Origin of the sequence: Paenibacillus vulneris, from assembly GCF_039543185.1 — a bacterium.
GTDB lineage: Bacteria > Bacillota > Bacilli > Paenibacillales > NBRC-103111 > Paenibacillus_S > Paenibacillus_S vulneris.
In genome coordinates, this window is sequence record NZ_BAABJG010000023.1 from 1 (window position 1) to 57671 (window position 57671).

At 48.1% G+C, this 57671-nt stretch carries 50 protein-coding genes and 2 pseudogenes (1 of these 52 running past the window's edge); 6 read left to right on the forward strand and 46 right to left on the reverse strand.

The features are described from left to right. Positions 1-155: 155 nt before the first annotated feature. Positions 156-528: pseudogene (locus ABEA66_RS36385) on the reverse strand (transposase zinc-binding domain-containing protein); the annotation flags it as partial. A gap of 261 nt (positions 529-789) precedes the next feature. Next, on the reverse strand, positions 790-981 hold the full coding sequence (yhfH, locus tag ABEA66_RS21295; protein ID WP_345590579.1) for a protein YhfH: 192 nt from the start codon (positions 979-981) through the stop codon (positions 790-792). A 263-nt stretch (positions 982-1244) separates the two neighbouring features. On the opposite strand from yhfH, the gene ABEA66_RS21300 reads away from it, so the two are divergent. Further along, positions 1245-2846, forward strand: coding sequence for a hypothetical protein (locus ABEA66_RS21300; RefSeq protein ID WP_345590582.1), 1602 nt, complete (start codon positions 1245-1247; stop codon positions 2844-2846). A 24-nt stretch (positions 2847-2870) separates the two neighbouring features. Then, positions 2871-3254 carry a hypothetical protein gene (locus ABEA66_RS21305; protein WP_345590584.1) on the forward strand — a complete coding sequence of 128 codons (384 nt, stop codon included), beginning with the start codon at positions 2871-2873 and terminating at the stop codon, positions 3252-3254. Positions 3255-3430: 176 nt separating this feature from the next. Here ABEA66_RS21305 and ABEA66_RS21310 read toward each other — a convergent pair. The 5 genes and pseudogenes from ABEA66_RS21310 to ABEA66_RS21330 all read right to left on the reverse strand — a co-directional run. Continuing rightward, positions 3431-3802: pseudogene (locus ABEA66_RS21310) on the reverse strand (transposase zinc-binding domain-containing protein); the annotation flags it as partial. A 199-nt stretch (positions 3803-4001) separates the two neighbouring features. Next, positions 4002-5573 (reverse strand): FAD-dependent oxidoreductase, encoded by a 1572-nt coding sequence (locus tag ABEA66_RS21315; protein ID WP_345590700.1) that lies wholly within the window; start codon positions 5571-5573, stop codon positions 4002-4004. Between the two features lie 200 nt (positions 5574-5773). Beyond that, positions 5774-7195 carry an ArnT family glycosyltransferase gene (locus tag ABEA66_RS21320; protein WP_345590586.1) on the reverse strand — a complete coding sequence of 474 codons (1422 nt, stop codon included), beginning with the start codon at positions 7193-7195 and terminating at the stop codon, positions 5774-5776. Positions 7196-7226: 31 nt separating this feature from the next. Beyond that, positions 7227-7589: an EamA family transporter gene (locus ABEA66_RS21325; protein WP_079911834.1), complete on the reverse strand. Its 363-nt coding sequence runs from the start codon at positions 7587-7589 to the stop codon at positions 7227-7229. Beyond that, a complete protein-coding gene (locus tag ABEA66_RS21330; RefSeq protein WP_079911836.1) occupies positions 7586-8359 on the reverse strand; it encodes a glycosyltransferase in 774 nt (257 codons plus the stop codon). The genes ABEA66_RS21325 and ABEA66_RS21330 overlap by 4 nt, the downstream gene beginning before the upstream one ends. Before the next feature lie 186 nt (positions 8360-8545). Between ABEA66_RS21330 and ABEA66_RS21335 the strand changes: the two genes are divergently transcribed. Next, positions 8546-8716, forward strand: coding sequence for a hypothetical protein (locus tag ABEA66_RS21335; protein ID WP_179136077.1), 171 nt, complete (start codon positions 8546-8548; stop codon positions 8714-8716). On the opposite strand, the gene ABEA66_RS21340 is transcribed toward ABEA66_RS21335, so the two are convergent. From ABEA66_RS21340 to ABEA66_RS21360, 5 genes are all read right to left on the reverse strand, one after another. Further along, positions 8691-9260, reverse strand: a complete 570-nt coding sequence (locus tag ABEA66_RS21340; RefSeq protein WP_345590590.1) for a GNAT family N-acetyltransferase — start codon at positions 9258-9260, stop codon at positions 8691-8693. The two genes, ABEA66_RS21335 and ABEA66_RS21340, sit on opposite strands and share 26 nt — an antisense overlap. A 198-nt stretch (positions 9261-9458) precedes the next feature. Beyond that, entirely contained in the window at positions 9459-11192 is a 1734-nt protein-coding gene (locus tag ABEA66_RS21345) for a hypothetical protein (protein ID WP_345590592.1), read from the reverse strand. 26 nt (positions 11193-11218) lie between these two features. Then, the gene (locus ABEA66_RS21350) at positions 11219-12469 is read right to left on the reverse strand and encodes an efflux RND transporter periplasmic adaptor subunit (RefSeq protein WP_079911839.1); all 1251 of its coding nucleotides are present in this window, start codon (positions 12467-12469) and stop codon (positions 11219-11221) included. Positions 12470-12521: 52 nt separating this feature from the next. Continuing rightward, entirely contained in the window at positions 12522-15638 is a 3117-nt protein-coding gene (locus ABEA66_RS21355; protein WP_079911840.1) for an efflux RND transporter permease subunit, read from the reverse strand. A gap of 33 nt (positions 15639-15671) precedes the next feature. Then, positions 15672-16190, reverse strand: a complete 519-nt coding sequence (locus tag ABEA66_RS21360; RefSeq protein ID WP_179136078.1) for a GbsR/MarR family transcriptional regulator — start codon at positions 16188-16190, stop codon at positions 15672-15674. 255 nt (positions 16191-16445) lie between these two features. Here ABEA66_RS21360 and ABEA66_RS21365 point away from each other — a divergent pair, with 255 nt between their 5' ends. Continuing rightward, positions 16446-17330 (forward strand): TetR/AcrR family transcriptional regulator, encoded by an 885-nt coding sequence (locus ABEA66_RS21365; protein WP_345590598.1) that lies wholly within the window; start codon positions 16446-16448, stop codon positions 17328-17330. A 163-nt stretch (positions 17331-17493) separates the two neighbouring features. Here the strand turns inward: ABEA66_RS21365 and ABEA66_RS21370 are convergent, their stop codons facing one another. From ABEA66_RS21370 to ABEA66_RS21400, 7 genes are all read right to left on the reverse strand, one after another. Beyond that, entirely contained in the window at positions 17494-18714 is a 1221-nt protein-coding gene (locus ABEA66_RS21370) for an MFS transporter (RefSeq protein ID WP_345590600.1), read from the reverse strand. 137 nt (positions 18715-18851) lie between these two features. Further along, complete coding sequence (locus ABEA66_RS21375) at positions 18852-19445, reverse strand: TetR/AcrR family transcriptional regulator (RefSeq protein WP_345590602.1); 594 nt, start codon at positions 19443-19445, stop codon at positions 18852-18854. 109 nt (positions 19446-19554) lie between these two features. Further along, on the reverse strand, positions 19555-20400 hold the full coding sequence (locus ABEA66_RS21380) for an alpha/beta hydrolase (RefSeq protein ID WP_345590604.1): 846 nt from the start codon (positions 20398-20400) through the stop codon (positions 19555-19557). A 137-nt stretch (positions 20401-20537) separates the two neighbouring features. Then, positions 20538-20792: an HPr family phosphocarrier protein gene (locus tag ABEA66_RS21385; RefSeq protein WP_079911849.1), complete on the reverse strand. Its 255-nt coding sequence runs from the start codon at positions 20790-20792 to the stop codon at positions 20538-20540. 211 nt (positions 20793-21003) lie between these two features. Then, entirely contained in the window at positions 21004-22446 is a 1443-nt protein-coding gene (locus ABEA66_RS21390) for a nicotinate phosphoribosyltransferase (RefSeq protein ID WP_345590605.1), read from the reverse strand. A gap of 66 nt (positions 22447-22512) precedes the next feature. Next, positions 22513-23046, reverse strand: coding sequence for a cysteine hydrolase family protein (locus ABEA66_RS21395; RefSeq protein WP_345590606.1), 534 nt, complete (start codon positions 23044-23046; stop codon positions 22513-22515). Positions 23047-23081: 35 nt separating this feature from the next. Continuing rightward, positions 23082-23852: an NUDIX domain-containing protein gene (locus ABEA66_RS21400; protein WP_345590607.1), complete on the reverse strand. Its 771-nt coding sequence runs from the start codon at positions 23850-23852 to the stop codon at positions 23082-23084. 195 nt (positions 23853-24047) lie between these two features. Here ABEA66_RS21400 and ABEA66_RS21405 point away from each other — a divergent pair, with 195 nt between their 5' ends. Beyond that, positions 24048-24941, forward strand: coding sequence for a helix-turn-helix transcriptional regulator (locus ABEA66_RS21405; RefSeq protein WP_377740620.1), 894 nt, complete (start codon positions 24048-24050; stop codon positions 24939-24941). Between the two features lie 191 nt (positions 24942-25132). Here ABEA66_RS21405 and ABEA66_RS21410 read toward each other — a convergent pair whose 3' ends face one another. The 11 genes from ABEA66_RS21410 to ABEA66_RS21460 form a co-directional block, all read right to left on the reverse strand. Next, positions 25133-25612 carry a GNAT family N-acetyltransferase gene (locus ABEA66_RS21410; RefSeq protein WP_345590609.1) on the reverse strand — a complete coding sequence of 160 codons (480 nt, stop codon included), beginning with the start codon at positions 25610-25612 and terminating at the stop codon, positions 25133-25135. A gap of 17 nt (positions 25613-25629) precedes the next feature. Next, positions 25630-26061, reverse strand: coding sequence for an NUDIX hydrolase (locus ABEA66_RS21415; protein WP_192702560.1), 432 nt, complete (start codon positions 26059-26061; stop codon positions 25630-25632). Between the two features lie 71 nt (positions 26062-26132). Further along, positions 26133-27119, reverse strand: coding sequence for a lipoate--protein ligase (lplA, locus tag ABEA66_RS21420; RefSeq protein ID WP_345590612.1), 987 nt, complete (start codon positions 27117-27119; stop codon positions 26133-26135). Positions 27120-27400: 281 nt separating this feature from the next. Further along, a complete protein-coding gene (locus tag ABEA66_RS21425; protein WP_345590614.1) occupies positions 27401-27805 on the reverse strand; it encodes a cupredoxin domain-containing protein in 405 nt (134 codons plus the stop codon). A 198-nt stretch (positions 27806-28003) separates the two neighbouring features. After that, positions 28004-29530 (reverse strand): glycoside hydrolase family 43 protein, encoded by a 1527-nt coding sequence (locus ABEA66_RS21430; RefSeq protein WP_345590616.1) that lies wholly within the window; start codon positions 29528-29530, stop codon positions 28004-28006. A 17-nt stretch (positions 29531-29547) separates the two neighbouring features. Beyond that, positions 29548-30681, reverse strand: a complete 1134-nt coding sequence (locus ABEA66_RS21435; RefSeq protein ID WP_345590618.1) for a hypothetical protein — start codon at positions 30679-30681, stop codon at positions 29548-29550. Positions 30682-30695: 14 nt separating this feature from the next. Further along, positions 30696-32270: a glycoside hydrolase family 43 protein gene (locus ABEA66_RS21440; RefSeq protein WP_345590619.1), complete on the reverse strand. Its 1575-nt coding sequence runs from the start codon at positions 32268-32270 to the stop codon at positions 30696-30698. Between the two features lie 461 nt (positions 32271-32731). Then, positions 32732-33814, reverse strand: coding sequence for a VanZ family protein (locus ABEA66_RS21445; RefSeq protein WP_079911860.1), 1083 nt, complete (start codon positions 33812-33814; stop codon positions 32732-32734). A gap of 127 nt (positions 33815-33941) precedes the next feature. Then, positions 33942-35123, reverse strand: coding sequence for a UxaA family hydrolase (locus tag ABEA66_RS21450; protein WP_345590622.1), 1182 nt, complete (start codon positions 35121-35123; stop codon positions 33942-33944). Continuing rightward, positions 35110-35391, reverse strand: coding sequence for a UxaA family hydrolase (locus tag ABEA66_RS21455; protein ID WP_225948168.1), 282 nt, complete (start codon positions 35389-35391; stop codon positions 35110-35112). The genes ABEA66_RS21450 and ABEA66_RS21455 overlap by 14 nt, the downstream gene beginning before the upstream one ends. Before the next feature lie 182 nt (positions 35392-35573). Further along, entirely contained in the window at positions 35574-36608 is a 1035-nt protein-coding gene (locus ABEA66_RS21460; protein WP_345590623.1) for a glycoside hydrolase family protein, read from the reverse strand. A gap of 256 nt (positions 36609-36864) precedes the next feature. On the opposite strand from ABEA66_RS21460, the gene ABEA66_RS21465 reads away from it, so the two are divergent. Continuing rightward, positions 36865-37737, forward strand: a complete 873-nt coding sequence (locus ABEA66_RS21465; RefSeq protein ID WP_345590624.1) for a helix-turn-helix transcriptional regulator — start codon at positions 36865-36867, stop codon at positions 37735-37737. An 83-nt stretch (positions 37738-37820) separates the two neighbouring features. Here ABEA66_RS21465 and ABEA66_RS21470 read toward each other — a convergent pair whose 3' ends face one another. The 16 genes from ABEA66_RS21470 to ABEA66_RS21545 form a co-directional block, all read right to left on the reverse strand. Beyond that, entirely contained in the window at positions 37821-38615 is a 795-nt protein-coding gene (locus ABEA66_RS21470; RefSeq protein WP_079911865.1) for an ABC transporter ATP-binding protein, read from the reverse strand. 4 nt (positions 38616-38619) lie between these two features. Continuing rightward, positions 38620-39498: an ABC transporter permease gene (locus ABEA66_RS21475; RefSeq protein WP_345590625.1), complete on the reverse strand. Its 879-nt coding sequence runs from the start codon at positions 39496-39498 to the stop codon at positions 38620-38622. A gap of 70 nt (positions 39499-39568) precedes the next feature. Continuing rightward, positions 39569-40615: an ABC transporter substrate-binding protein gene (locus ABEA66_RS21480; RefSeq protein ID WP_345590627.1), complete on the reverse strand. Its 1047-nt coding sequence runs from the start codon at positions 40613-40615 to the stop codon at positions 39569-39571. A 124-nt stretch (positions 40616-40739) separates the two neighbouring features. Further along, complete coding sequence (locus tag ABEA66_RS21485; RefSeq protein ID WP_345590706.1) at positions 40740-42176, reverse strand: aldehyde dehydrogenase family protein; 1437 nt, start codon at positions 42174-42176, stop codon at positions 40740-40742. A gap of 99 nt (positions 42177-42275) precedes the next feature. Beyond that, positions 42276-42938, reverse strand: coding sequence for a YdeI/OmpD-associated family protein (locus ABEA66_RS21490; protein ID WP_345590629.1), 663 nt, complete (start codon positions 42936-42938; stop codon positions 42276-42278). A gap of 159 nt (positions 42939-43097) precedes the next feature. Then, complete coding sequence (locus ABEA66_RS21495; RefSeq protein ID WP_345590631.1) at positions 43098-43568, reverse strand: hypothetical protein; 471 nt, start codon at positions 43566-43568, stop codon at positions 43098-43100. A gap of 174 nt (positions 43569-43742) precedes the next feature. Continuing rightward, entirely contained in the window at positions 43743-45518 is a 1776-nt protein-coding gene (locus ABEA66_RS21500; RefSeq protein WP_345590633.1) for a 2-oxoacid:acceptor oxidoreductase subunit alpha, read from the reverse strand. A gap of 257 nt (positions 45519-45775) precedes the next feature. Beyond that, a complete protein-coding gene (locus ABEA66_RS21505) occupies positions 45776-47575 on the reverse strand; it encodes an exo-alpha-sialidase (RefSeq protein WP_345590635.1) in 1800 nt (599 codons plus the stop codon). Between the two features lie 42 nt (positions 47576-47617). Next, positions 47618-48907 carry an ABC transporter substrate-binding protein gene (locus ABEA66_RS21510; RefSeq protein WP_345590637.1) on the reverse strand — a complete coding sequence of 430 codons (1290 nt, stop codon included), beginning with the start codon at positions 48905-48907 and terminating at the stop codon, positions 47618-47620. Positions 48908-48942: 35 nt separating this feature from the next. Then, on the reverse strand, positions 48943-50268 hold the full coding sequence (locus tag ABEA66_RS21515) for an ABC transporter substrate-binding protein (RefSeq protein ID WP_345590639.1): 1326 nt from the start codon (positions 50266-50268) through the stop codon (positions 48943-48945). Between the two features lie 1555 nt (positions 50269-51823). Further along, on the reverse strand, positions 51824-52723 hold the full coding sequence (locus ABEA66_RS21520; RefSeq protein ID WP_345590641.1) for a phosphatidylinositol-specific phospholipase C/glycerophosphodiester phosphodiesterase family protein: 900 nt from the start codon (positions 52721-52723) through the stop codon (positions 51824-51826). A gap of 468 nt (positions 52724-53191) precedes the next feature. Then, positions 53192-53845, reverse strand: coding sequence for a glycosyltransferase (locus ABEA66_RS21525; RefSeq protein ID WP_345590643.1), 654 nt, complete (start codon positions 53843-53845; stop codon positions 53192-53194). Between the two features lie 95 nt (positions 53846-53940). Next, entirely contained in the window at positions 53941-54867 is a 927-nt protein-coding gene (locus ABEA66_RS21530) for an MBL fold metallo-hydrolase (protein WP_345590645.1), read from the reverse strand. Positions 54868-54913: 46 nt separating this feature from the next. Next, positions 54914-55594, reverse strand: coding sequence for a Crp/Fnr family transcriptional regulator (locus ABEA66_RS21535; protein ID WP_345590647.1), 681 nt, complete (start codon positions 55592-55594; stop codon positions 54914-54916). A gap of 274 nt (positions 55595-55868) precedes the next feature. Beyond that, positions 55869-57389 carry an extracellular solute-binding protein gene (locus ABEA66_RS21540; RefSeq protein WP_192702579.1) on the reverse strand — a complete coding sequence of 507 codons (1521 nt, stop codon included), beginning with the start codon at positions 57387-57389 and terminating at the stop codon, positions 55869-55871. 144 nt (positions 57390-57533) lie between these two features. Next, a protein-coding gene (locus ABEA66_RS21545) for a carbohydrate ABC transporter permease (RefSeq protein ID WP_345590650.1) crosses the window boundary here: on the reverse strand, positions 57534-57671 show its final stretch. The gene runs 744 nt beyond the window's last position; only the last 138 of its 882 coding nucleotides appear in the window; the start codon falls outside the window, past its right edge; the stop codon is at positions 57534-57536.

The following is a 57671-nucleotide window of genomic DNA, read 5'->3' on the forward strand; positions in this document are numbered from 1 at the left end:
ACCGATTGAATATCGATGCGCGCTAGCAGCGTAGCTTTTTTTCATCTGTCTACTTGACAGGGGTATGACCACCGGACGGTCCTTTTTGTGCTGAATCATACGTTTGTGCGTTGGGCAGGATGGGTATGGGCTTCCAATCGCTGTTGAAATCGTGTTCGGGCCGCTTCATCCATAAATTCTTTTAGCATTCCGCGGTATTTCAAAAAAATGTCTCGTAATCCTTCATCTATCGTAAAGATGACATGCCGATGATTTACCTGAAACACGTCTTCCGCCATCATTCGGCTCCATTCCTCGGTTTCTCCGCACGAGCACGTCGTACAGAACCGTCCCTTACAACGGTAAAGGAATTTTTCTCGTGTCATGACACCCTTCACAAACCAGCAACATAAAGCCGTTCTTAGCATTCCCGCATCCCAGAAATTTCTCGATCTCCTTCACGATCACCCACCGGATTCGTGTTTTATTCTTTTCATAAAACTGGGGCCAATGCTCCAGAAAGATTCGTTTCAGTACGTTCGTCTCCATGTTCTTAGCATGCCGAAAATTCCATAAAAAGAGTACCCCTTACGCTTTAGTTCTGTAAAGGATTTAAACATTCTGATATTCCCAAAAAGGCGCCGCCTTCAATCCGGAACTCGTAGATACCTTCCTCTCTATGGACGGGCAGTTGTAGCCATACTGCCGCAACTTGCCCATGGCCGAAGCGCCGCGCGTTATGATACGGAAAACCCCGGCAGCGGCTTCTTGACGGAAGTCTACCGGGGCTCCGGTTACAGCCAGTAATCATCAATGATGTTCGTGCCTTGCATCCATTTCGCGATCTTGCCCTTCGGCTGATACTGGCGGGTAAAACGTATTTCCCTCGCACTCATCACAGGTCGTTTTGTAACAATCGGCTTGCTCTTCCAATTCGATTCCACAGCGACAGCAGCGTTTGACGGCATACAATTCTAAAGGATTCATCGGTTCTACACCCATAGACGACACTCCTTTGCTCGCGTATAAAACAAGTATACACGAAAACTGCTTTTTTGTTACCGCTTTCACACCGGTTTTGAAAAATGTAATTTACCTGAAATATACGTACCCTCTTCCTAACATTCCGTTACCAAATTCCCTAATCTCTATGTATTATATTCTAAATGACCTATAAATATGGAAAAAATGCCCTATTATTAACACTTTTAAAATATGCTAAAAAATATTTAGGTATTATATCTTTTTTACATAGGAGGATAAAAATGAAATATTCGTTATGTGTTGTATTGGCCTTAATGATTTTGTTTAGCACGTTCGCTTCCACATCGCTTGCCGCACCAGCTTCTCTGCAAGAAACAAAGCAAAATGCTCAGACAACTAGAGTTATAGAACAGCGAATAAAACCGATTGAGTTAAAAGGAGAAATTAGGGACATTACAAACAATGATAATGGCGAGTCCCAAGTTAGCGGAAACGTAACCGTAATGCTTAGGAAACCAACTAACAAAAATGTTGAAATTGGCTATAAACTATATTCCGTTGATGAAAACAAGCACACCAAGCTTATTGAATCAAAAAATCTGTATGACGGAAAAATTGAAAATAGAATAGATTTGACTATTAGTCTCAAGTCATTAAATGCAGGTGATTATCAACTGAAGTTAGATGCTCAATCCATTCAAAGTCAGTCATCCTCTTGGGGGGACAATCAAATATTATATTTTTCAGTAAACAATTCTGGATTGGAGACGGGCTTTAGAAAAGAAGCTACGATGTCAGTAGTCGAAAGTACTTATAAAAAAGGTGAGCTATTCAAAATTAAAAATGACCCGAGTTCAAAAATAGAACAATTACGCGACGACGTCAGCTTCTTAAAAACGAATTCTATTACTGCTGGTAGTGTTTCTACTTCTACGAATATTGCCGGTACTTTTAAATATAACGATAGAAACGGTAATGTTTCTCCTTGGAAGGAAGCAAAGGTAATTATTTATGCAAGAGATCAATTTTATATCTGGCGGACTGTCGGTACGACATATACAGATTCCAACGGGTACTTCTCCACTTACTTTGATGATAACGGGGACCGACCAATAAAAGTTGCTGCTTATACTATAAACAACACGGATGCAGTTGCAGATTTTGAGGGATATGTCTATGTGTGGGCGTTACAATTCGATGTATTTGGCGGTGGAGATTTCGGAACAGCTATAGTATCTGAAGATGATTACGAAAGGAGAGCCATTTGGTCTTTTGAAGACATCGTGAGAACAAGAACAGCGCTTACAAACGCAGGGAAAAATCCGGGATCGGCTACAGTCTTATGGGAGATGGGGAGTAATGATGGTACTTATTATAATCTAGGCGGAGAAGTTCATTTGAAAGACAGTGATCCCGATTCCGATGATACAACTATTCATGAATTAGGTCACAATTATATGTATAATTTATACAACGGTAACTTCCCGTCCAATGATTGCCCGTCTCCGCATTATTTTGAACAAATATCCGGCAAAAACTGCGCTTGGACCGAGGGATGGGCGGATTTTCTACCACTGTATATTAATAACGACTCCAGATACAACTGGTCGCCTACTCAATGGACCGATGTAGAAACAAGAGGCAATGGCAGCTATGATTATGGAGATCAAGTTGAAGGAAATGTAGCCGGTGCCCTTTGGGATCTTTATGACACCATCGATGATGGATCAGACATGAAATCATATCCCTTCAACTACATATATACGAATATGTGGTTTGTTCGATCGAATAATTTTAGAGAATATTGGGATCACTGGCTTAACACAGCTCATTATGACGCCGATGCACTTGGTTGTATAGATCAAAATACAATGGACTACTAATCCACGCTTTTAAAGGAGGGAGCGATGCTGTTACTTTTTCGATTCATATACTCCGTTTTCATATCGTTTATGATATTCGGACTATTATTGGGATGCCAAAATAAAAGCCTGCCTGTACCTAACCCAGGATCAATGATAAAGATTACAGTAATGGAATACAAATCAAGAAAAGTAATAACAGAACATACTGATCAGAACGAAATCAAAAAAATTACCGATAAAATAAATTCGGCAAAAAAGAACGGTCTAAGTGAGCCGTTACCTTCTCCCAAAAACATCATTGTATTCGAAAGTCATAATAAGAAGATCGAATTTGACTATATACATTCATTAAGCAAAGATATTCTAGTAGAAAAGGGAGCACAGTATCAGTGGGAAATAGCTCCTATTAATGATTTAATCTTTTGATTTGTACTTCTACCCTGATCACGCAGACCGGGCCATTATGGAAGCCTGTTAAGTAGGCATCTAACAGTAAGAAAAACCGTCCGGAAAGATCACCGGACGGTCCTTTTTGTGCTGAATCATACGTTTGTGCGTTGGGCAGGATGGGTATGGGCTTCCAATCGCTGTTGAAATCGTGTTCGGGCCGCTTCATCCATAAATTCTTTTAGCATTCCGCGGTATTTCAAAAAAATGTCTCGTAATCCTTCATCTATCGTAAAGATGACATGCCGATGATTTACCTGAAACACGTCTTCCGCTATCATTCGGTTCCATTCCTCGGTTTCTCCGCACGAGCACGTCGTACAGAACCGTCCCTTACAACGGTAAGGAATTTTTCTCGTGTCATGACACCCTTCACAAACCAGCAACTTAAAGCCGTTCTTAGCATTCCCGCATCCCAAAAATTTCCCGATCTCCTTCACGATCACCCACCGGATTCGTGTTTTATTCTTTTCATAAACCTGGGGTCAATGCTCCAGAAAGATTCGTTTCAGTACGTTCGTCTCCATGTTCTTAGCATACCGAAAATTTCTTAAAAAGGGTACCCCTTAACGCTTTAGTTCTGTAAAGGATTTAAACATTCTGATATTCTGAGAAAAAGACCCCGGCGGGGTCTTTTTTTATTAATAATTACAATTACCATGGAAATCACACATAATATTTCGCTGCTTCCCAGCCGCTACAGCTGTATCCGCGTATCATCCGTTATTATACCGCCCCGATTTTTGGCCATTCCAGTTCAACCCCATTAGCGGAAAGCAGCGCCTGCAGCTCTTTAAGCTTTTCTGCGCTTGCACGCACCTCGCTCGGGGTCAACCCTCGTTCCAAGCAAAATGCCGCCGTATATCCTGCAGACTCCCCGATATTCCACTCTACCGGGTGAAGCCTGTAGCAGCCGTTCGTAATATGGGTGGTCCCTATATTTTTGCATGCGGCCAGCAGATTGGTAACCCTTCTGGGAATTAGACTCCCAAGCGGAATTTGAAAAGGCACCGAGGAGATGTCAAGGAAATTTCTCCCCCGCATGCTTGGGTGCAGGTCGATTCTATAGCAGCCAATTCCTACGCTGTCCGGGAACTCCTCTGCCCCGCATTCTTTTCGAACGGCAGCACTCACATGCTGCTCCAGAACCGTAAATTCAGCTTTGATTCTGCGGGATTCCCGGATATACGGTGCTTGGGCCATTCCATCCTCCGTCCCCACCACGTCAGGGCGCAGCCGAAGTCCCGGGTAGCCTGCTCCGCCATCCGGGCGGGGGGCTTCCGTCTGCAGCCAGTAGAGCAAGGATAGACTCAGCTGTTTGGCTTGGTGCAGATGCTTCTTGGCCTCTTGCTCAGGCACATCATAGATATTGCCCAGGAAGTAATCGTTTTGAGCCCAATTGACTAACGAAATATCCGATTCATACGTCCCCGGTAAGAAGTTGGCCCGGTCCACTATTCGGCGATAGATGAACAATGGGTATTTGTCCGTACCCGGGAAGAGCGTCTCTTCCGTCGGTTCCAGCGTCTTGGGGTCAGGGGATACCCAATCCAATTGCGGATTAGGCCAGAAAGGCGCTTGAAAGGAACGCCAATATGAGTAATCCTTAGGTCGATCAATGACATGATGTTCACCCTCCAAATAATCCATGGCGAAGCAGCAGGTGAAGGCCTGGATATCCTGAGGGTCAGCGGGACCGTCCAGTGCATGGGGCTCATGAGTCTCCTGTTTCGACTCCGCTCCCGTAACATATTCGACATGGGCAAGCGGTAATAAGTCCCCGCATTCCGTCGCGTCGAGAAAATAGGGGGCTTCGATGATCCGTCGCTCTCCATCGGCCTTTTTTACGGTTACTGCCAGGATGCGGTCTCCTTGCGTATGTGCTTTTATGATTTTACAGCGAGTAAGGATGGTCAGCTTGCCGCTGTTTATAAATGGCGCAAGCATCTGCTGCAAAACGGCATGCATCACTCGGGGCTCGGCACAGAGACGGCTCACTCCCCCATTACCAGGGTTCAAATAGTACGCCGCACGCCCATACTCCGATAGCGGGTAGTGACTGCGATAGTAGCCTCTGACCTGATCGCGGAATTTGCGATAGCTTCGCGTACAGCCGAACTGTTCAATCCATTTATGCTCATCCGGAGGCACCGCCTGACTCGTCAGCTGTCCCCCGATCCAATCGAATTCCTCCGTCATACATACTCTTTTTCCTAGGCTGCAGGCCGCCAATGCTGCGGCACATCCTCCTACACCTCCGCCAATGATCGCAATATCTGCACGTAGACTTTGCTCCATGCTGCCCATATCTCAATTCCCTCCTTCACCCATATTTGTTTTATTACCCCAATAATCTAGACGCAAACCAAGCTTTTTTGTTGCACGAGACATCAGCCTTCGAAACAGGAGAAACCAAAAATTTCCGTAACAGCATCCACCGCCGTCCAAAAAAAAGACCCTCTTCGCCTGCCAAGCGAACAGAGCCATCCAATCCTATTTCATTGCAGCTTGTAAATCGAATAACCATCCTTTACTTCCATCAAGGTATACTTTTCATCCAAATACTGCTTTAAGCTCCCGTCATCCCCGTCAATATGTCCTCTTAGCGGTACAAAATATTTGGCTCCCATACGGACAAAATAGCGAAGCTCCGCCTTCGTATCCTTAGGAATCGTATTACCTACTCTCCATCCATTACGTTGACTCGCATTGAGCAGCGACGGGTCATCCGTTCCGACGACGATCAAATCATGCTTGCCCGTTAACGCTTGAACCACCTCGGCTTGTCTCAGCAGAACGGTATGCTGGTTCGTAAGCAGCGGTGCAGTTATCCCATAAGTCTGCCAGCCCATCAAGGCAATGACGACAATCGCCATCAGCCGGCCGGTTAACCTGTTCCAGAAGGACATCAGCATAATGCCACTGAACAAAGCAACCAAGGGTCCGATCAATATTAAATAATAATCAAATTGAATCGTAGCCACGATGATGAATAATTCAACAAGCATTGCGATTGCCCATACACCAACGGGAGATTCCTTCCTCCAATTCACTGTGATAAGCCCAGCCAGGAACAACACGATGCCATACCAGGTAAAAGCCTTCGGCAATTCCCTCGCGAAGAAATGAAGCGCCTCACCGGAAGCAAAGCTCGTGAACAAGCTGGGCAGGATATGCTTGGTTGCAATGCCGGAGACGAAAGGAAATTCCGCCACCGTGCCTAACCATTGAAAATATAAATAGGGCGGCAATAAGGACAAGCATGCAAACAGCCATAGCTCCCACTGCTGAAAGCAGCGCAGCCGATATTCCTTAACCGCCATCCAAACCATTGGAATTCCCACGAAAACAGCCGGAATTTTTTGTGAAATAGCTAATGCCGTGAAGCCGCATGCAAGCCCAAGCATCATCAAGCGCTTATCGTTCATCCATCGGGTAAAAAAATAAAAGGCCCCAAGCATAAAAAATAAAGCAGCCGACTCTGGCATGATAGCTCTTGAATATAACACGTTGATCGGCAGGATTCCGTATATCAGCATGGCCATTCGCGCCGTTGGGACGGAGTAATAATGCTTCGCAATGAGATACAAGAAGCAGGCTGAGCCTAGGAAGAAGCACAATGGAACTGCCCTGGCCAATGCATAGTGATGGCCGAACAGGTGATACAATATGGCAATTAGGGTTGTAGTTACTTGAAATTCCAGCTGCACATAGTTAGGCAATGGGCCGTCGTAGCTCAGCTGCGGGTACAGCGGGTTCATGCGGTCTTCCAAGAAATGAATGGCAATCGACTCCGTATCCGACTGCCTCCACGAATCGTATTCGTAAGGGGAATTCCCCAAAGACGGAATGCGCAGCGCGGCAATGAACAGAAGCAGCAGCAGCGGGATCACCCAGGTACGGTATTGTTTCCTATCCACCTTCGCACCTTAACCTCCTGTTCTTTACTGCCTATTTGTTAATCATCCACACGCCGGCAACAATAATAGCTATACCCATCAGCTTGTTCCAGGAAAAGGACTCGTCCAAAAGAAAGTAAGAAAGAATGACGACAATAATATAACCAATGCTGACCATCGGATAGGCATAGCTCAGCTCAGAGCGCGTCAATACCTTGATCCACAATAAAAAGCTTGTTCCAAACAAAAGCAGCCCGAGCACGATCTCCGGTGTCTTAAGAAGACGCAGCAGGACCGGAACCAGCGATGAGATCGAAAAAGAGATTGTCCCCAATTTATTGGAGCCAAGCTTCAAAATCACTTGGCCCAGCGATCCTAAAGCAACCGAAATAAGAATTAACCAAATGGTTTTCATAAGGCATGTTCCTTGCTCCATTTTTTGTTATATTTCACTTTTCTCAACAGTCTAAAGTACCCTATCACCGTTCTCCAAATGTTCATTTTACTTTTGCTTTCCTTCAGATGATACTCGAGGATAAGCGGGTATTCACCTGCACGCACGCCCATTCGGCTGAACCTGGCCATAATTTCCGCCATACATTCGAAGCCGCTGCTCGTAATAAACCGGCCGTTGTAATAAGACATCGCTTTAATGAGAAAACCGACCCGGTAGCATCTGAAACCGCTTGAATAATCATTCACATTGGCGATGGGAAAAAACAGCTTAAAAAACCATCTCGCACCGCGGCTAAACAGCTTTCGATGCCAGGCCAAGCCAAGCTCTTGTCCTCCGTCCGCATATCGGGAGGCTATGACCATATCCAGCTCCTCCATCCTCAGCTTGGCGAACAAATCGGGAATAATGGACGGGCTATGCGTATTATCGGCATCTAACGTGATCAGAACATCTTCATAATCAAAATGAGTAACTACATAATCCAGCAGCGTACTCATGGCTTCCCCAAGTCCGCGATTATGTTTGTGAGTAAGCACTCTCATATTGGGTAAGACAGCTGCATGGTCCCTTAAAATAGCGGCTGTATCGTCCGTGCTCCCGTCATCTACCACAATGATATGAAGCTGTTCCTCTAAGCCGGCTCTCAGCGCCTCCAGCTTCATTAGCAGAATGGGCAGCACATTGCCTTCGTTGTACGCCGGCAGCCCCACAATCACATTTGATTTCATCCGACACCTCTCTTCCCAGCACGTTCCTATTACTCAATTTATTCCAGTTGTCTCCATTCAAGTACTTCCCTTTATGACATGACAAAAAGACCGGCCCTGGTGGACCGGTCTGAAAAGCATAAATTTGCTCGAATGATATGATACTGTTATTGTTAGTACTATAAACGCTGTGAGGAGAACACTTTCATGAGACTTGTCACCAAAACGAGAATCGACTATCTCCAAACCCTGCTGCTCTGTATTGATGATCAACAAAAGCAGAAGGAAGCTCTGCATATTCTGGAATCCCTGACAAGAGACATTAATGAAAACTACGCTGAGATTGAGAAGCCTATCCGTCTAAAGCCTTATGAATGATCGAGTACATTTTCACATCCTGGTACTCGCCTTTCACATACATATGTTTACGAAGTATGCCTTCAAATTGCATCCCCGATTTCTCCATGACTCTGGCAGAGCCAATATTATCGGGGTGGCACCTCGCTTCGATCCGTACCAGCTTCATTTCGTTAAAGCCAAAATCTACAATGCGCTTTACAATTTCCGTCATGTAACCCCTATTCCAAAATTCCCGGGATAACGCATACCCCAACTCCGCACGAGAATGAGCTGTATTCCAATTGACAAAGCCAGCCGTACCGATCATTTTCCGCGAATGCTTATCCTCAATAGCCCAAGAGGCTATTTTTTGCTCCTCATATGCATTCAGGACCGTCTCGATAAATCTCCTTGTCCCTTCCAGCGACTGATGCGGGGGCCATGTCGTATATCTCGGTACTTCAGGATCTGAACCGTAAAGAAACATGTCCTCCGCATCCTGGAACTGAAGCTTCCTAAGTATTGTCCGCTCCGTCTCCAGAACGGGAAGATTGCCAAATATAGCTTCAATGGTGATTGCCATCGAATCCACCGCCTTTATCATTTGCAACATTATACATGGAATCCTCTCGGCAATCAACCATAATATGGAAGCGTCTACTCTTTCCTTCGTCTCCCTGTTAAGCGAATGTAGATCAGCTTTGGCATCTGACTCTCTGATAAAAAAAGCAGCAAAGACAAGGAAAGGCATCTTCCCTTGACTTTGCTGTTTATTCCAAAATTATTGAGTAAATTGAGCAACTAGACGCTTAGCATCTCCGTTGGCAGTTGTGTACACTTCAAATACCTTCAAGGTCAGCGGATAATCAAACTGCTGGGAAGTGCCTTTGAACACGATGTTGTTCTCGCCCGTAACCAACCGGTTAGGACCGATAAACGAGTTGACGCTGGTTCCAACCAACCGGCCCGCAGCATCATACAGCTCGAACTGCAGCTTCGAGAAGTTGGCATCAACTTGTACATTCGGCTCCCGTTCGATATCCATCAGGAACTTGCCCTTGTATGAATATTCGAACGTTTGCGAATTGAACTGGAAGGATATATCCCAATGCGATATATCGAACTTAAACGGATAGACGTTAAATTTCGTTTCATTCTCCTTATCCGTCTGAAGAGCTACACTGTACGTTCCGATGGTTGTTTTATAAGGAGCCGCAGTTTTGGCGTCTTCCACCTTCAGCGCCAGCCCCTGTCCCGATTCCGATACAGGTAGCGAGTAGGAATAATTCACCGTAATCCCTGCGTTCGGCAGGATCGGAGATTCCGTAATGGTTTGACGCTTGCCGCTGTACTCGTAGCCTTCCGAGCTAATGAGCGATGTATCAAAGGAAGGAATCGCGATTGGACGGTCGCTCTTATTGTATAAGCTGAATTTAGCCGTTACTTTTTTATTGCCTTCCTCTTCATCGTCATACATGTGGAATTCGACCACCGAAACCTGGATATCCGGATGAATCAATTCGCTGCGCGAATCGAATTTCATCGGATTCCCCAAAGCATAGGCTTCATACTGATTGCCCAAGGTTTGGGTAGGCAGCAAAATACTCAATCGGCCCACGGTATAGCTCACTTGCGCAGGAGCAGCCCCGGCAGCTGCCTGACCTTGTGTAAAGCTCTCGCTTGTCAGCAGGTTCAGGCTCGATAATACCGTATCTTGGTCCGTAGGAATGGCAAAATGGATATATTTCTCTTCCTTGCTCTCCAATACTACGGTTCCCTCTTCTACCCGTTTACCGGAATACACTTTCGCTCCGGTTTTACCGTCGATAGTAAACTCCGGTACCGTCTCCCGCTTGTCCGTTGGATTATAAGCCAGCAGCTGCACGAGATAGACCGTACCCTTCTCGGTCGTTTGCTTGGTGATGTTAACCGGCGTATATTGAATCGGCGAGACCAGTGATGGAATTTTGAAGGAATCAGACCATTTCTTCACCGCTGCAGCATCCGTAATTTGCATATCGCTTCCCTGCCATGGCTGTACCGTAATTGGAACAGCCAGGATCAGCGTCTGCTTCTTGGGATAGACATAATAGTCCACATCCGTCCAGTTGACTTCAGCCAGCGTGACATCGTCCGTACGATCGATTACGGCCATATAGCTCAGCTCGGTGTTAGCCTTGGACTGAATTGCCTTGGCGTTGGATGCACTCGGCTGCAAAGTATATTCGATGCCCTCACTCGTTTTTACACGAAGCTCATAGTCTGGTACTCGGACAAAATCGGTATAGTTATTTTTCATCCGGACCACCACGCCGATGCGTGTACCTCCGGTTACATGTTCATTCAATATACTCTTCACTTCAACTTCCAGCTTGTCGGTCAACGGATATACGGTTGCCGCTTGATTCTGGAAGGCAGTCGGAGTCGACTCTTCAGCAAAAGCCGAATATCCCGTACTCATAAGCGATGCTGAAATGATCATGACGGCTGCGGTTTTCTTCAACTTCTTGTTCAATTGCTTCTCCTCCTCTGGGTCATTCTTTATTTGGCCAACTGAACCTTTTCTTTATCCTTCAGCTGATGCTGTCCGGAAGTAACCAGCTGCTCTCCTTCTTTCAAACCGGAAAGCACTTCTTGATTCGTTTCGTTCAGCCGGCCCATCTCTACCTTGCGCTTCTCGACTTGATCTCCCGAGAGTACAAAGACGAAGGTGTCTCCGCCTTCACGAACTACGCTTAGCGTAGGAATGGCTACAACAACCTGGTCCTCATTCTCCGTCAGAAGCACTTGAGCCTTCATGCCCGGCTTCAGCTTACGGTCCGCATTAGGAACCTCCAGTTCAAGAGAGTAAGACTTGGACTGAGCACTCATGACATCAGCGAGGTAGACGACCTTGCCTTTGATCTTGTCGGTTGTCCCCGGCACGTAGAGCGTCAGCTCTTGCTTGCCGCGAATGAGATTGGCAGAGCTTTCTGTCAGCTCCGCTTTGACCTTGATAGGGTCCAGCTGCTGCAGCTGAGCCGCCTTGAAGCCTGCCGGCAGCGTCATGCCGATCTCAATAGGAAAATCGGTGAGAACGCCGCTTGCCGGCGCGGTAACCTCCATGTGCTGTAAGGTACGGTCTGCTTCCCGGATTGAGACATCCGCTGTTTGCAAGGCTTGATCCAGCTGTGCCAGGGAGTTCGTTGTCTCCAAGGTTTTCAGCTTGCTGCGGCTGTTCTCCAGATCAAGACGCTGGTTGTTCAGCTGGCTTTCCACCTGTTCAAGCTGAAACTTAGTTACAAGGCCCTGATCGTAGTCATTGCGCATCTTGCTGTAATTTTTCTCCGCATCCTGTAACGCAATTTCCTGCTTGGTGATTCCGTTCTTCAGCTCCTGCTTGGAATCCTCCAGCTCCTGCTTGGCTTTAGCCAGCTGCTGCTGGGTCCCGTTTAAAGCGATCTGCGCTTTTTCCTTGCTAATCTGAATGTCTGTCGGATCCAACCGGAAGAGCACTTCGCCCTTTTCTACTATGTCTCCGCGTTTTTTCAGCATTTCCAATACGTCTCCGCCGGCTTTGGTGACAACGTCCATCTGAAGCGACGAGACAACGTCCGCTACCTGCTCCAGCGGATCGGCGATTTTTTGCTTTTGTACTTTTTCAACCTTAACGGTTTTGACCTGCGGTTCTGTAGTTGCCGGAGCCGACGCTTCAGGTTTGGCTGTGCAGCCGGCAAAAAGCGCCGTACTGATGACGAGAGCTCCCACGATACTCAAGTTTCTTTTAACTGAGTTTGCCTTTGTCCGTTTCATAAGACTTTTCTCCTTTTCCCCTGTCGATCTATATAGTCTAGCTTTTATCGGATTAATGGGTAATGTTCGCAGCCTTGGAATTGGCCTTCACGCTACTTTTCCTATTAAATAAACGACTTACGCGAACCTTCATCGCATCAATAACCTCATAGACTACCGGAACGACGATCAGCGTCAGCACAGTGGACGTCGTCAAACCGCCAATAACTACCACGGCCAAGCCCTTGGAGATAAGCGATCCTTCCGATAAGCCGATTCCGAGAGGCAGCAAGGATATAACCGTCGCGCCCGCTGTCATAATGATAGGACGTAACCGTGTAAGACCCGCTTTCACTAAGGCGTCCCGTACCGGAATTCCTTCCTCCCGAAGCTGCTGCACCCGGTCGATAAGTACGATCGCATTCGTAACTACGACACCGATAAGCATGAGGAATCCGATCAAGGATGTAATGTTAATGGATTCCCCGGCAACAAACAGACCCAGGAATCCTCCGATTGCCGCCAGAGGCAAGGAGAATAAAATAACGAACGGCGCGCTCGCATTGCCGAAGGCAATAACCATAACAAGATAAACGATAAGAATAGCTGCAACCATCGCAACACCCATCTGGCCGAAGCTTTCCTGGATATCGTCGCTGACACCCTGTACTTGAGCTCTGACGCCGTTAGGCAATTCAAGATTCTTGAGCTCTGCGGCCACTTTACTGCTTATGCCGCCCTTGTCTTTACTGTCGATTTTGGCGGTTATCTTCACGAATTGCTCCTGCATTTCACGGGAAATGGCTGCCGGAGCATCCACCTGCTTGACTTTGGCGACCTCGTTCAAATTCACGACCGTACCTGTAGGTGTCGTAATCTGGAATTGACCGATTTTATCCACCGAGTTTTTAAAGTCGTCCTGGATCATCATCTGGGTTTTGAAGGTTACGTTATCGAACTTCAATTCACCGATATCGACCTTGCCTAACCAGACACGGACCGTATCCAGAATTTGAGCGGAGGACAAGCCGTATGTTCTCGCCTTGTTCTGATCGACAGTGACTTCGACCTGCATCTTCTTCTCACTCAAATTATCCTTGATTTCCTGAAGCTCCGGGAACTCCTTCATCTTTGCCTTAACCAGCTCCGCGCCGGTCATCAATTGAGTTAGGTCATCCCCTTTCAACAGGTAAGCAAAGTCCTCACCCGAGCCGGACATCCCCGCTGACATCAGATTTCCTTCTACCTCAGAGCCTTTCGGAACCAAGTACAGCATCTTGTCCGCATAGACTTTGGCCATTTTCTTGGCATCCGAGGCTTTGGACAACGATCCGATAATCATCGCCTTGTAAGGAACCCGCTCACCGCTTGTATTGTTCTGGTCATAACCGACCATCGATTCAAAGTATTCGAAAGCAGGCTCTCCAATTGGGTCCTTCTCTTCCTTTAACATCGCCTCGATTTCCTTCACCTTGAGATCCATGGATTCAATCGAGGTCTCACGAGGCAGCTTGAGCGTAAACTGTACTTGCTTATCCGTTGCGCTGTCCGGCATGAACGCTGCAGGCAGGAAAGGAACGGTTCCTCCGAGGGAGATGATAAATACGAGGAAGGCAACAAGCAATGTTTTCTTAGGATTGCTGAGTGACCATTCCAAAAACTTCTTATACCGGTTCGAAAATGCGCCCAGCTTCTCTTCGTCGTGATGCTTGATTTTGTCGCTTTTCAGCACCATCAGCTTTGCCAGCATCGGAATCACCGTAAGCGCAACGATCAGAGACGTCATCAAAGCAACGACCAGGGTGATGGCGAACGGACGGAAGATGTCTCCCAGAATCCCTCCGACGAAGGCAATCGGCAAAAATACGCCGGCTGTCGTAATCGTCGAGGAAGTAATCGCGGATGCGACCCTTGCGGTAGCCATCTTGATCACCGATTCATTGCGTTCGTGAGCTTTTTGCAGTTCGCTGAAAATATTCTCGATAACAACGATACTATCATCCACGACACGTCCGACGGCTATGGTCAAGCCGCCCAAGGTCATAATGTTCAGCGTAATGCCTAGTGGCGCCATAATGGAAAGCGTGGTAAGAATTGATAACGGTATAGAGACTAATACGATCAATGTCATACGAACGTTTCTTAAGAAGAGCAAAATCATGACCGAGGCGAGAATCGCACCCGAGATGCCCTCTTTTAACATCCCGTGGATGGATTTCTCTACATCATTCGCAGAGTTGTAGACGGTGGTGAAGTGGATATTAGGAAACTCCTTCTCCCATCCTGCGATCAGCTTCTTCACATTGTTCGAAAATTCAACCGTGTTGGCATCCTTGCTTTTGTACAGCGTAATCCCGATAGCTGTGTTCCCGTTCAACCGGTCAATAAATTCAGCCTCGGAGATAGCTTCAATTTTGGATACCTGCTTGAGCAGCACTATTTGTCCCGATGCGGTAGTCAGCTTCATGTTCTCCAAATTATAGATCGTGTTCAAGTCGCTTTGAATACGAACCATCTGCTCATTGCCGTTAAAATCCGCCGTTCCTGCAGGACTTGTCAGCAATGCGGCTTGTATGCTCTGCTGCACCTGCGTCGGGGTCATTCCGTAGTTGTTCAAGGCATTGATATCCAGCTTCAACTTGAGCGTAGCTTCCTGCTGCCCGACGGAATCGACGTGATCGATCCCTTTCATCGCGCTGAGCGTAGGCTCGATCGTATCCTTGTAAATCCGGTTAAGCTCCTCCTGGTTCATCCCGTTGTCCCCGTTAAGAGCCGCAAAGAAGACCGGAAAATCGTTGGTGCCGAACTTGGACACCTTCGGCTTTGACGCCGTGGCGGGAAGCTTCACATCGGCAATGGCGCTCTCTATATCTCTTTTTGCGTCATCCGGCTTCCGGCCGTTGACCAGCTCAACGGTAATCGCCGAGAAACCGTCGTTCGAGGTCGACGTTACTTTCTTCAAGCCTTCGATACCGACTATCCGCTTCTCCAGCTTCTTGGTGACGTCTTCCATCACATCTTTTGGCGGGGCCGGATAAACGGTGCTGACAAACACCATCGGCAGTGAAATATCCGGCATGCTTTCCTGCTTCAGCTGTGATGCCGAATATGCTCCCGCAATGAACAAGAGAATGCTGATAATGATAATGGCCGCAGCGTTTTTCAAGGAAAAATTCGTTAACTTGTTCATCTCTCTACTCCTCCATTCCTACTGCTCTTTTCTCTATGTATTTCCTAGCTGCTGCTTAATAACCTTCCATTTTTCCTCCAACTCTATTAATTGTGCCATGATAAGTTCGCTCAGCACCGAGAACGCTGTAAACCTTTCCTTCAGCATGGCATAAGTCTCTTGTTCGTGGGGTTCGACGTCCGTTATGACATCATAAGCTCTGAGAGCGGTGTTCACCGTCTGCTGGGTGTTTGCCAATCTCTCTTTAAAGGAACGAATAGACGACAGATCGATATCGTCGGATACGTAATAATAATTTTTCCGGTCATTGCTCGTCGCTATTTTGTAGCACAGCCCGATACGTTCCATTGAACGGATATGTACACTGACGGCGGCTCTGGTTACTTTAAGCTGCTCGGCTATCTCCTGCAGACTTATCGGCTCGGATGCGAACAGCAGCAAGGCCAGAATTCTTCCCACTAACGGACTATGCCCGTCATACTCTAGTTGCAGGGACATCTGATTGCTGACAAATTGTTTTAATTCTGAAAAGGTTCGCGGGGCATGCTGCATAGTCATCTCCTCTTCGTTTTCTGTTGATAAGACCCTTGTAGTAAGCATAACATCGTTAACAAAGACGTTAACACAAATTACTGACTGGTCATCCATAATGTACTATATACAAAAAAACCAATATTTACAATACTTTTTTGCTTGATTTATTTTTATCTAAACTAAAACTGACCGACTGGTCACAATCTTGACTAAAGATTCACGTGCGTATACAATCTTTACAACAACAATAATCGAATCAGGAAGTGATCCTCATTGAACGGTAAAAAACTGCAGATCGTTCAGTCTGCTATCAAGCTGTTTGGGGAAAGGGACTACCATACCACGTCCATACAAGATATAGCAAGCTTGGCCGGCGTATCCAAAGGAGCCTTCTATCTGCATTTTCATTCCAAGGAAGAGCTTCTTATTTCCATTTATCATTATTTCTTCGAGCTTATATTTCAAGGGCTTGATCAAGCGCTTTCAGACACGACAGCCTCTCCCGAAACGATACTTAGGCAGGTGCTGCTTCAGCAATTGAAAATTATTATTGGCAACAAAGAATTTCTTGCCATGATGCAAAATAACGGCGCGGCGTTTATACAAAACGAAACCGTAAAAAACATGATGTTTGAGACCAACCTTCAAATCCTATCCTGGTTTCAGAAACGAATCATCGAAGTCTACGGCAGCCCTATCGAGAAGTATTCCCTCGACTGTGCGATCATGCTGAACAGCCTCTTGAAGGATTACTTGTTTTACTGCCTCAGCTATCATATTGCTATGAAGCCTGAGGAGGTAGCCTCCTTCTTGTACGAGCGGCTGGACGATCTTGCCCAAGGCCTGATGAGAAAGAACCATGCCCCCATCTTTTCCTCGATCGAAATGATGCAGAAGCAAGGTCTTTGCGGAGATGGCAGCACCTGGCTGTTGAAGGTCGAGCAGTGCAAGCAATGGATCGAATCGAATATAGAGGATCAACGTACCTCGGATACCTTGATTCAATCAATCCACGCCGTGGTGAACGAGCTAAAGAAAGAAGAACCGAATGAGATTATCATTCAGGGCATGTACAATTATTTGCTGACCTTAAGCAAGGAGTATCCTCCTCTGCTTGAGCAATTGGAGCAGCTGCTGGCCTGGAGGCTCGGCAATTAAGAAGAATCCAACAGTTTCCTTGCGTCGGGCATCTTAAAAAGCCGCAGTTCAGGATGTTTTCCTGATCTGCGGCTTTCTTATCATTTCGGACTCCCAGCATAATCCGGACCATCCTCGCAGTCGAGGCCCTATGTTGCGGGAGCATCTCATTCCAGCCTGCCCCTTACGCCGCTTGACCCCTAACCGTTTCGTCCTTAGGCAGCAAGACGGCCAATACGCCGAGCAGCGGCAGGTAGGCGCACAGCTTCATGATAAAAGCGATGCTTGTCGCATCTGCTATCGAACCAAGCACGGCGGAGCCAAGTCCTCCGAGCCCGAAGGCGAGTCCGAAGAACAGTCCGGACACAAGACCGACTTTGCCCGGCAGTAGCTCCTGAGCATAGACCACAATGATGGAGAAAGCGGACGACAGGACGAAGCCTGCGCACACGCACATAACTCCTGACCAGAACAGATTGGAATAAGGCAGCAAAATGGAAAATGGTGCAGTCCCCAATATAGAAAGCCAGATAATATTCCGTCTGCCGTAACGGTCCGCCAATGGACCGCCAAAAAAAGTGCCTGCAGCCGATGCAACAAGAAAAGCAAACAGGAACATTTGTGCGTGTTCAACGGTCAAGCCGTAGTCCTGAATCAGATAGAAGGAGTAAAAGCTTGTTATGCTTGACATATAGACATGCTTGGAAAATACAAGAAAGACCAGGATCACTATCGCTGCCGTGATCTGCTTCGAGGTGAGCAGGGTCTTACGCCCCTCAGCGGTCATAGCCTTGGCGGAACGGCGCGGCTGAACCTTCTGCCTGCTGTACCAGCCGGCTACATAATATTGAATAGCGATAGCGGCAATAGCAGCAAAGGTAAACCAAATGACGCCGAACTGTCCCAATGGCACGAAAATAAGCGCAGTCATAATCGGTCCGAGCGAGCTTCCTATGTTGCCGCCGACCTGGAATATCGACTGTGCCAGCCCTCTCTGTCCCCCTGCCGCCAAATAGGCGACCCGGGACGATTCCGGGTGAAAGACGGCGGAGCCTATCCCCATCGCAATGACCGAAAGCAGGATGACGATGAAGTTCGGCGCTAACGCCAGCGTAACGACCCCCACCAAGGTAAAGCATACTCCGATAGGCAATATGTAAGGGCGCGGTCGAATATCCGAATATAGCCCTACGACCGGCTGAAGGAAGGAAGCCGTAATATTCATGGCAAAGGCAATAAGTCCGATTTGCGTATAAGTTAACTGCAGCGTATCCTTCAGGATCGGAAACAAGGCCGAGATCGTCGACTGCATGGAATCATTCAGCAGGTGGACGATACTGATCGCGAAAATAATCGGAAATACGGTTGAAGCAGCGGGTGCTGCGGTTGCAGCGGTTTTCTCCACAGTAATCTCTCTCCATTCTTTTTCTAGTTGTTAAGGACAAGCTCGACTCGCTTTTCGCTATTCAGCGATTATAGCACGGCTTTCGAGCATGTCAACCACTATTTTGAAAGGAATGGAGAAATTTCCGGTATTCTCTTTTACTCTTTGGATTGGAGCAATTTCACCATAAAAGCGGAGAAATCAGAAGCATGAAATGACTTGGCATCAGATGATACGAAGCCTCGCATCCGAAATCCGAATGACAACAGGACGAATAGATCTGCTGTCTTGTCCGCGTCTACCGACATCGGAATAACACCGTGCTCCTGTCCTGTCACAATCCATTTTTTCGACATTCCGAGAATATGCTCATAAAAGCGTCTAATTTCCTCTATCGCGGATTCATCGCTTTTTCCAAGCAAGTACATGAACACCTGGTTCGTAATATCCTGCGGATTTTCCAAAACCGGTAGAAGGCTAATGATTTGATTGAGCGGTCCCGCCAGCTCCCGCTTCGAACGAAGCACCTCGTCGTAAAAGCGGTTGTCCATCTCTTCGAGCCGCTGCTGCAGCACCATGGCCAAAAGCTCGTCCTTGCTTTTCACATAATGAAAAATAGCGCCCTTGGATAGTCCGGAGCGCTCCATAATATCGCTGAAGGTCGTCTTCGTACAGCCCTTTTCCAATATCAGCTCTTTGGTAGTGTCTAGAAGCAGCTGCTGCGTCTGCTGCCGTTTCAATTCACGTTTCATAGTCCCCTCCGTATGGCCCGTTTAGCGGTACATTAATGAACTCATTTTACAAACCGACTAACGGTTTGTAAAGCAAGGAGCCGCTTGACGAACCCATCCCTCCCTCGAATTAGCCGGAGGCTTTAAGAATACGATCAAGAAACTGCACAATCATCTGCCGCAAATCCACCTGGATTGAGCTCTGCTCGCGGTCTGTCGCGCTTCCGGCGGCAACGAATTGCCAGGCCAAATCCGTTGCTTTCAATTGTTCGATGAAGTCAGGCGACAATGCTAAGCCGGATTCTCCGGTAAGGGCTCCGTGAACAATAAGCAGGGGCGGCACATCGTTCCCTTGTTTTGGTCCCCCTTCTATTGGAAAGGCGTCGTATCCCTCGTGCGCAGTCGGGAGATTCCTTGCCATCATAGCTAAGGGAAAGCCTTGGTAAGACGGATAGGACCAGGTAAGAAAATCTTCGATGCCGTACACATCGATTGCACAACTGACTTCGGACGAATATTCCTGATATAATCCTCCCTGATTCATGACGGCATGGTTGGCGGTAAAGGCAGTCAAAAGCGCAAGATGGCCGCCGATGACACCAATTCTCGCCGGATCGATGCGATAAGTATCCGCCCATTTCCGCGCATAACGAACCGCCGATTTGCACTCGTACAGGTTATTCGGCCAACCCGGTACAACCAGCTCCTCGTTCCAGCCGGCAAGATTGCGTAAAGCGGCGGACGTTTCGGCAAGCAGGATGACATACCCGCGAGCCGCGAGGTATAGAGCCATGTCCGCTTCCAGTTCCCTGGTTCTTCTGCTCTCCCTTCCGTCGGTATGATAAATAATAATACAGGGGTAAGCTTCTTCTTCTGCGGATCCCGGCAGGTAGACATCCATCCGTTCTTTCCTGTCAGGTCCTAGGTAGTATAGATTCCTTACGATGGCACAGTGGCCGTTGTCCTCGAGCTGCATCTATTTTCCTCCGTATCGTCAATGGACTGGGATACCGCTTACCTAACAAGGAAACAAAAAGACCGCCTAACATTCGTTCAGCGGTCCATCCTCTCAGCAGATATGAAGTTGCATATTACGGAAGCCGGCAGACGCAATCAATGCTTATCCAGCAAGGAGCTCATTGCTTCGATGGCTTCTTCCTCGTCAACGCCTTTGGTTTGAATCGTAATTCTCGTCCCCTGCCGAATCGGAAGCAGCATCATACCGAGAATACTTTTGGCGTCCAGCTGTATGTTTTCCTTCTCAAACTTGATTTTGATGTCCGAGCTGAAATAGCTGGCCTTTTGCGCGATCATTTGCAAGTATTGCGGTTGGAAATCGGTCGCAATGACCATTTCGTGCACCCTCATGACAACTCCTCCGATCCTGATGTAAGGTTCTTCCTGTGGTTCCAACACAAGTTGATGTCATTATACTATAAAATCTTTTATTAGGTAAGCGTTATCAACACAATAATTCATATTTTTCAATCTATGAAAAACCTCTATCTGACCCTCAAAGAAAAACGCCTGAACTCCCATGAACCATGCGGGTCCTGGCAGCTCAGGCAAAAGAACCGTCTTACGATTTATGCTTGTGAATCAAGTCCATTTTTAACTCGTAGGCTTTGGGGCTCAAGTGGACCGAAAACTCCGCCGGGTTCAGCTTCCGCAAATATTCCGGCCAGAATAACGTCAGCTGTTCTTGATGGTGCTTCCGGATTTTGTCCAGGCTTGGCAGTTCGTATACCTGTTCCCCGTCAACGAAGATTGGCGTTAACAGCGGCTCCGTCTTGTAATTCTCCACGTATCTGTAAATGTAAGGATGCACTTTATCGAATAGCTTCAGCTTTTCCCCTTGCAGTACATCCGTTTCTCCCGAGAGGGTGACATAGTCGGCTATCGCTTTGCCGGTTTCCTTATTGATAATGCGATAGGCCTCTTTCTTACCTGGAGTCGATACTTTCTCAGGATTCCCCGAGATTTTGATAACCGGCTCAAGCTCTCCGTCCTTCTCCCGGGCAACCAGCTTGTAAACCCCGCCTAATGCAGGCTGATCCGCCGCGGTTATCAACTGTGTTCCTACTCCCCAGCTGTCGATCTTGGCTCCCTGAGCCTTCAGGTTGAATATGATATTCTCATCCAGATCGTTCGAGGCAACGATAACAACGTAGGGCAATCCAGCATCATCCAGCATCATGCGGGCCGTCTTCGACAAGTACGCCAAGTCCCCGCTATCCAGACGGATACCGCCCATTTTTTTACCCTGCCGCTCCATTTCCTTGGCGATTTTGATCGCGTTAGGAACACCGCTTCTCAGCGTATCGTAAGTATCTACCAGCAAGGTAACTTGATCGGGCAAAGCCGATGCATAACGCTCGAAGGCCTCTTCCTCCGAATCATGCGCCTGGACCCAAGCGTGAGCGTGTGTTCCCTTGCTTGGAATGCCGAAAAGCATGCCCGCCCTCATGTTCGACGTCGCGTCGAAGCCGGCAATATAGGCCGCACGGGCGCCCCAGATAGCGGCATCCGCCTCCTGCGCTCTTCTGGTTCCAAACTCCATCAGCACATCGTCGGGTGCAACTTGCCGTATCCGCGCCGCTTTAGTCGCAATAAGTGTCTGGAAATTCATGAAGTTCAGCATAGCGGTTTCCAGAAGCTGCGCTTCGAAAATCGTCGCCTCTACGCGAATAAGCGGTTCGTTCGGGAACACGACGGTCCCTTCCGTCACACTGCTGATCGTTCCGGTAAAGCGGAACTGACGCAGCTTCTCCAGAAATGCAGGATCATACTGTTCCTCCTGCTCCTTCAGGTATCGTATGACCTCATCGTCGAAATTCAGGCTTTTCACATATTCTACAATCCGTTCCAATCCCGCAAATACCGCAAAACCGTTGCCGAACGGAAGCTTGCGAAAAAATATTTCAAACACCGCTTTTTGGTTCAAGGTTCCATGAATCCAATGGGCGTACATCATATTGATTTGGTATTTGTCTGTATGCAATGTTAAATTCTCGTAATTCATGTTGATCCTCTCCATCCAACCGTCTATTTTCATTAGCTATTGTTTCCATACCTGCTCTATTAAAACTTACACGATCGCGGCGCCAAGCGTCTGTTCAAAATGGCCAAGCGCCCATTGATGACCCGCTTCGTTAAAGCTGGCCACCGCATTCCGGTGAATGACAATCCGAAAGCCTTTATTGTAGGCGTCCACCGCCGTATGAAGTACGCATATGTCAGTACAAACCCCTACGAGATGGATCTCTTCGATGCGGCGCGCCCGCAGCTGCAGCTCCAGATCCGTTCCGCAAAATGCGCTGTATCTCGTCTTATCCATCCAATAGATGTGCTCGCGATTCGCTTCATATGCCCCGCGAAGCTTGCCGTACAGCTCCCGCCCCTCCGTACCGCGAAGATTATGAGGAGGGAACAGCTTGTGTTCGGGATGATAAGGATCTGTGTCGTCGTGCAAGTCGACGGCCATAACGACGAAATCTCCGTTTTGCACAAAGGCTTCCGTCAATCCGACGATTTGGTCTTCAATATCTATGGCAGGCTGTCCGCAGGGCAGCTTTCCTGTCACAAAATCCACGGTATAATCAATCACTATAAGAGCTTTCATATCGCACACCATCCTTTTCCTAATTGAATTGATGATTAGCCGTATATCGATAACGGAGGAACATAACCGGTAAACCCGTACAGCTGGGCGGCACGCTGCGAGTATTTGTTAGACAGCACCGGTCTGCCTTCGGCATCCCTGATCTCCTCAATGATACCCTTCCGGCTTTGTGTCGAAGTAATTTTGCGAATAAAATTTTTCTCCTCAAAATCAGGACATACCGTTTGAATAACCTGATACAGCTCGCTGATGGTGAATTGCTCCGGTAAAAATTCCTTGGCGATGGTCGTCGTCAGCATTTTTTCCCGGATTTTGTTCAAGGCATCCTGCAGAATGATCCGATGATCAAACGCAAGGTCCATCTCGAGGGCTTCCTCCACCCGGAACAGCCTGACATCCGATGCATCATCCGCCGCACGGCGCTTCTCCAATAACTGCTCGTTTACCAGGGCGTAGAAAGCATGGGAGATGATCCAACCCCTCGGATCCCGCTTAGGCGTACTGTATACGTTGAAGTATTCGATATGAACGCCGTCCACCCCCGTCTCTTCCTTCAACTCCCGCCGCGCACTCTCCTCGATCGTTTCCGTCTCTTGAGAGAATCCGCCGGGCAGCGCCCATTGTCCTGCAAAAGGCCATTGCTTGCGCTGGATAAGCAGCACTTGCAGCTCCCTTACCGGCAGTGACTTCTTGACTCCCTGACGCTCGGTTGAAGTGATGGTAAAAATAACAATGTCCGCAGGCGCCCCATCCGGTGTTCGATATTTACTGGCACTATAATTCGTTTCGTTGTCTACGGAGTTCATGGTATCACCTGACCGCTTTTTAATATTATCGATTTGATATTATCATCATGACATTTTTATTTGATTTGTCAACCCTTTTTTTGCCTTTCTTCATCGTTAACAAATCCTGGAGAAATGATACTAAATACAGGCTGTCCATCCTAAGGCATTCAATGATAGAATGAATGTATTACTTTGTCGAAGGAGGAGCCTCGATTGCCGGACATTTTCGGACCCAAATACTATATCGAGAATGACTCTTTTTCCATCCAGTACATGTATCGTAAAGGGTTTTCGACGATGTCGACGCCGCACTTCCACCCGTTCTTCGAAATTTATTATTTGCTGCAGGGCGAGCGTACCTATTTCATTAACGGAAATATATACACAGCCCGCAGAGGCGATATGATTCTCGTGAATCCCTATGACGTGCACCGGACAACCAGCTCGGACGTACAAGAATTCGAACGGATCCTGATTAACTTTTCCGAGCAATTCATTCCCGCCAACAGCGTTCCTTCCGGACCTCAGTTTTTACCGTTCGTTCAAGGCTCGCGCCTGATCCGTTTTTCCATGAAGGAGCAGCCGGCTATCGAGCATATGATCCGGGAAATGCTGTCAGAGTGCGAGAATCAGGCAGATGGCTATGTCGACTATGTCAAGTCGCTGCTTCATCAGCTGCTCATCAAGGTATACCGGCACAGCACCGACGGCAAGCAGGAGCCATTGCAGTTCGCTCATCCCATGCACCAGAAGATTTCGGAGATTGCCACGCATCTTAATGATCATTTTCAAGAAAACATCACACTCGAACAAATTGCCAAGCAATTTTACATAAGCACATCCTATCTGAGCCGAGTGTTCAAGAAAATTACCGGCTTTCACTTTCGGGAGTATCTTCAGCTGATTCGGGTCAAGGAAGCCCAGCGGCTGTTGAGAGAGACCCATGAGAAGGTGCTGACCATTGCTGAGAAAACAGGCTTCGAGCATGTCGCCCACTTCAACACTACCTTCAAGAAAGTGACCGGAATGACACCGCTTCGCTACCGGAAGCAGAACAAGATCGCGGATAGCGATTCGATCGAGCAGGAACGTGATTATTCCATGTAAGCCTGCAAGGGTCTAATAAAAAGCCGGAAGAATAAGGGTATTTCCCTTTTCTCCGGCTTTTGTCCGTTTGTATTCTCATATTATCATATGACATAGAACCTCCTAAGGGAAATCGTTATTTCCCAGGCAACCGCAAAATTCGCGGGCAACGGATGTTTTTTGGCGAACCTTGGAAAACATACTTTGTCTGATCATAGCGGCTTGTACATTTGGATGGATACTACCCTGTTCGCACCCAGCATCATAATCTTCATATCAACAGGCTTGAACCCGTACTTATGATAGAACGACAATCCCCGTGTATTCGTGTTGTGGCACCATAGAAAAGCCTTCTGAACCTTCAGACTGTCTTTAGCCTTTTGCAGCAAATGATCAAATAAAAATTCCGCTGCTCCCTTGCCACGGTATTCCGGCGATATAATGACGTTTCCTACCCAACAGGAGCATTCAGCAGGGTCAAGATCATATAAATTGGCATAGCCTGCCACTTCCTGCGTCTTAACATCCATAACGACACTCGGTTCGTATCGGTTTTGCAATAATTGCACTATCTTCTCCGGGATTAACGGATATTGAGACCGCGGACTCATGTACAGCAATTCTTCTTCACTTTGAGGAAATTGGCAAATCGTTTCCAGATCTCCCTCGTTCAGGCTTCTAAAGGCGTACATAGTCTCCCTCCTCAGCGTCACCAGCCATGGCTTTCGAACCACATGTGTTCATGGTTTCTTTCAATCGCTTTCTTGATGTAGGGAATGATGTTGTCTGGCAATTCCTTGATATGGAACCACCTTAATTCTTCGCATTTATGCGGCTCTGCGTTCGTAATCGTACCTGACCAGGAATCTACCAGCAGGTAAAAATCAACCCATTCCGAGCTTGTGTTCTTTCGGTGCATGACGCCAACTACTCTAAGCTGGGAGGGTTCGATCGTGATTCCCGCTTCCTCCCGTGCCTCCCGGATTGCCGCCGATACAACCTCCTCATTTCCGTCGATTCTTCCTGCGACGACACTCCACCAGCCGTCCATAAACCCTGTGTTTTTCCGTTTAAGAAGAAGCACCTCCTCCTGACGATAAAACAATAAATGAACAGACCCATAAAACAGCGGCTCTCCCATATTCCCCTCCTGATGTCCTGCTTGCTAGCCCAATTCCTCGCGCCTTATTCACGATCCTTATGAGTTCTCTTTTACAAGAGCAGCTCCAGCCATTCTTCTTTCGTTACTGCGCCAAAATAATAAGTAAGGTCCACAGAATCCAGCAGCTGCTGAAGGGCCTCGGTATCGTATTTCACTCCGATCAGCTTGGCGGCAAACTCTCCGGCATCCCCGACCCCGAAGAAATCTCCGTAAATGAGGGCGCCGCGGATAACCCCCTCTTTCACATCCAATCTCACGTCAAACGTACCAGCCGGAAGACGCTTCATGGAACGGACGTTGAACTCCGGGGATTGACCGTAATTCCAGTCCCAGCTCCGATACCGCTCATCCGCAAGCTTGTGAACCGCTGCCCAGTCCTCTTCTGTCAGCTTATACTCCGTCGGAGCGGCTCCCTCGAAAATAAAATTCAACAAATATTGTCTGAACTCCGTAATGGTCATCGGCTCACGAAGAAATTCGGAAATATTGGCGACGCGGCTCCGAACCGACTTAAAGCCTTTGGACTGAATCTTCAGCGGATTGACGTTTAAAGCCGACACGACATTCTCAATCTGGGAATTCAGCATCAAGGTTCCATGAGTGAACATGCGTCCTCTGGTCGAAAACTGGGCATTCCCTGACACCTTCCGTTCTCCTACTTGAATATCATTACGGCCCGAAAGCTCCGCTTCTACACCCAATTGATGCAGGGCTTGGACTACGGGCTCGGTAAATTTGCGGTAGTTACTGAAGGACTTGCCGTCATCCCTTGTAATAAAGCTGAAATTCAGATTCCCAAGGTCATGGTACACCGCACCGCCTCCGGATAGACGCCGAACGACATGGACCCCATTAGCCTCTACATATTCGCGGTTCACTTCCTCCGTCGTATTTTGATTTTTCCCTATAATAATAGAAGGCTCATTGATGTAGAACAGCAAATAGTCATTTTCTATAGGCAGGTTTCTAAGCGCATATTCCTCCAGCGCCAGATTAAGCGCCGGGTCTGTCATGTTCTGATTATCAATAAACAGCATGGTCCTTATCCTCTCCTTAACTCCCAACGGAGCATCTTTATGTATTATAAGCATATCACAGCGCGGCCAAATTTTCTTGCTCCTTTATGATTCGACAAAGGGGGAAATCCTAAGAGAATACGGAATCATTTTGAGAAAGAGCCGTTGCCCTACAAAGTGGAGTTTGGCTTAAAAGCTGAATCGGGTGGTTCGTCACGGGGACCGTCGGTCAAAAGAAAAAGGCATCCCAAAGGATGCCCCCAACCTGCCATTCAGATCATCTATTCTTCTTTTATGAACCATCATGTCGTTTTATTGTCTTTCACCGTTATTTTCCCATAATACATGTACATTCCGCAGTAATACTCGTATGTTCCAGGCTTCAAAGAATCTAAGGTTATAAGGTTGTCCCCTTTATTCAAAGGAATATCCATCCCGAAATCCTTGGAAATCATATTTTTGATGCAAGTAAAGCCAGTCGATTTTTTAAAGTTTATTTTGGCTGGAACACCCGGCTGTAATTCAATATGGTCCGGCACGAAGCCGTCAGCTGTTACGGTTATGGTAGCGACCTGATATCCCGCCGCTTGCTCCGCAATAAGAGGATCTACAGGATCCGGTTTACTTTGAACATACAACCATATGGCACATAGTCCAAGCAGACCCAGCCCGGCTAGTAGAGTGACTGCTTTTGTCATCCGTTTCATGGCTTCCACCCTCCCCGCATATTCTTGATCGTACCTTCAAAGGGTATACCCTAAGTATATCGGATGGAACAGTTCATGGAGCGATTCAAATATGGCGTAATCAGCACAATCCCTAGAGAACGAAGGTCCACTGCAAATATTGGCATAAAGAAAAAAGAAACAGCGGTCCGCTGTCTCTTTTTCCCCAAAAGGATTCGATTATCTCACTACGTCATAACGGAACCAATCCACATCAGCGGCAATACGTCTGCCGGAGCCGCCACTGCTGGCATAAAAACCGACCATCGTCCCCGTAAATGCCTTCTTCTCCATGGTTCCTTCATCGCTAAGAAATTGAGCATCCGGGATAACCCCGAGAAGCTCCCAGGAGGATCCGTCCGTACAGTAATAGAAGCTTCTAGCCTCGCGTTGTACTGTAACTTTCAAATACAGTTCCTTCCGAACCTCCAGCTCTGCCGAAGTGAGAACCCGGGTACTGGAAGCCCGCCGTTCAATCAGCTTGATCTTCAGTCCCTCATCATAGATCAGACAAAGCTTTACAAAGCATCGCGTATCATAATAGCATATAAGCCCGGCCTGTTCCCCGTTAACCTCCGGATGAAACTCCAATTTCATTGCGGCTTCGTATCCATGATGCTGCTCTCTTCGAACAAGCACATTCTTCGCTTCAATCGAATCTATATCCGCATCCCCGGTCCACAGTCTTACATAACCGGGTTTTTCCTGAAGGGACCATCCGGCCGGATCCGGATTTCTCACGAACTGCCAATGCAGCGGAAGCTTCTCATCATCAAAGTCATCAAACCCGGTAAATGGATAAGGATGCTCCTCTAATTGAGGTGCAGCCTGAACATTGCTGGGGCCAAAGCCCCCATTCACCAGGAACCATCCATCCTCTGTCCATTGAACAGGCTCCAGGCAGGTTTCTCTTCCAAGCACGCAATAGTTCCCGCCGATTGGCCTGCCCGCCAGATGAACCATCCACCAGTCGCCATGCTGGGTTTGTACCAGCTTGCCGTGACCCGCGCGCTGAATGGCCGCCGTCGGATCCGTCTGTGTATGGACAGGATTATGCGGACAGGCTTCATAAGGACCTGTCAACGTTCGGGAACGTGCTACCGTTACGCAGTGTCCATATTCGGTACCGCCTTCGGCAAGGATGATGTAATAATACCCGTCCTTCTTCAGTATATGAGGCCCTTCCGGCGAAGCTTTCCCCGTACCCGGCCACAAGAAGATCGACTCTCCTACGGCTGCGGTCATATCGTCATTCAGCCTCAGCAGCTTGGCGCCGCCTCCTCCATAGACCATATAGCGGCTGCCGTCGTCGTCTATGAATAACGAAGGATCCAGTCCTTCTTCATTGATAATGACAGGCTTGGAGTACGGCCCCTCCGGCTTGTCCGATGTCATAAGAATATTGTGGCGGCCGGACCCATGCAGCCGCAGGGTGGCCATAATCGTGAACACACCGTTGTGATAAGAGATATCAGGAGCCCAGATGCCGTAGGAGTCCGGCAAATCCGCCAACGGAATATCCTCGCTCTTGGTGATGGCGTGTCCAATATATTCCCAATTCACAAGATCCCTGGAATGGGAAATAATAATGGCAGGGAAATACTGAAAGGTCGAATTGACCATGTAATAATCCTCGCCCACACGTACGATCGAAGGGTCTGGGTGGAATCCCGATCGAATAGGATTCGAGTAGGTTCTGACAGTCACTGTTCATCGAACTCCTTTTATGCTCCGTGAACTTGAATCGTTTGCAAAAACGTCTCCGTTACCTGATCAATCGGCTTGTGCTCGATGCCGGCCAGCTTATGGCAAAACTCGCGAATTAATAAAGCCTGCGTACCGGCGTTCATATCTCCCTCAATCCGCCCTTTACCGATTGGGACGGCTGCCGGCATATAGGGATAAAACTCCCCTTCCTTCACCTGCGCAACGTTGGGAGCAGGCGGCGATTGATGAATTTCTCTGGAGAAGCCTCCATCCTCCCGCAGCAGCTTGCGCATATTAGCTATGGTGATCCGGATAATCTCCGCCAATTCCTCCTGCGGAATGGTCAGCACATGCCCGAACGTACCGAGCAAATCAATCGGATTGCGGATCCAGCACATATCTCTGGCCTCGTCCTCCCGCAGGCAATGCAGGATCGTCTGATAAATACGGTCAACATTAGGCAGAGGAATGCCGAATTGCGTATAAAACGCGCTCAGCTTAAACGTCCCGGATATGCGAATATACCGGTTGCCTTCGCCCCATAAGCCTGTTTCCGGGTCTTGAATGGAGGCAAAATAAGCTTTACCCGCTTCAATAAACCGATTCCGCTCCTCCTCTTCCATCTTAGCTATATGATGGTTCGGTGTCCCCATGAAATCGCAGCCTCTCCAGCTGTTGCGCAAATCCACCTTCTTAAGCCACGCAACGTACGTTTCCGGGGTACTTAAATGCTCTGGACGGGTGATCATTTGATGCGGAAGCGGATGCAGCGGCGCCGACCCGAGTCTGCGAAGAGAGTTGCTGCTGTAACCAAGCGCTCTCATGACCATGACCTCGTCCTTACGCATATTCTCGTCTGCATCAAAGAAATAGCCTGTTGCAGGATCCTGCTTCTTCTGGAAAAAAGCAGCTATGCTTTGCTTCATCGATTCGGGCAGCCGATCCAGCAGTTCGGAGCGTGCCAGGATAGTGAGCGCTTGAGCCGTCGATTCAATATCAGGAATGAAGTTCTCCATTTCAAACGAGCTCCGCGCGTAATAGAAACCGCCTGAAGCTGGGTCATATTGGCCTCCGAGCCAACGATAAAAATTCGTGAATAACGCATCCATCTCAATTAACAGCTCTTGAATTTGTTGTTGTCCTGTTGTCATGGCGATGTCCCCTTTTAATCCTCGATCGGAAGGTATTCAAACCAATCGAAGTCTGCGTAGTTCGTGCTTGCTTCCCCTTCACTGCTTGCATATAAGCCCATATAGGCTCCGATAAAGCCTCCGGCAACATCAGAGCTGAGCAGGGTTCCATCCACATCCTCCGCCAAAGCAATCCACTGCTCGTAAGAGGTTGCATAATAGAAATGATAAGCCTGCCCGATGGCCTCTACCTTAAGGTAAAGTTTGCCTGCATCGACCGAATGGGCTCCTAATATGATTTCTTCTCCCGCCTTGCGCTGGATCAGCCTGATTACAGGACCGGATTCTCCCAGAGCGTACTCCAATCGGAAATGGTAATCCTGGTTTTGCAGCAAAACGAGTCCGGCGGCTTCATGCCTCGTCTTGGGAACGAACTCCATCACCGTACGCGCAGCAAAGCTCATATGCTGCTGGCGCCTTCCGACAAAGCTCGGATTCGAACATTCCGACAGCCGCTCCGGCTTCAGCTTTAAACGAAGATAGCCCGGACGTTCTGTAAGGGACCAGAACTCTCCTCTAGGGGTCCGGATAAAATTCCACTGCATCCCCAGTGTATCGCTTTCAAATGGATCACAGGCAGCAGCTGACGGCCATCTTGTTTCCGGTAGGTTAGGGCGTGGCATTTCGATTTCGACAATCCCTTTGCCCGGGTTTACGACAGGCCAGCCTTTTTCCCAAATGAACGGAACAAGGAACGTTTCTCTGCCCAAATTCCTGTACTCGCCGCCGTACGGACGCGATGCAAGGCATACCATCCACCATTCCCCGTTCTGCGTCTTTACGATATCCGCATGTCCGACGTTAACGATAGGGTAGCTTCTGCCCAGATGACGATGAGTTAAGATCGGATTGGACTTGCAGTTCTCATACGGTCCGGTTATCGACTCACTCCTCGCTATCGTGACTGAATGGGTATATCCGGTCCCTCCTTCCGCAATGAGTAAGTAATAATAACCGTTGATTTTATATAGATGAGGACCTTCTTGGGCATGAATTTGCTTTAGAGCGCCGTCCCACAGGCTGAATTTGGGTCCGATCAGCTGCTTGGTTTCCAAGTCGAGCTCCTGCAGCCAAATTTCCATATGCTTAGGGTACTGCTGTCCGGAAGGCGGCTGACGGTTGGCCATGACATATACTTTGTCATCGTCATCGAAGAACAAGGACGGATCGATGCCCGGAGCATCAGGCAGCCAATACGGGTCTGACCAAGGCCCTGCCGGATCCTCGGCGGTTACGAAGAAGTTTCTTCGCGCCCCCGTTGCGCTCACAACAAAGGTTGTGATCATATAGAAGATCCCTTTATGATAGCGAATAGTCGCCGCATAGATTCCTTTGGAGGTCGGTGTGCCGTCCAGATCGAGCTGGGAAGGACGGTCAAGAACATGTCCGATCTGTCTCCAGTTCACCAGATCCTTACTATGGAAAATAGGTACGCCCGGATAATACTCAAAAGAAGAGGTCACTAAATAATAATCTTCTCCTGCTCTGCAAATGGACGGATCGGGATAAAAACCGGGTATAACGGGATTGCGAAATGTCGTCGAGTTCATCTAGCACGGTCTCCTTTTGAACAATGTCCTTTATAAGCACAAAATGAAATGTCTATTCTTGTCTTCATTCTAGTACAATGATTCATACGATTCTATACAAATTGATGTTTAAACATCCGTAAAGTTTCGTTTTTTTGTCTTCCACAATATCCCTTTTTATTCCTGGGAAGAGCAACCAAAGCCGGCTTTTTCCTGTTAAATGACAACGGAAGATCATTGGTTTTGATCTCTATTGCGAAAGAAATGACCCTCTAAAAGTTTCAAAGAAGCAAAACAAAAGTTTGAAAGAAATCATAAATAAATACGAAAAAAACAAGCTGTACTTCATGCAAATCAAAAAGTAATCTTCTGGCGATACAAAATAAAATAGCAAAAAGACCAAAAGCAATCCGTCCTCAAGAACGGAATCTGATGGTCTAATGCTGCTGGTGTTCACCAAATTCGAATTCACAACACGCACATTATTTGATTTCGTGATAAGTCCCGCTCCGCATTTCGTAGAACAGGCCCTTGTCCCGCCTATAGGCCCGGATTAGAAGATGGATTACGAACATCACATCCATACATGCTACCGCTAATAAAAGAGGCAAGAAGTAGAGGGGCTGCAGCTGCTGGACTGCGGCAAAAGCAACACAACCGTTTGCACCGCCGATAACAAAATATAACAGTCCGTAGCGTATCAGCAGCTCATTGAACTTGATGTCCTCCCCCCGGCCGCGAAGACGGATGCGAACGAAATATTTACCCGCAGTAAAGCCGTTCGTCAGGTAAGGAAGCACAATAAAATAGCCAAAGATCAGAGCGGCAAAATAGACCGGTTCTCCGATATATAATAAATACATTGCAAATGGGACAAGAAGTACCCAATCGGTCTGAAATGCGATAAACCGCCGCACGAATCCGACCCGCATAGCCTTCAAGTCCACGTCGTCATCCAGCTGATCCAGTGATGGCAAGAGTCTCGACATCAGTACGGCAATAGCGCCGCCTATGGCCCCTCCGGCTGTATTCAGCATCAGATCGTCCACATCAAACAGACGGTACGGGCAATCATAGATGCCGTATAATCCCGTCCACTGCGTCCATTCGAAAAATAGCGATAATCCGAACGCCGCGGCGCATGTAAACACCCATTTGAATCGAAAGTAATACCGGATCACAAACCCGAAAGGCACCAGCAGCAAGATGTTAAAAACGACCTGCCAGAACGCCCTCTCCCTGATGACTCCGATATAGGTTGCCGGTTCATCCAGACGGATACGCGTTTCCTTCAAGAAGTCCTGCACGAATCGAAATGGTGTCCACTGCGTATAGGTATCCCCGGACCCTGTACACGTATGTATGGTATCGGGTAGCGGCAAAATGACCAAGTAATACGCCGTTAACAGGTAAAGCAGGAAGGAATACAGCACGACACCGCGGAAACGATGAACATAGCCATATACCCGGTACTGTATAATCAAAAACGGCAGAGTGAAAAAAAAGGCGACAACCGGAAAGGTTAACAGCGCATAACGGATGGGAAACAAGTAGGATTCGATCATAAAAAGTCAACACCTGATGAATTAGATTCGCTACGAAATAAGCTTCCCCTAGTTTACGTTGTTATGCCAAAACTATGAACCGTCCTCAGCCCGGTATCATCCTCGACTTAAGTCCTGTATAACGCAGCTAAAATGTCGGGCCGATCCGCCAAATACCGAAATCGTGCTGCTTCAAAATTTCCGATTTGGTCAGCTTGCCGGAGCAAACCTCAATAATTTCTTCAAAGATCCGGTCGCCGACCGATTCAATCGTCTCCGTTCCTTCAATAATCGTTCCGGCGTTCAAATCGATATTATCATTCATTTTTTCATAGATGGATGTGTTCGTTGAAATCTTGATTACCGGCGCAATCGGTGAGCCTGTAGGAGTCCCCCTCCCTGTGGTAAACAATACGATCTGTGCGCCGCCTGCAACCATACCTGTCAATTGCTCAATATCATGGCCCGGCGTGTCCATCCATACTAATCCCTTCCGGCTCGGTCTCTCGGCATAATCGATGAGCTCCTGCAAAGGTCTTGTCCCCGATTTGTTGGAGGCACCGAGCGACTTCTCTTCCAAAGAGCTTAGCCCGCCCTTGATGTTGCCCGGACTTGGATTGCCGGTGCGAATGTCCACATTCATCGAGAACGCCCTCTTCTCCATTGCTTCGATAACCTGGTATACTCTTTTGGCTACGTGATCGTCAACGGCCCGTCTGGCTAACAAATGCTCTGCGCCGATGAGCTCCGTCGTCTCTGCGAGAATAGAGGTCCCACCGTGATCGACTATTTTGTCACTGCACACACCGACAGCCGGATTAGCGGATAGTCCGGAGCAAGCATCCGAGCCCCCGCATTCGGTGCCGACAATCAATTCCCCGAAGTCGCATTCTACCCTTCGTTCCCTCGATGCCTCCTGCACCATTCTAGCTGCCGCTCTTGCCGCCTCGGCTACCGTGAACAAAGTGCCTCCGTGGTCCTGAATGGAAACCACCTCGACAGGCTTGCCGGTCTTGCGTACCTCGGAAGCAACGCTTCGGGCCTGATGCGTTTCACAGCCTAGCCCCAATACGATGACACCGTATACATTAGGATTTGCAGCCATTCCTACATACGTGCGGAACGTTTGCTCATAATCGATGCCGACTTGAGCACAGCCGTGCTGATGAATAAACGTAACGGTTCCCTGAACCAGTTCCGTTACTCTTTGTGCGGTCTGGGTCGCACATACGATCGTCGGTAAAATCAATACATGATTGCGGACGCCAACCCGTCCGTCTGGGCGCCTATACCCCCAAAAGCTTCGGGAGCTTGTATTAGATTGCGGCATGCTGATCCCCTCTTCCCCTTTTTCCTTCCAGATTATGTACATGCACATGCTCACCGGCTTGAATATCTCTTGTAGCGGCTCCAATGACTTCACCGTACTTGAGTATGTCTCCTCCGGCTTCAATAGGTGTGACCGCAAACTTGTGGCCAAATTCTATCGGCTCCAGCAGCAGTACCGGGAAGGTTCGATCCTGACAGGTTACGGTCAACTCCGCCCCCTTAGGAATATTCGACAGAGCGACAGCAACGTTATCACTTGGCTTCATCATCACCGTATGGTACGACAATGGACATTCCCCCTTGAATCAAATTGTAAAGTGATTGCGCTTGCATATTACATTCGAGACGGGTACATCCTATTCCTACCACATGGAATAAATTCCTTTTTCAACCTTTTTTCAGCGCAAAAAAAAAGCAGCCGGACTTGTTCGTCCAACCGCTTCTATTTACCCTACTCTCCAATGGGAATACACATATTCCATGTTTTCGTCGCCTTTTGGAAACCGCCAGGGCCATTGGCTACGGCTGCAAACAAATGGGTCGGCTTGCCGTCCTGGAACAGCAGGAACGGCCTCTCCAGACTGCCCATCGTTTGGACGGTACCGTCCTCCCATGTGATCGTTCGGGAATAAGCTTTAGGCCGTTCGCAGAACGCCCACTGCTTGCCATCCTCGGAGAACGCATGTATACCGCCGTGCTTCTCTCCGCCGATATTTCCATCCATATCTTTGGCAATGAGCTCATAGCCCGATTCCGTTTTCCAAATGAACGGATCCTCAATATGGAACTTCTCTGGCGAGAACAACGGCTCATCCAGACTCCGTTCGTAAGGGCCGCTGAAATGATCGGCATAAGCCACGCCAATCGTCATTTTGCCATGTACATTTCCTTCATAGCGTCTTGCTTTATAGACCAGCAAAACGGACCCATCCTTATGGACGCACGGCGCGGGGTTTGACGTCAGGAAGCTGTCGAACCTGCCGGGGCGAGTTGGAAGCAGCGGGGCATCCGAACGTTCCCATGGGCCGAACACGCTTTTGGATACGGCCAGTCCCACTCGCTTATTCGCACGGCCAACGATACAACGAGGATCGTCAAGGCCTATGGTTTCACCCGGAACCGGCTCCGGCAGCGGATGGGTGGAGCCCATATAATACAGCAAATACGTATCTCCGCATTTGGTAATATGAGGATTATGCGTACTGCGTCCGTCCCAATACTGGGCTCCCCTTGCAGGCAAAACCACCTCCTGGAACTCGTACGGTCCTTCCGGCGTGTCCGAAACCGCGCGCACAACTTCAGAGCCCATAATCCAGCCGGGGTGCATAGGCAGCGTCTGCGGCCAGCGGGATGCGAACATATGGAAGCGTCCGTCCTCTCCTTTCACCACGGAACCGCACCATACCCAATAACCATCCATACGGAAACCGCCGTTGAGCGGGGCCGGCTTCAGTTTTTCGCTTAAATTCTCAAATGTTAAGGACATTGATTTCTCTCCTTTATCTATCTGTTTTTTTGTTCACTGGGACTCTTGCATCATCTAACTAACTCCTGCTATTTTCATTTAAGCATATAGGACCCTCTAAGCCTATAGAAAATCCCGATCCATTTAAGCACAAAATCAGTATTAAGTTTGGTTACGCTACATTCAATTTATATTGATTTTATTGAATTCTTATGGATACAATATGGGGACATACGTATTATTATACGCTTTCAATTCTGTTGTGCAGGTGATAAATATGGACTGCTTGGAGCTGCGGATACCGCCGATGCCCCATCTAATGACGGTCGGCTTCTCGAAGCCAGTGAAGGGCACGGTTCACTACGAAAGAAGCTTCCCCTTATATGACATCATTTTGGTAAAAAAAGGCGCGTTTTATATGACGGAAGATCATATCGAGTACGAAATCCCGGAGAATGGCATGCTGATATTGGAGCCTAACCGCAGACATTGGGGACACCAGCCCAGCCCGGAGGGAACCGAGGTGTATTATTTGCACTTAATGCATGAGCCTCCGCTGCGTACCGTTGCAGCCAATGAGGTTCAATGGACCGCCGTCTCTCCTTCTCCCACCTACCGGGATTTGGAGCCCGGCATTCAGTTGATGTATCTGCCCAAATTCGGACCAATAGAGACGGGTGAGTTGTTTCCATTGCTGGATCAAATGCTGATGCTGAAAAATCGCTTTTCGTTGGAAAATCAGCTGCCGCTTCAAGCGCTGCTCGGGCAATTTTTCGTCGCTCTGCAAAAAAACCTGAGAACCCAAACCATCTCAAGAAGCCAGAAGCTTAGCGAGCAGATCATTAACTACCTCTATATGTCCAGCGATAGGCCGTTCCGGCTGGATGACCTGTCGGGACATTTCAATTTTCACATCGATTACCTGTCCAAATGCTTGAAGAAGCATACCGGCTTGACGCCGCTGCAATATGCGAACCGAATCAAGATCGAGCGGGCCAAGTTGTTGCTTCACAATACGGATTTGCCGCTTAAGGAGATCGTTATGCAGGTCGGGTTCACCGATTACAATTATTTTTTGCGCATGTTCAGGCAGCATACGGGCATCTCGCCGGCAAAATATCGTTCAGGCTATTTGCACAGCCTTTCTTAACAAGTTCAAGCCCTATGCTGGGAGCAGTATACCAAAAAAAGCGCACTCCTGATCCATCAGATCAGATAGTGCGCTTTAGCTATTTATCCAAGGACGACACGGTCGTCTACAAATTTTTCTCCGCGAATGCGCTCGAATTCCCTGAGCAGCCGTTCTACGGTCAGGCCCTTCTTCTCTTCCTCCGGCACATCCAGAATGATTTTGCCTTTGTCCATCATAATCAACCGGTTGCCGAGACGGATAGCCTGCTCCATGTTATGAGTCACCATAAGAGTCGTTAAGTGCATTTCCTGCACGATCTGCTGTGTTAATCTCGTGATCAGTTCGGCACGGGACGGGTCCAATGCGGCCGTATGCTCATCGAGCAGCAAAATGCGCGGCTCCGTGAAGGTTGCCATCAGCAAGCTCAGCGCTTGCCGCTCACCGCCTGAGAGCAGGCCCACCTTCGCATTCATCCGGTTTTCCAGATTCAGGCCCAGTCGGCTCAGCTGCTCCGCGAACATCGCCTTTTTCTTGGAGGTGACGCCGAAGCCAAGCCCTCTTGTTTTGTTCCTTGCATAAGCAATCGCCATGTTCTCCTGAATCGTCATGGTTGGAGCCGTTCCCGCCATCGGGTCCTGAAAGACCCGTCCGATCCATTTGGCCCGTTTGTGCTCAGGTACGTTTTCCACGGCTTGACCGGCGATCTTGACCGTGCCTTTGTCCGGTATCATAACACCGGAAATGATGTTCATTAACGTCGACTTACCCGCACCATTGCTCCCAATGACGGTAACGAAGTCGCCTTCCTTCATATTCAGCTGAATATTGGACAGAGCCACCTTCTCATCCGGGGTTCCGGGATTAAACAGCTTTGACACTTTTTCCAGATTAAGCATGATGTCACTCTCCCTCCAGCTGGCTGGTCCGCTTCCGAATGAGCGCCTTTTGTTTAAACCGTTTACGGACCATAGGCAGTGCCAACGCAACAATAACGATAAGTGCCGTCATCAGCTTCATGTCCGTAGCTTCCAGTCCGACCCGAAGCGCCAATGCGACGATCAAGCGGTACAGCACCGCTCCAAGAACTACCGATAATGTCGCCCATATGACCGTACGGGCACCGAACAATGCTTCCCCGATAATGACGGATGCCAAGCCGATAACGATCATCCCTACGCCCATCGTAATTTCGGCAAAGGCCGAATATTGAGCGACCAAAGCACCGGATAAGGCGACAAGTCCGTTCGATAAGCTGACACCAACAATGATCGTGGAGTCTGTGTTGACCCCAAAGCTTCGGATCATTCGCTGATTATCGCCGGTAGCCCTGAGCGAAAGCCCAAGATCCGTATAAAGGAACCAATCCAGCGCGAGCTTCACGATGATAACGACAAACGGCATGACGTACAGTACATTGACTCCTGTAAGCAGCGTGTCCTCGCCAAGCAGAGGAATGTTGGATTTCCCCATAATGCGGAGATTGATAGAGTACAAGGCGATCATCATCAATATCCCTGCGAGCAAGGAGTTGATCTTCGCTTTGGTATGCAGCAAGCCGGTACAGGCACCGGCAAGGACGCCTCCGACAAAAGCCAGGACCGTCGCCAACAGCGGCGATGATCCCCCTGCGATCATGACCGAAGCAATCGCGCCGCCGGTAGTGAAGCTGCCGTCTACCGTCAGATCGGGAAAATCCAGTATCCGGAATGTAATATATACTCCCAGAGCCATGATAGCATAAATTAAACCGAGTTCGACCGAACTCCAGAAAGCATCCATGTTTCCAGCCTCCAATAAAGAATGAAAAGCGACCTTGCAATGAAACAGCGAAGGTCACTCTAAAGCGTTATTATTTCGCAGTACCGTTCAACAAATTGTTTTTATCTTGCATTTTATTCTTGATAGCGTCTGTAATTTCGACCCCTTGCTGCTTGGCTGCAGCCTGGTTGATGATCAGGTCGAGCTTGTCAGGGAAAGTGACCTTCATATCGCCTGGTTTTGCACCGTTCTTCAATATCTCTACAGCCATTTTACCGGCTTGGTAGCCGTGGTCGTAGTATTTGAAGCCGTAGGTGGCCACTGCTCCTTTTTCCACCGTATCGCGGTCAGCAGAGAACAAAGGAATTTTTTTGTCATTAGCCACTTTAATAATGGACTCCACGGCGCTGATGACTGTGTTATCCAATGTGGTATAGAATGCGTCAACCCGGCCTGCCAAAGACTCGGCGGCTTGCTTGACCTCAGAGCTGTTCGCTACAGCAGCTTTGATCACCTTGATATTATGCTTGGCAAGCTGAGCTTCTGCCGTTTTCAGCATGACGACTGCATTCGGCTCACCTTCGTTGATCACGACGCCGACTGTTTTTACTTTAGGGAAGTCGGATGCGATCAGATCCATCAGCTTGGTGATCGATTCAGGGTTCGTGTCCGCGGCACCGGTTACATTACCGCCCGGCTGATCCAACGATTTCACCAGCTTAGCCCCCACGGGGTCGGTTATAGCGGCGAATAATACCGGAGCATCCTTCACGTTCTGAACAACCGCTTGAGCGGAAGGCGTTGCAATAGCAAGCACGAGATCCTTTTTATCCGCGGCAAATTTTTGAGCAATGGTTAAATTGGTAGTCGGATCACCCTGTGCATTTTTATAATCAAGCTGCATCGTTTCTTTGTCAACATATCCCGCTTCCTTCAACGCGGCCAGAAAGCCTTCACGCGTCGCGTTCAACGAAGGATGCTCGACGATTTGGGAAATTCCGATTTTCACTACTTTTTTACTAGGTGTTGATGCTCCTCCGGCGTTGTCATTGGCTGGCGCAGCAGGTTTGGACCCACAGCCCGCCGCAAAAATCAACGGTACGGCAACGAGCAAGGAAAGAAGCTTGGCTGATTTCATTATTAGACCCTCCTATGTATAGGTAGAAAGCTTTAAAGCGTTAATGCTATCTTATTACGGTAGGACGGGTCCGTCAATGATTTCTCATTCATTTACATTTATTTACTTTTCGTTCGTAGGCATCCTACTCTGCGTAATGAATGCCGATGAACTTCATTTCCGTCATTTCTTCCAAGGCATATCGTATGCCTTCCTTGCCGGTTCCGCTCAGCTTGACGCCGCCATAAGGCTGATTATCCTGACGGTAGGTTGAAATTTCATTAATCCAGACGCCGCCGGTATCCAACTGATCGGCTATCCGCAGGGCGCGGCTGATATTCCTTGTGAATACTCCCGCCTGCAAGCCATAGTCAGAGTCATTGGCTAAGCGTATGCCCTCTTCTTCCGTATCAAACGGAAGCACCGATACAATAGGAGCAAAGACCTCCTGGCACATAACCTTCATGTCATGGGTGACTCCGGTAAGAACCGTCGGCTGCAGCATGGTTCCCTTACGCTTCCCTCCTGTCAGGACCGTTGCTCCTTGGGACTCCGCTTCTCTGATCCATTGCTCCGCACGAAGGGCCGCCTCTTCAGTAATCATAGGTCCGAGGTCGGTTACCTCCTGCAGCGGATCACCAGAAACAAGCTGCTCCACCATCGGAATATAGCGCTCCAAAAATGACGGATAAACGGCACGCTGAACATAAATGCGCTGAGCGGAGATGCAAACTTGGCCGGCGAAGGCAAATGCTCCTTTTACGAGGCTGCGCGCCGCTTTATCCAGGTCTCCGTCCTCGAAAATAAGGTTCGGGGAATTGGAGCCGAGCTCCAGCGTCACTTTCTTTAAGCCTGCCATCTGTTTAATGCTTAAGCCGACCTGTGAGCTTCCGGTAAAAGTAACCTTTTGGACCAGCGGGTTCGTAACAAGTGTTGGCACCAGCTCTGCTCCGGCCCCCTGAATCACATTCAATGCTCCAGAGGGAAGCCCGGCTTCCTCAAAGAGCTTGGCGAGCATAACCGCAGAGAACGGAGTCTTCTCCGAGGGCTTCAGCACGACTGTGTTGCCCGCCGCGATAGCCGGCGCCAGCTTATGCAAGACAAGGTTCAACGGAAAGTTGAACGGAGTAATTGCCGCCACGACACCGATCGGATATCGGCGTACCATCCCCAGCCGCTGTTCCCCGCCGATGGCGGCATCCATTGGAACAAGCTCGCCATGCATCGTCTTGGCCTCGTCGGAAGCGAACCGAAGCAGCTGTACCGCGCGGCCGACTTCTGCTCGCCCGTCACGGATCGGCTTACCCGCTTCCTTGGCCAGCATAATGGCATATGCTTCCGTCCGAGCCTCCAGGAGATCTGATGCCTTCCGTAATATTTCAGCCCGGCGGTAGGCGGGCATGGTTTTCATCACAGAGTGAAATACTTGGTGCGCCGCAGTAACAGCCGCTTCGACGTCCTCCTTCGATGCATATTCGATGGTTCCGATAGCTTCACCTGTATACGGATTTTTCACGTTATGAACGCTGCTATCCTTTCCGATAACCTCTTTTCCATTAATGATAGAACCTGCTCGCAGCATGGAACTCACAACCGGCACTCTCCTTTTTTTCATCTGGTCATGTATAAAAGCCCTCCTTCCGAAGAACAAGCTATCGGACGAAGAGCTTTCGGGCTACTATCAAGATTTCAGGAACGGAGATTTTATCCCCGCGGCAAGCTTTTCCAGCGACTTTTGAACCCGGCTGACACGGGTCTCCTCCCGCTTCGCATCCGTAATCCAACGAACATATTCTTTACGGTGCGTGAAGGATAATCCGTCAAAAAAAGCTTTGATCTCCGGTTTGCTCTCCAGCTCTGCTTGGAAATCCTCCGGAATTTCCAGTACCCGGGACTTTGGTTTAGCCGTTGTTGCCGTTTGCCGGCTTCTCTGCTCCCTGCGCGGACTTGTGCTCTGAACCAGCTCTGCCGGACGAAACCTCATGGCGGACCAAGTATCGTCAATGGATATCAAGGCAATGCCTTCGAAGCCGGCTCCGTGAATCGTTTCCCAGCCGGAGTCCCGGTTAAGATCCGTTTTGATTTTAGAGCTTTTCTTGGGATATGAAATCCAGAAAAGCCCGTCCTGTTTGACGGCTTTGGCCGCTTCAGGACCTAGGGCATTCAGCTCGTCCACATTGCTTGCGAACAGATGTACGAAATCATATTCTCCAGACGGCTGTAAATCCAGGCTCGTATCGTCCGGAAGGGGGGATATTCTTTCCAGATAACCGTCCGGAGCGTTCATAATCAGGATTCGTTCAGCGTTCTGCAGCTTTAATTTTTTGACTAGATCGGCTTCCATGTTTATGCTGACTCCTTTTACAAGACAATTGGATACCCTTAGTATAGCACAGAGCTGCTTATCCCCCTATCTTAACCAAACAATCACGTCTGCGCCAAAGAACCGTCTCTTCTTCTTATTTAAAATAAATATCGGCCCAAAGCATCCATCAGCACCCGGTCAGCAGTTGTTTGGATCCGAAGCTAGCATTCCCGCTGCACGGTTAAGCAAGTCATCTGCCAATTTCTTATTGCTCTCCAGATACATATAAGATTGCGGCGGGGTAAAGCCATACTTGTCCCGCAGCTCCTGTAAGGCGATGGGTTGAAATTCACAAATAGACCTTATGGGTATGGCGTAGCCCTTGTCCAGCCCCTTCAAATAAGAGGTTATCCCCTGCCCCCATCCGGGGTGTTCCCGTTCAGCAATAGCAGCTATACGAGCTGCCGAATCGATGATCGGGGTTCCGAATTCTATAATTCCACGAAGCTCCTTGACCGGCGAGCTCACATAGATAAAAGCGGTTACGGCTTCCTTGAGAAATGCTCTGCGATATTCAAACTTTTTGATTCCCTTCAGAATCTCATTGTAAGGCTTCGGTTGTAAGCTCAGAATGATTCTTCGCTTGTTCCGTTCATCATGGGCGTTCACTCAAGCTGCTCCTTTCCCGGTACAAAAATATGGATAATGACATCAACTTCCTCCTATTATATCGGATTATGAAAATTATGGTAAATGGAAAGCGAAAAGCGAACGAAGCCAGGAACCTACTTGTCCGCCTATCGTATGGTAATAAACCTATGCTTAACTTTCCATATCAGTATGTTACTCTGCTGCGGTTTTAACTGCCTGTCTGCAATATGCAGCAACTTCGTTAGGCAAAAAGGCCGTCCCGTCATATTTTAACAGGGAGCTGACACCTGAAGTCCTGCCGGTATGCAGACGAATTAGTGATGCCAACTGTCCGGTAGCGTTGTGCTCCACAATAACGACCTTAGCAGCCTTCATAAGATAAGGACGAAGCGCCTCCGTCGGGAACGGATGCAGCAGCCTGACCGTGATGCGGTTCGTTCGAATCCCTTCTATGCTCAGCTTCCTTCTGGCCTCATCCATGACGCCTATCGTCGAACCCATCCCGATGATAAGCAAATCCGGCTCCAGATACGGTGCATCGGCAGTCAGAGGATGCCGGATCGCAATATGCTTCATCTTTTGCATCCGTTTGTCCATCATTTTCTTCCGGTTATCAGCGCTCTCTGACGCACGCCCGTGCTCATCATGTTCGACCCCGGTTACATGGTGGATTCCCCGCTTCGCGCCTGGCATGGCTCTCGGGGATATCCCATCCGGGGTGATTTCATACCTGCGGAATGAACTGGACTCTTCCTTTTGTCCCGAGGGTCCCCTTGCTTCTTCCAGCTTCGTTTCGTCCATCCAAACTCCACGATCAACTTGGAGCCGCGAATAATCGAAACACTCCGCCGTTTGCTTGCCCATGGAAAGCTGGAGATCCGTCAGCACGATGACCGGACATTGATACCGTTCAGCCAGATTGAACGCCTCGACTGTATCATAGAAGCATTCCTCAATGGTGCTTGGAGCAAGCACAATTTTGGGGACTTCCCCATGCGTTCCATGAATCATCGCCAAAACATCGCTTTGCTCTTGCTTGGTAGGAAGTCCGGTGCTGGGGCCTCCTCGCTGCGTATCTATGATAACCACCGGTGTTTCCGTCATTCCCGCAAGACCGATTCCCTCCATCATCAGAGATAATCCTGGCCCAGCAGAAGCGGTACAGGCTCTGACCCCGCCATAATTCGCCCCAATGGCCATTGTCACGGCGGCAATCTCATCTTCCGTTTGAATCACCGCGCCGCCAAAGGACGGCAAGTGCTTCATTAAGTACTCCATGATCTCGGTAGCAGGAGTAATCGGATAAGCGGGCATAAAACGGCAGCCTGCAGCAAGGGCCCCAAGACCTATAGCATCGTTGCCGATGAGAAACAGCTTCTCCTTCCCGTCTGCTGGTGCCAGTCGGAATGCCTCTAGCGGGCCTCCGGTAAGAGCCAACGCACTTTCCGCTCCTTTTTTCGCAGCCTCGATATTTTTCTGAACCACAGCTTCCCCCTTAACGGCAAATTGCCGGGCTATTGCGCTATAGAGTAATGACATCGGGAGGCCAAGAAGCGCCCATGACGCGCCGGATGCAGCCATATTTTTAAACAGCGCGGATCCGGCCTCCTGGGCAATCCGGGTGATCGGTATTGGCAGCAAGCTGGCTTCCACTCCGCTAGGAAGAACGGGCTTCCATAACTCGTCCGCAATCACGATCCCTCCTCGCACTAACTCCCTTGCATTCCAGTCTATCGTCTCCTGATCCAACGCAACGAGAATGTCCAAATCATCGGCGACGGACCGGATAGGCTTGGTACTAATCCGAATATTGTTGTTGGCATGACCACCCAAGATTCGCGATGAAAAATGGCGATAGCTGTACAAATAATACCCTAGCCGCGCCAAAGCGCTCGAAAACACCTTATCCGTGCTCTCCATCCCTTGTCCTTGCTGCCCTCCGACTTTCCAAGCCAGCTGTTCCCTCATGCATGCGCACTCCTTTTGGGTTCATATGGATTACACTTCCATTTTATGGAGTGGATGACAAAAGAAACAGAATCCGTTTTCGCTAATTTTGATCTAATTTTGATATTGATATCTTTAATTTCAATCTATTATTGTTATAGTTAATTCAAAAACCCGCTTCTTTCCGAACAAAAATAAAAACGCCAAGAGCTACCTCCTGGCGTTGGGTTTATCGAACCACCAATAGCATTTTCCGATGCACTTTCATTCCATTCATTCTACTCATGCATCGAGGTTTTCACATATTGAATGTAAAAGACGGCCTCCTCCACGGGATCATCTGCTCCATGAAGATCATCAAAATCCAAAGGGGAATCCATATTCGGCTCCTTCCTGCAGGCCCCCGTTCGAAGCACAAGGCGTTCTACCGTCAAAACGGGAGCGAAGAAGCCGAACGACTTGCGAAAGTCTCCTATGATCAGCTCATACTTTTGCCTGACCGTATCAATATCCATTCTTATCTCATACCAGGTATCCGGGCAGTAAGCCATGACTTTATGCAAGCCCCCGTGCTGTGCCTTGATCCAGCCGTCCGCATCCAGAATCAGGCGAAGCGGAAATGTTCCCTTGTAATCACACACTTCGATTTGTAATGACCCGTTAGCGGACTGAGCAGCGAGCAGCTTGAATTGAATGCATACCTTTCGGCTTTCGGGAAACACACGAACCGCCTTGCAGTAATCGTAGGGGTCCATGTTATGCAGTCTTAGGCTCTTATTGTCTGCCGAAGGGAAGGGCTCTATCTTAACCTGCGCCCATTGGCAGCTGTAGATGTTCCAGCCTTCGACATAGCCGCCTGCAGGCAAATCATCAAAGATATCCTGAACCGGTTGTTCTACACGAAGCTTTACGGGAACGGGCACGCGGCTTACCCATATGTCTTCTTTATTCACGCTATAAGTTAACCACATATCACGGCCTGTCGGAGTCCGATTGCCCGCCTCGATCCCCCGGATATACTGCGGACCGTAATCTTTGTAGTGGCCGGAGTAACGCATCGGAGATACCTCGCCATGAATAGCCGCCATCTGATCGAATCTCACTCCGTCCTCGCTTGTGACAATGGCTAACGGCCAGCGGTATTTGCCGGTAGGCGTCGGGTTGTATATAAGCGCATACTTGCCGTCTCCCGTTTGCTGACCCCAGACCTTGGCACCGGCCATGATGAAAGAAGGAACATCCTGCAGCTTCGACCATGTCTTCCCTTCATCTTCGGTCACAGCAGCCTTGGATGATTTGAATACCGCGATAACTCTCCCGTCGGGCAGCCGGTAAGTGGAGGGGGCTTTGCCCCCTGTGATCGTATAAAACCCATCCGGGCTTCGATCTTCCTCCCACCACTGCATAGTGACCAGCTTATCGGAGAGCAATGCTTCACAGGCCTCAATGAATGCCGGATCTTCAGACATCCTGTAGTACGGGAATCCGGTATTCGTCTCGTTCCAGCCTGCGTGAAGATTATATCGCAAGAAATAAACCGGCCCCCAATTCCCTTCCCGATCGATTTCTCTAACCACACGGCCCATCCCGTTGCCATCGTTCGGATGGACGCGGTACGTTGGACAAATGCCATAAAATCCAAGCACTAGAAGCTTGCCGTTCGGCGCTTCATAAAAGCCCATCCGTTGATGCATCACCGCGTAACTGTCAGGAGGAAGCTCGGGGGCATTCGGGTTCTGGTAGACGCCGGCCGGAATCGGTATAGCCGGAAATACAACCTTCGGCTTAGCCCAACGAACGCCGTCTTCCGAAGTGGTCAGCAGCGTATGTCCGGGCGGAACATGCTCCGATTTCGGATTGCTTAGATAGATCAAATGAAATTTGCCGTTCCAGTGAGCCAGCATGGGAGCATGATTATATGTCCAGCCCCAATCGTCGGCTAGCTCCGGCCGGGTACGATTGGCCCGAAGGATCTGATAATTATGCGTACCGACAACCGGTCTGAGCTGACCGTCATGATAATCCGTGTTGGCTGCCTGCCCGCCGACGTAGCGGATGAGTTCGTTTGGCTCCATCATATCTCTCCCTCGTTCTAATGGTTAGGTTACAACTGCAACGCATTAATTTTTATTTTTTTGTATGGATTGATTGGCCAGCTCCTCCGCTTTACGGACCATCGTATTTATGTCCAGCTTTTTATTCACCAGCTCTCTCAATGCTACCTTGTCTATTCCATCCTCGATAACATATTCATCGTATTTGGTGGTCGGGCCTGAGGGAGCGAACGGGTTATAATAAATGGCCTTCAAGTTTTTATCCTTATCCGCCGTTTCCTGTCCGATCACATTTTGAATGTCAGGATTGTTAAGTGCCGTCAGGAACCCTTGCTTGGACAACTCCATCTGGAATTCGTCCGAAGTTAAATATTGAATGATCTTCATCGATTCGTCCTTATGCTTGCTGAACGCAGGAATCCCTAAATACGTATACATGATCTGCGGCCCGACACGCGGAGCATCGCTGAAGCTGGGAACGGAGACCATATCCCACTTCATGTCTCTCATTTCCTTAACGCCTTGATGCATATCCGAGTCCGTTAAGTACATCGCCACGTCCTTGTTTTTATAAAATACATCCGAGCCCGGCCACTGGGTGCCGAACTTCCCTTCCATTCCTTCGATCCCACTGAATCTTTCGAATACGGTTTCGATGGTCTTTTTCCACTTGTCGTTATCGATCAGAGCCTTTTCTGTCTTCATATCGACAAATGGCAGGGAGTATTGATTTTTACGCAAATAGCTTTTGGTTTTAAGCCAGTACCCGTAATAAGGCTTATCGTCTACGCGGGTCAGCCTTTTGGCCAGCTCGTAGGTTTCTTCCCAGGTCATCCCATCCTTCGGATAAGGAACGCCGAAGCGATCGAAAATTTCTTTATTGTAATACAGCGCCATGCCGCTTCCGTAGACAGGAAGGCCATACAATCCGCCTGCAGACCGCATTTGCTCCAAACCGTTCTTGTCAAAACGGCTCAAGTCGATTTGATGCTTTTTCGCAAGATCCGTCATATCCATTTCGAGCTTGGCTCCGAGCAAATCTCTCGCATAGGTTCGCGCACTCTCCACGTAAATATCGAACGTTTGATTGCTGGCGATCATTTCAGGAAAGCTGAAGCCCGTCCCCTTCTGAATATACTTGATGGTATACTCCGGAAACTTCTTTCTTACCGCTTCGACGAACAAAGGCTCCTTGCCCGAGCTATAGAACGCGATCTCCACAGGAGCTTTCGCAATCCCTTCAGCCTCCTTGGGAGACTCCTCCGGTTCGGATATTCCTTGGCTCTTGGTACATGCGGAGGCGGACAACAAGACAGCGATCATCACCGTGGGCAACAGCGCTTTTTTCAACAACATAGGAATCCCCCTAATCATGAATATCGTCCGGTGACTCATTTTGACACCGATATTTTCTGGTTAGCAATTTCCTCTGCCTTTCTCAAACCGGAATTGAGATCTGTCAGTCCTTTCACCATATCCCTGAGCTGGGTTTTCTCGAGCCCGTCCTCCACTACAAATTCATCGTAGGCGGTAATCGGGGCGGTCGGTGCGAATTTATTGTAAAATACGGCCTGCATGTTCAGCTTCTTATCCTTGAAAGGAGTATTGGTCGCATAAGCCTGCTGCACCGCCGGACTTTTGAGTGAGGTCATAACGCCCAGCCTGGACATTTCCATCTGGTAGTCCTCGGAAGTCAACTGCCGGATCACCTCCATCGCCTGATCTTTTTTCTGGCTCATGGAAGTGATGCCCATATAGGTATAAGCTGCCTGTACCCCTACTTTTGGCTTATCTTTAAAGGTCGGCATAGACACCATGTCAAAATTCATCTTGCCGAGCGATTCTTGGGCGGCCATCAGCCAGCTGGACTGCATCACATACATGGCTAATTCCTGAGTAACGTTGAATGCATCGTGGCTTGGCCATGCCTTTATCGCTCTTTCCCTGAAGGCGGTAATGTCCGAGAACTTTTTAAAAATCGTATCAAAAAGCCGGTACCATTCCTCGCTGGTTACAGACGCCTTCTCCGTTTTGGGGTCCACTAACGCAAGAGACAATTGATTCGTCCTTAAGTAATGCTTGGGTGAGATCCAAAACCCGAGGTATTGCTTTTCACCGCTATTCGCCGTCAGCTTTTTGGCCAATTCGTATGTTTCTTCCCAGGTCATGCCGTCTACGGGATAGGGAACCCCCAATTTATCGAAAATATCCTTATTGTAATACATCACCATCGTATAATTGGATATCGGCAGACCGTATAAGCCTCCGGCCCCTTCCGGCGAAGTCATCTGGTTGATTCCTTCAGGTTCAAAACCACTGAGATCGATTTGATGCGATTTCACCAGATTCGACATGTCCAACGCTACATTGGAGGATATGTACTGCTGCTTTACAGAGCGGGCATTCGCTATATATAAATCAATATGGGTGCCGGAGCTTAACAAATGCTCCAGCCGGGAGCTTTCCGTTTGCGAGATGTGAGTGATTTTATACTGGGGCAGCTTCCTCTTCAGATATTCCCCGTACTTCTGGTTCCAGCCGTCCGGACTTTCCAGTGAAAAAACGGTCAGCTCCGTCGGTTCTTCCAGCTTCTTGCGCAGCTCATTACCGGAATCTTTCGGTTCTTCCGCGGCTCTATTGTCTTCACTGCATGCCGATGTTGCAGCTAGGACCGATACTGCAGAAAGAAGAATTGCACACTTTTTCCAAAAAACCACTGCTCTACCCACCCCTTTGAATGAAAATAAGTGACCTGACTGAAAATCATTCCTATCGGAAAGCAGATGGGCACCATTTATTTGTAAGCGTATTCAAAAAAATGAAATCCGGGAGGGCGCATGCCCTCTGTCTAGCTTTGTTTGCTTTTGATGTGACCATTCGTTTAAAATCAACAAATCTAAACATTTTGATAACAACTTACAAAAACCCGCCATTTAAACTAAACATTTTAGTCCCAATCTCTTTCCCAAACACATCGTATCACCACTAAATTCAAGTGTCAACGCACTCTTTGTGCAATTTTTCACCTCATTTCACTAAATATGATGTATAACAATGAAATAGAAGCAAGATAGGATGAACTATTAACTAAACTTTATGAGTTAATTGTATAAATTTTTTCTCAAACAAAAAGAAACCTGGTAGCTAAAAACGTACCCGATCTTGTGAATAATTCCAATCTAATTGGGGTGTTCACTCATGGATTTTAAACTTTCCGCTATCCATATCCCCATAAACTTTAAACTCTTCAATGACTTCAATCAACGTTATTTTTCGATTGCCTTCCGGCTAATCCTACTATGGAGTTAATCTTTCGTTATATTCAAGAGGAGTCTGATTTCAAAAAGTTTGCGCGCGCTGTTGTTAGTGGCAAATCCGACATTTACCAACTTATGGCTTTTATAACAAAACAAAAAACACCCCGAAGGGGAGTGTGGGGACTAACCCTCGTTTGTGGGACAGTGGCCAAAAAAGCCAATATTTGGAATCCAACCAACGAGTGGTTATTTATTTTTTTTCGAAAGCGAATTGAGTGCTAATAAGCGATGTAGACTTATGAACGTTTGTTACAACGATTACCATCGTTGTAGAGGTAATCTCTTCGAGATAGAACGTTTCAACTTTAGCGTAGAATGAAACTATTCCGATGGGGGCGTTATCAACGGGTGTTCCCTTGCGGGTCATGGTCTGGGTAATACCTTATCCTTTTACGGCAGCTTGGTACGAATTGCCCTAATCGCTATGAAGCATCATACCCGGCAAAACAAAAGCCCTGTCTTGCTTGCCTGATATACTGTACGCCACAATCTATCCGCAAACAAGTCTAAAATGCTCGACAGGTATAAAACTTTCCCACAAACGGCAAATACGTATATCCGTCATCTGTTTTTGCATTGGTGCATCGACTTGATATTGACGCTTTAGCGGATGCTCCGCGATGTGGAAATCTTACTCTCCAATTTTAATTTTCGACTTCCGAAGTATACTCTCTGACCTTTCACATATCTATACCGTTTGCCTACAGTTGTTCTAGTGGGTTAATCGCTCCCTTTCCGTACCAACTTATCCAGATTTTCTATTTGACTTCTTTCATTCTGAAAATCTAATCTCAATGGCTTTCATCTTTACTTCCATAGGATAGTTTACTCTAGTTGCTAACGCAAAAAACCTCCAAGGTTATCTTCATATCTTACAACATGATAGCATTCTCTTGAAGGTGTTTTAAATTTGCCTCACGTTATGGGATCAGTCCAGGCTGACCCTGAAGGTCATTTAATTATTAATATGAAAGCCCTGAAGTAAATCATTCAGCACCTTCGATGCCGATTGTTCGTACTGCAATAATCTTGGTGTAATAGCATCAGTATAAAAGCCGTATACTCCATTCATTTCATGATTTTTTAAATCCCGCAGAGAATTTATTGTATGAACATATGAAAGAACACCGTTATCTTTTAAATCTTTCAAAAATTTAGAATCAGCCCTTTGTATTGGGAGAGTAATAACTTTAATGTTTTGTTTTTTTACAAACTCTATGACCTGCTCATTTGTATCTGGAGACATATAGAGTGTGTAAATAATGTTATGGAAATCATAAATACTTTTAATATCGTCCAGCATTCCCTGATTATAAATTTGTGGGATTACTCGATTTAATAACTCTGGATCATGATTCGCAGCAGATACGATTATTTGAAACTGCTGACGTACCAAATTGCTTTGGGTTTCTTTTGTATCTGTTACGATGTACATATCAGGAAACTGACGCATGAGTTCCATTATTCTTGTAATATCCATTGGGGTATATTTATTCATTATTTTTTGACTCATGAATTCTTCTTTACTCCATGGATTTTCCCCGTGACCTTCAGGGGCTTTTTGTTGCAAATATTCGTTAAAAAATGTTGACCAATCATGTCGCGCAACTAAATTATTATCCGAAGTCAGTGATAAGTCTACTTCAAAAACGCGCTGCCCCATAGCATAATTTATAACAAAAGATTCGTACGAGTTTGTATAGCTCTCGCCACTAACTCCACTTCCAAAAGCGTGAGCAATTAGTTTATTTTTAGTCCACTCGGGAAATGGACTTTCAGAAGAGTTTTCTGCATAAGAAGTCCCACCCCAAAAAAATACCAGAGATAAGAAAAGTAAAATAGTTAAATGCCTCATTCTTGATTTCTCCCTTTTTTTCAATCCAGTATACCATGGAGTTAAAAATTGTGTATACTAATATTCGACAAATATTGTAACTAAAATTTATACCAAGTAAATCCTTAATAAACATCTAGCGTCCGGTTTTCGTCATTTAATATACTATAATGCTACCTAGTACAACTTCACAATAACTGAACATAGATTCTCACTCTATCTCAAGCTCAACAACAACCCTTTGGCCTTCCCCAGAAGAATCGGGCAATTCTTACAGCGCCTGCTAGACCATTTTCCGTCCACCGAGTCGCTTTATTTTTACTCTATTCTTTTGTAAATTTGGCTGTTAGAAATAAATTTCTGTTCAACATGTCACTTTATCCCTCGTTGTGATGGCAATTCATTAAACCAAAAAAAGCTTTCCATAACCGCCCTTTCGGGTGATTACTGAAAGCTCAAGTCTGCCTTGAAAAATCTAACGTATTCCGCTTAAAATTTGTCAGGAAACTGTTTGACGATACCTTCTGTCAGGATATCCGCCAAATGAATCATATGGATCTCGTTTTTATCGGTAGCTGCAATATCCGCTTTCCAATCGCCTTTAAGACAATCAAGGACTATTTCTGTAATCAACTGCAGATGCGTATACAGCATATCCTGCAGCGTTTTAAACTGCCAGTTCGGATTCGCTGTGCTTAAAAATTTGGCGATATCGTCGGCATTTCGATGCCAATCTGCTTCCAGCTTTTTCACATCCGCCTGATTACCCGCTTTGGCAGCCGCTACAATTTTCACAGCAATCAGTATATGCTCTCTCAGAAGGTCAGCCAGCTTATTGCCGGCGCCTTCCCCATAATAAGGCTTGATTACGTTGCCAATATCCTGCTGGTTCCGCAACAGCCGGTCCAATACGTCCTTCTGATCCGGACGATTGGAGATGGAGCTGACAATATAGCTTCTCGTCCATATCGTATGATCGATCCAAACCTTCTGCATATCGGTTTTCAGCTGCACCATACTGGGACTTAGGCAAACCGAATTCTTCTCCTCGGCCATTTTCGCTTGTACGGATTCTACGAACGGTGTCACACTAAACACGACCGCCAAGGTTATCAGAAACGCCGGCATCCATTTGTTTTTCACATTCATCTGCTCCTCTGTACCTTTGGAATAAGACAGGCTTTTTTATTATGCTTGTAATATCCAATTTTATACAAAGGATTATGCGGCAGAATCCGTCAGTCCTGGGACAGATCAAACGACATCAAGTCTCGTCCTACAGTGATCGGACCGTTATAAATGTCATTCATTCCCCGGATATATTCCTGCTCAGCGGGTTCATTCTGCTCCGGCGCCGGAATATGATGGGTCAGCACAAGATGCTTGACCCCGGCTTGCCTGGCGATATCGGCGGCTTCCAGTGTCGTCGTATGATATTTGGCCGGATTGGAGAGAGCTTTCTCGTAATCCGGATAACGCCGGATCAACTCGTCCAGCCACTCTTTGTTGTACGCTTCGTGGATAAGCAGGTCAGCCCCCTGGCTGTGTTGGACCATGCTGGAGACGGGAATCGTATCGCCCGAGATGACTACCGATTTGCCGTTATATTCGAACTTGAAAGCGATGGCTGGATAAACCGGACGGTGATCCACCTCAAAGGCCGTAATCCTGATGCCGTCCCGGTCATAGACGACGCCTTCGTTGCATTCCGTATATTCGACCCGCGATCCGGCTTCGTCCGACAGATTGTAGCTCACTCGAAGCTTCACATCGAACTCGAACGATTCTCTCATTTTGCCGATGATATCCCGGGTCGACTCGGGTCCGTACACATGCATCGGGGTTGAACGGCCCTCGAATACTCTCTCCGCTGTAATATGGGTTCTCCAGCTGGTAATAAACAGATCGAAGAACCCGCCATTATGGTCATAATGGTGGTGAGTGAGCAGGAGGTCGGATACCCGCTGGGGCATGACGCCGGCTTTGATCAGTTGATCCACAACGGCGCCGCCGCAGTCGACCACGAATGTCTTATGTCCGGCAAGCACGGCCACTCCCGATTTGGCCCTGCCGTAAAAAGCACGCGGCGAGCCGGTGCCGAGCAGGATAACCTTCATATGCTCATGAAAATCTGGCTGCAGATTTAGCTGCGGTTGAATGTACATTTATGTTTCCTCCTGTGACAGTAATGAATATGGTACGGCAGTTAAGCTACATACGCATTAGAAAAGCTTCAGGCTCTTGAATCCGAATGCGCTTTTTCCCGTAATGGACAATACCTTGCTCATTCCACCGGTTTAACGTTTCCGTAACGGTTTGCCGGCTGCATCCGACAATGAACGATATTTCTTCATGACTTAACGGCAGACTGACATGAAGCTCATTCCCTTGCCGCTCTCCCAAGCGGAGAAGAAAATGCGCCAGTCTCCAGGGCACAGGCTTGGAAATCAGCATTTCCGTGTGCCGCTGGGTATGCAGCAGTCGCCTCGCGTTGGAAACGGTCACAGCATACATAATTTCCGGGCGGCTTACCATCAGGCTTCGAAATTCGTTGGCGGGCACATATAGCACCTCGCTGTCCAGAATGCACCGGGCAAACCGCTGCCGCCGCTGGCCGGTCAATACTTCAGCCGCTCCGAACATTTCACCCTCAAACCGCAGAAACAAGGTGATACCTTGCCCTTCCTTGGCCGATTGCGAAATTTTGACGAGCCCGCTTCGAACCCAATAGATGTCACGGCTTTCCTCGTCTTCGTGGAAAATGAGCTCGTTTTTCCTGTAATGCCGGGCGGTTCCATACTGTGCGAACAGACCGGTCAATACTTCCTCCTCTTCCTTCATGCCTTCTCTCTTTACCTGGTCGGTAAGCTCGCTGTCATTCCATGAAGCCATCCTGTATTCACCTCGAAGCCGGTTAATTCATAGTTTTCCTATTTGCATTATAGTTAAATTAGTCACAATAAAACAGTCGGCTGCCCGACAAAATTCAAACTTTTTTTGCCATATAACGCAAAGATGACTTCTGCCCGTCCGGGAGAAGCCATCCAGCGCACTACAGCTCATTATCCCAAAAAAGGAATAGTGAATGAATCCGCCTACTGTTCTAGAGAGAAGAAAAAGCTCTCCTTCAAGCTTCGTCATCGTCAGGAGAGCCAATGGATCTAATTTACTTGGATTTGCTTTTCGCGTATAATTCGTTCATTTCTTTGATATAGTCGTCGCCGCCGTTCTTTTTCCACAGCTCCATTTCAGCTTTGAAGCCCGCCTCGTCGATTTTGCCGACGATGAATTTGGTGCGCGCGTCGTCGACAATTTGGTCGAGCTGCGTGCCTTTTTGCGTGTAAGTCGGTGTCGTGAACGGCTCGCCGGGGTTATGAACCGCGATTTTCTCGTTCTCCTTCATCACTTCAAGCGCCTTGGCACGAAGCGGCGTATTCGGCTTGAACAATTCCGGAGTCAAGTACGGGATCGATGTCAGCAGCTGGGTGACGTTCTTGTTGTTAATGTCCGGCGTCATCGGATCTGTGGCGAGCAGCAGGGGAACCAGCTTGCCGTCCTCTACTTTATAGTGAACACCTTCAATGCCTTGGCTGATCAGGATTTGCATTTCCTTATCGTTGGTTTTATCCAGGAACGCGAGTACTTTCTTCAGCTCAGCCTCTGTTTTGACGGCGGTTTTCGAGATCAGGAACATCCCGTTGTGCCCGGCTGTCGGCAGGTTGTGAAGACCTGTCGGGCCGCTGACGGCGCCGATCAAATCGATGTAGCCCTTGGAATTGTTCTGCTTCATCTTCTCGTCGATCTGATAGGAGCGCTCCGCTACGTCGATCGCCACACCCGCTTGCCCGTTAATGATCGGATCATTCCACTTGGCCGAATCGTACACGGCAAAGTCCTGATTGACCAGCTTCTCATCATACAGCTTTTTGAAAAACTTTAATGCTTCCATGTACTCCGGGGTCAAATGTGCCGGAACCAGCTTGCCGTCCTTCTCCCCCCATTTGTTCGGAACGCCGAACCAGGTTTGCATAATATCCCAAGGTCCGCCGTAACGGGTAACAACCATGCCGTAGGTGTCGTCCTTTCCGTTTTTATCCGGATCGTTACTCGCAAAAGCCTTCAGCATATTGTAAAATTCGTCGATGGTTTTCGGTTCCTTCATGCCTAGGTTATCCAGCCAATCCTTGCGGTAGCTGATTGCCATCCGGCCAATTGGACGAGTGACATAGAGCCCGTAGTATTTGCCGTTGACCGACGTATTGTTCAGAATGGTTTGATTGGCTTTGCTCAGGTTCGGATAGTCTTTCAAATATGGGCCGATTTCCCAAAATGCGCCGCCGTTGATCGCGTTCGCCACTGCAGATACTTTGGCGTTGTTCACAAATACAAGAGAAGGCAGAGTACCGGAAGCTAGCGCAATATTCAGCTTGTCCCCATAGTTGGCATCGGGTGTAAACTGCAGATCCAGCTTGACGTTCGTATACTCCTCGATTTTTTTCCATACCTTACTTTCCGCCGTTGCCGAATCGTTGTAGTAGCCCTTCAGCATTACCGAAATCGGGAATGGCGCCTCTTTCCCGTCCCCCGCTTTGGAAGCTTCCGGCTTTGCATCGTTGCCGCATCCGGCGATAGCCGCAGCAGCTACAGCGGTGACCGTCGTGACCGCCCACGTTTTTTTCCAATTCATTTCGTTTCCTCCCTTTATATGGACCCTTTTTGTTTTTTATGATGAAGCAGTTTCCTGCGTCGGACGGAAGAACTCATTCTCATAGAAGGATGCGCTCCTCACATTCCTGTGCCGATCCCGCGACCATCTTTGGACGCTGAGCGATTATCCCTTCACGGCACCGAGCAGTACGCCTTTGGCGAAATGCTTCTGCAGAAACGGATATACAAGCAAAATCGGCAAGGTGCCTACGACGATGACAGCCATTTTGATCGACTGATCCGGCGGCTTCACGTAGGTCGG

Excerpts from the sequence above, each read along its gene's own strand:
- ABEA66_RS21340 (WP_345590590.1), bottom strand. The coding sequence starts at position 9,260 with ATGGCAATCACCATTGAAGCTATATTTGGCAATCTTCCCGTTCTGGAG.
- ABEA66_RS21470 (WP_079911865.1), bottom strand. The coding sequence starts at position 38,615 with ATGCTTAATCTGGAAAAAGTGTCAAAGCTGTTTAATCCCGGAACCCCG.
- ABEA66_RS21540 (WP_192702579.1), bottom strand. The coding sequence starts at position 57,389 with ATGAATTGGAAAAAAACGTGGGCGGTCACGACGGTCACCGCTGTAGCT.
- ABEA66_RS21440 (WP_345590619.1), bottom strand. The coding sequence starts at position 32,270 with ATGAACTCGACGACATTTCGCAATCCCGTTATACCCGGTTTTTATCCC.
- ABEA66_RS21435 (WP_345590618.1), bottom strand. The coding sequence starts at position 30,681 with ATGACAACAGGACAACAACAAATTCAAGAGCTGTTAATTGAGATGGAT.
- ABEA66_RS21395 (WP_345590606.1), bottom strand. The coding sequence starts at position 23,046 with ATGAAAGCTCTTATAGTGATTGATTATACCGTGGATTTTGTGACAGGA.
- ABEA66_RS21360 (WP_179136078.1), bottom strand. The coding sequence starts at position 16,190 with ATGCAGCATGCCCCGCGAACCTTTTCAGAATTAAAACAATTTGTCAGC.
- ABEA66_RS21520 (WP_345590641.1), bottom strand. The coding sequence starts at position 52,723 with ATGAGGCATTTAACTATTTTACTTTTCTTATCTCTGGTATTTTTTTGG.
- ABEA66_RS21465 (WP_345590624.1), top strand. The coding sequence starts at position 36,865 with ATGGACTGCTTGGAGCTGCGGATACCGCCGATGCCCCATCTAATGACG.
- ABEA66_RS21375 (WP_345590602.1), bottom strand. The coding sequence starts at position 19,445 with ATGAAACGTGAATTGAAACGGCAGCAGACGCAGCAGCTGCTTCTAGAC.
- ABEA66_RS21315 (WP_345590700.1), bottom strand. The coding sequence starts at position 5,573 with ATGGAGCAAAGTCTACGTGCAGATATTGCGATCATTGGCGGAGGTGTA.
- ABEA66_RS21445 (WP_079911860.1), bottom strand. The coding sequence starts at position 33,814 with ATGATCGAATCCTACTTGTTTCCCATCCGTTATGCGCTGTTAACCTTT.
- ABEA66_RS21350 (WP_079911839.1), bottom strand. The coding sequence starts at position 12,469 with ATGAAACGGACAAAGGCAAACTCAGTTAAAAGAAACTTGAGTATCGTG.
- ABEA66_RS21535 (WP_345590647.1), bottom strand. The coding sequence starts at position 55,594 with ATGGCTTCATGGAATGACAGCGAGCTTACCGACCAGGTAAAGAGAGAA.
- ABEA66_RS21305 (WP_345590584.1), top strand. The coding sequence starts at position 2,871 with ATGCTGTTACTTTTTCGATTCATATACTCCGTTTTCATATCGTTTATG.
- ABEA66_RS21410 (WP_345590609.1), bottom strand. The coding sequence starts at position 25,612 with ATGTACGCCTTTAGAAGCCTGAACGAGGGAGATCTGGAAACGATTTGC.
- ABEA66_RS21505 (WP_345590635.1), bottom strand. The coding sequence starts at position 47,575 with ATGATGGAGCCAAACGAACTCATCCGCTACGTCGGCGGGCAGGCAGCC.
- ABEA66_RS21325 (WP_079911834.1), bottom strand. The coding sequence starts at position 7,589 with ATGAAAACCATTTGGTTAATTCTTATTTCGGTTGCTTTAGGATCGCTG.
- ABEA66_RS21390 (WP_345590605.1), bottom strand. The coding sequence starts at position 22,446 with ATGAATTACGAGAATTTAACATTGCATACAGACAAATACCAAATCAAT.
- ABEA66_RS21450 (WP_345590622.1), bottom strand. The coding sequence starts at position 35,123 with ATGCCGCAATCTAATACAAGCTCCCGAAGCTTTTGGGGGTATAGGCGC.
- ABEA66_RS21480 (WP_345590627.1), bottom strand. The coding sequence starts at position 40,615 with ATGAAATCAGCCAAGCTTCTTTCCTTGCTCGTTGCCGTACCGTTGATT.
- ABEA66_RS21455 (WP_225948168.1), bottom strand. The coding sequence starts at position 35,391 with ATGATGAAGCCAAGTGATAACGTTGCTGTCGCTCTGTCGAATATTCCT.
- ABEA66_RS21460 (WP_345590623.1), bottom strand. The coding sequence starts at position 36,608 with ATGTCCTTAACATTTGAGAATTTAAGCGAAAAACTGAAGCCGGCCCCG.
- ABEA66_RS21490 (WP_345590629.1), bottom strand. The coding sequence starts at position 42,938 with ATGGAAGCCGATCTAGTCAAAAAATTAAAGCTGCAGAACGCTGAACGA.
- ABEA66_RS21330 (WP_079911836.1), bottom strand. The coding sequence starts at position 8,359 with ATGAAATCAAATGTGATTGTGGGGCTGCCGGCGTACAACGAAGGCAAT.
- ABEA66_RS21510 (WP_345590637.1), bottom strand. The coding sequence starts at position 48,907 with ATGTTGTTGAAAAAAGCGCTGTTGCCCACGGTGATGATCGCTGTCTTG.
- ABEA66_RS21500 (WP_345590633.1), bottom strand. The coding sequence starts at position 45,518 with ATGAGGGAACAGCTGGCTTGGAAAGTCGGAGGGCAGCAAGGACAAGGG.
- ABEA66_RS21400 (WP_345590607.1), bottom strand. The coding sequence starts at position 23,852 with ATGAACTCCGTAGACAACGAAACGAATTATAGTGCCAGTAAATATCGA.
- ABEA66_RS21380 (WP_345590604.1), bottom strand. The coding sequence starts at position 20,400 with ATGCAGCTCGAGGACAACGGCCACTGTGCCATCGTAAGGAATCTATAC.
- ABEA66_RS21415 (WP_192702560.1), bottom strand. The coding sequence starts at position 26,061 with ATGGGAGAGCCGCTGTTTTATGGGTCTGTTCATTTATTGTTTTATCGT.
- ABEA66_RS21425 (WP_345590614.1), bottom strand. The coding sequence starts at position 27,805 with ATGAAACGGATGACAAAAGCAGTCACTCTACTAGCCGGGCTGGGTCTG.
- ABEA66_RS21475 (WP_345590625.1), bottom strand. The coding sequence starts at position 39,498 with ATGGATGCTTTCTGGAGTTCGGTCGAACTCGGTTTAATTTATGCTATC.
- ABEA66_RS21335 (WP_179136077.1), top strand. The coding sequence starts at position 8,546 with ATGAGACTTGTCACCAAAACGAGAATCGACTATCTCCAAACCCTGCTG.
- ABEA66_RS21385 (WP_079911849.1), bottom strand. The coding sequence starts at position 20,792 with ATGAGGGTGCACGAAATGGTCATTGCGACCGATTTCCAACCGCAATAC.
- lplA (WP_345590612.1), bottom strand. The coding sequence starts at position 27,119 with ATGCTGTTTATTGATAATCAGAACATGACAGACCCGGCGCTTAATCTG.
- ABEA66_RS21530 (WP_345590645.1), bottom strand. The coding sequence starts at position 54,867 with ATGTACATTCAACCGCAGCTAAATCTGCAGCCAGATTTTCATGAGCAT.
- ABEA66_RS21355 (WP_079911840.1), bottom strand. The coding sequence starts at position 15,638 with ATGAACAAGTTAACGAATTTTTCCTTGAAAAACGCTGCGGCCATTATC.
- ABEA66_RS21485 (WP_345590706.1), bottom strand. The coding sequence starts at position 42,176 with ATGCTGCGAGCAGGTTCTATCATTAATGGAAAAGAGGTTATCGGAAAG.
- ABEA66_RS21300 (WP_345590582.1), top strand. The coding sequence starts at position 1,245 with ATGAAATATTCGTTATGTGTTGTATTGGCCTTAATGATTTTGTTTAGC.
- yhfH (WP_345590579.1), bottom strand. The coding sequence starts at position 981 with ATGGGTGTAGAACCGATGAATCCTTTAGAATTGTATGCCGTCAAACGC.